At 41.3% G+C, this 43,286-nt stretch carries 36 protein-coding genes and 3 pseudogenes; 25 read left to right on the forward strand and 14 right to left on the reverse strand.

Features of this window, described 5'->3' with window-relative positions; genetic code table 11:
- Positions 1-545: 545 nt before the first annotated feature.
- Positions 546-1,544, reverse strand: coding sequence for a DUF3344 domain-containing protein (locus EO98_RS13675; RefSeq protein ID WP_048140903.1), 999 nt, complete (start codon positions 1,542-1,544; stop codon positions 546-548).
- A 1,364-nt stretch (positions 1,545-2,908) separates the two neighbouring features.
- On the opposite strand from EO98_RS13675, the gene EO98_RS13680 reads away from it, so the two are divergent.
- The 4 genes from EO98_RS13680 to EO98_RS13705 all read left to right on the forward strand — a co-directional run bounded on the left by EO98_RS13680 (position 2,909) and on the right by EO98_RS13705 (position 8,171).
- Positions 2,909-3,763, forward strand: coding sequence for a MerR family transcriptional regulator (locus EO98_RS13680; RefSeq protein ID WP_048140905.1), 855 nt, complete (start codon positions 2,909-2,911; stop codon positions 3,761-3,763).
- Between the two features lie 887 nt (positions 3,764-4,650).
- The gene (locus EO98_RS13690) at positions 4,651-6,144 is read left to right on the forward strand and encodes a PKD domain-containing protein (protein WP_082098620.1); all 1,494 of its coding nucleotides are present in this window, start codon (positions 4,651-4,653) and stop codon (positions 6,142-6,144) included.
- 534 nt (positions 6,145-6,678) lie between these two features.
- Positions 6,679-7,629, forward strand: a complete 951-nt coding sequence (locus EO98_RS17555; protein ID WP_052734525.1) for a cache domain-containing protein — start codon at positions 6,679-6,681, stop codon at positions 7,627-7,629.
- Positions 7,630-7,739: 110 nt separating this feature from the next.
- Positions 7,740-8,171, forward strand: a complete 432-nt coding sequence (locus EO98_RS13705) for a nucleoside deaminase (RefSeq protein WP_048140909.1) — start codon at positions 7,740-7,742, stop codon at positions 8,169-8,171.
- Positions 8,172-8,280: 109 nt separating this feature from the next.
- On the opposite strand, the gene EO98_RS13710 is transcribed toward EO98_RS13705, so the two are convergent.
- The 4 genes from EO98_RS13710 to EO98_RS13725 all read right to left on the reverse strand — a co-directional run bounded on the left by EO98_RS13710 (position 8,281) and on the right by EO98_RS13725 (position 10,570).
- Positions 8,281-8,574 carry an ArsR family transcriptional regulator gene (locus EO98_RS13710; RefSeq protein WP_048140979.1) on the reverse strand — a complete coding sequence of 98 codons (294 nt, stop codon included), beginning with the start codon at positions 8,572-8,574 and terminating at the stop codon, positions 8,281-8,283.
- Between the two features lie 75 nt (positions 8,575-8,649).
- Positions 8,650-8,865 (reverse strand): hypothetical protein, encoded by a 216-nt coding sequence (locus EO98_RS13715; protein WP_048140911.1) that lies wholly within the window; start codon positions 8,863-8,865, stop codon positions 8,650-8,652.
- Between the two features lie 334 nt (positions 8,866-9,199).
- Complete coding sequence (locus tag EO98_RS13720) at positions 9,200-9,676, reverse strand: PepSY domain-containing protein (RefSeq protein WP_048140913.1); 477 nt, start codon at positions 9,674-9,676, stop codon at positions 9,200-9,202.
- Positions 9,677-9,817: 141 nt separating this feature from the next.
- Positions 9,818-10,570, reverse strand: coding sequence for a hypothetical protein (locus EO98_RS13725; RefSeq protein WP_235283624.1), 753 nt, complete (start codon positions 10,568-10,570; stop codon positions 9,818-9,820).
- A 220-nt stretch (positions 10,571-10,790) separates the two neighbouring features.
- Between EO98_RS13725 and EO98_RS13730 the strand changes: the two genes are divergently transcribed.
- Entirely contained in the window at positions 10,791-11,606 is an 816-nt protein-coding gene (locus EO98_RS13730; RefSeq protein WP_048140915.1) for an alkaline phosphatase family protein, read from the forward strand.
- Between the two features lie 33 nt (positions 11,607-11,639).
- Here the strand turns inward: EO98_RS13730 and EO98_RS13735 are convergent, their stop codons facing one another.
- On the reverse strand, positions 11,640-13,370 hold the full coding sequence (locus tag EO98_RS13735; RefSeq protein ID WP_235283625.1) for a PKD domain-containing protein: 1,731 nt from the start codon (positions 13,368-13,370) through the stop codon (positions 11,640-11,642).
- A 749-nt stretch (positions 13,371-14,119) separates the two neighbouring features.
- On the opposite strand from EO98_RS13735, the gene EO98_RS13740 reads away from it, so the two are divergent.
- The 6 genes from EO98_RS13740 (at position 14,120) to EO98_RS13770 (ending at position 22,095) form a co-directional block, all read left to right on the forward strand.
- A complete protein-coding gene (locus EO98_RS13740; RefSeq protein WP_048140919.1) occupies positions 14,120-14,674 on the forward strand; it encodes a helix-turn-helix domain-containing protein in 555 nt (184 codons plus the stop codon).
- A gap of 177 nt (positions 14,675-14,851) precedes the next feature.
- Entirely contained in the window at positions 14,852-16,525 is a 1,674-nt protein-coding gene (locus tag EO98_RS13745) for an AMP-binding protein (RefSeq protein WP_048140921.1), read from the forward strand.
- A gap of 356 nt (positions 16,526-16,881) precedes the next feature.
- A complete protein-coding gene (locus tag EO98_RS13750) occupies positions 16,882-17,130 on the forward strand; it encodes a ferredoxin family protein (protein WP_048140924.1) in 249 nt (82 codons plus the stop codon).
- Between the two features lie 22 nt (positions 17,131-17,152).
- On the forward strand, positions 17,153-18,208 hold the full coding sequence (locus EO98_RS13755; RefSeq protein WP_048140926.1) for a 3-methyl-2-oxobutanoate dehydrogenase subunit VorB: 1,056 nt from the start codon (positions 17,153-17,155) through the stop codon (positions 18,206-18,208).
- A gap of 2 nt (positions 18,209-18,210) precedes the next feature.
- Entirely contained in the window at positions 18,211-19,656 is a 1,446-nt protein-coding gene (locus EO98_RS13760) for a 2-oxoacid:acceptor oxidoreductase family protein (protein ID WP_048140928.1), read from the forward strand.
- A gap of 1,401 nt (positions 19,657-21,057) precedes the next feature.
- Positions 21,058-22,095 (forward strand): cytochrome-c peroxidase, encoded by a 1,038-nt coding sequence (locus EO98_RS13770; RefSeq protein ID WP_255350283.1) that lies wholly within the window; start codon positions 21,058-21,060, stop codon positions 22,093-22,095.
- A gap of 421 nt (positions 22,096-22,516) precedes the next feature.
- On the opposite strand, the gene EO98_RS13780 is transcribed toward EO98_RS13770, so the two are convergent.
- Positions 22,517-22,813: a DUF3303 domain-containing protein gene (locus tag EO98_RS13780; protein WP_156161141.1), complete on the reverse strand. Its 297-nt coding sequence runs from the start codon at positions 22,811-22,813 to the stop codon at positions 22,517-22,519.
- A gap of 410 nt (positions 22,814-23,223) precedes the next feature.
- Between EO98_RS13780 and EO98_RS13785 the strand changes: the two genes are divergently transcribed.
- The 9 genes from EO98_RS13785 (at position 23,224) to EO98_RS13825 (ending at position 31,550) form a co-directional block, all read left to right on the forward strand.
- Positions 23,224-23,811 (forward strand): undecaprenyl-diphosphatase, encoded by a 588-nt coding sequence (locus EO98_RS13785; protein WP_048140937.1) that lies wholly within the window; start codon positions 23,224-23,226, stop codon positions 23,809-23,811.
- Between the two features lie 735 nt (positions 23,812-24,546).
- Complete coding sequence (locus EO98_RS13790) at positions 24,547-25,161, forward strand: cohesin domain-containing protein (protein ID WP_048140940.1); 615 nt, start codon at positions 24,547-24,549, stop codon at positions 25,159-25,161.
- 5 nt (positions 25,162-25,166) lie between these two features.
- Positions 25,167-26,498: an ABC transporter substrate-binding protein gene (locus tag EO98_RS13795; protein WP_156161142.1), complete on the forward strand. Its 1,332-nt coding sequence runs from the start codon at positions 25,167-25,169 to the stop codon at positions 26,496-26,498.
- 6 nt (positions 26,499-26,504) lie between these two features.
- The gene (locus EO98_RS13800) at positions 26,505-27,287 is read left to right on the forward strand and encodes a DUF4198 domain-containing protein (protein ID WP_048140945.1); all 783 of its coding nucleotides are present in this window, start codon (positions 26,505-26,507) and stop codon (positions 27,285-27,287) included.
- On the forward strand, positions 27,278-27,904 hold the full coding sequence (locus EO98_RS13805) for a class I SAM-dependent methyltransferase (protein ID WP_052734529.1): 627 nt from the start codon (positions 27,278-27,280) through the stop codon (positions 27,902-27,904). Before EO98_RS13800 ends, EO98_RS13805 begins: the two co-directional genes overlap by 10 nt.
- Before the next feature lie 136 nt (positions 27,905-28,040).
- A complete protein-coding gene (locus tag EO98_RS13810; protein WP_048140947.1) occupies positions 28,041-28,877 on the forward strand; it encodes a hypothetical protein in 837 nt (278 codons plus the stop codon).
- A gap of 116 nt (positions 28,878-28,993) precedes the next feature.
- On the forward strand, positions 28,994-29,992 hold the full coding sequence (locus EO98_RS13815; protein WP_235283626.1) for an iron ABC transporter permease: 999 nt from the start codon (positions 28,994-28,996) through the stop codon (positions 29,990-29,992).
- Positions 29,989-30,762: an ABC transporter ATP-binding protein gene (locus EO98_RS13820; RefSeq protein WP_235283627.1), complete on the forward strand. Its 774-nt coding sequence runs from the start codon at positions 29,989-29,991 to the stop codon at positions 30,760-30,762. The genes EO98_RS13815 and EO98_RS13820 overlap by 4 nt, the downstream gene beginning before the upstream one ends.
- A gap of 407 nt (positions 30,763-31,169) precedes the next feature.
- Positions 31,170-31,550: a VOC family protein gene (locus EO98_RS13825; RefSeq protein WP_235283628.1), complete on the forward strand. Its 381-nt coding sequence runs from the start codon at positions 31,170-31,172 to the stop codon at positions 31,548-31,550.
- Between the two features lie 51 nt (positions 31,551-31,601).
- On the opposite strand, the gene EO98_RS13830 is transcribed toward EO98_RS13825, so the two are convergent.
- A complete protein-coding gene (locus EO98_RS13830; RefSeq protein WP_048140953.1) occupies positions 31,602-32,990 on the reverse strand; it encodes an MATE family efflux transporter in 1,389 nt (462 codons plus the stop codon).
- A 151-nt stretch (positions 32,991-33,141) separates the two neighbouring features.
- Here EO98_RS13830 and EO98_RS13835 point away from each other — a divergent pair, with 151 nt between their 5' ends.
- Together EO98_RS13835 and EO98_RS13840 are read left to right on the forward strand one after the other, a co-directional pair.
- The gene (locus EO98_RS13835) at positions 33,142-33,750 is read left to right on the forward strand and encodes a uracil-DNA glycosylase family protein (RefSeq protein WP_235283629.1); all 609 of its coding nucleotides are present in this window, start codon (positions 33,142-33,144) and stop codon (positions 33,748-33,750) included.
- Between the two features lie 111 nt (positions 33,751-33,861).
- Positions 33,862-34,758 (forward strand): carbohydrate kinase, encoded by an 897-nt coding sequence (locus EO98_RS13840; RefSeq protein ID WP_048140956.1) that lies wholly within the window; start codon positions 33,862-33,864, stop codon positions 34,756-34,758.
- Positions 34,759-35,099: 341 nt separating this feature from the next.
- On the opposite strand, the gene EO98_RS13845 is transcribed toward EO98_RS13840, so the two are convergent.
- Both EO98_RS13845 and EO98_RS13850 read right to left on the reverse strand, forming a co-directional pair.
- The gene (locus EO98_RS13845) at positions 35,100-35,918 is read right to left on the reverse strand and encodes a hypothetical protein (RefSeq protein WP_156161143.1); all 819 of its coding nucleotides are present in this window, start codon (positions 35,916-35,918) and stop codon (positions 35,100-35,102) included.
- Between the two features lie 147 nt (positions 35,919-36,065).
- Positions 36,066-36,296, reverse strand: a pseudogene (locus EO98_RS13850) (DUF4277 domain-containing protein); the annotation flags it as partial.
- Positions 36,297-36,338: 42 nt separating this feature from the next.
- Between EO98_RS13850 and EO98_RS13855 the strand changes: the two are divergent.
- From EO98_RS13855 to EO98_RS13860, 3 genes and pseudogenes are all read left to right on the forward strand, one after another.
- A complete protein-coding gene (locus EO98_RS13855) occupies positions 36,339-36,806 on the forward strand; it encodes an N-acetyltransferase (RefSeq protein ID WP_235283630.1) in 468 nt (155 codons plus the stop codon).
- Between the two features lie 48 nt (positions 36,807-36,854).
- A pseudogene (locus tag EO98_RS18555) lies at positions 36,855-37,046 on the forward strand (hypothetical protein); the annotation flags it as partial.
- A 566-nt stretch (positions 37,047-37,612) separates the two neighbouring features.
- Positions 37,613-39,277 (forward strand): restriction endonuclease, encoded by a 1,665-nt coding sequence (locus EO98_RS13860; RefSeq protein ID WP_048140964.1) that lies wholly within the window; start codon positions 37,613-37,615, stop codon positions 39,275-39,277.
- Positions 39,278-39,740: 463 nt separating this feature from the next.
- Here EO98_RS13860 and EO98_RS13870 read toward each other — a convergent pair whose 3' ends face one another.
- The 4 genes and pseudogenes from EO98_RS13870 to EO98_RS13880 all read right to left on the reverse strand — a co-directional run bounded on the left by EO98_RS13870 (position 39,741) and on the right by EO98_RS13880 (position 42,674).
- Entirely contained in the window at positions 39,741-40,544 is an 804-nt protein-coding gene (locus EO98_RS13870) for a restriction endonuclease (protein WP_052734531.1), read from the reverse strand.
- A 59-nt stretch (positions 40,545-40,603) separates the two neighbouring features.
- Positions 40,604-41,407: a restriction endonuclease gene (locus EO98_RS13875; RefSeq protein WP_048140968.1), complete on the reverse strand. Its 804-nt coding sequence runs from the start codon at positions 41,405-41,407 to the stop codon at positions 40,604-40,606.
- Between the two features lie 500 nt (positions 41,408-41,907).
- Positions 41,908-42,066: pseudogene (locus tag EO98_RS17970) on the reverse strand (CRISPR-associated endonuclease Cas1); the annotation flags it as partial.
- Positions 42,067-42,413: 347 nt separating this feature from the next.
- Positions 42,414-42,674 carry a hypothetical protein gene (locus EO98_RS13880; RefSeq protein ID WP_048140970.1) on the reverse strand — a complete coding sequence of 87 codons (261 nt, stop codon included), beginning with the start codon at positions 42,672-42,674 and terminating at the stop codon, positions 42,414-42,416.
- Between the last annotated feature and the right edge of the window lie 612 nt (positions 42,675-43,286).

Raw genomic sequence — 43,286 nt, forward strand, 5'->3', positions numbered from 1 at the left:
TCAGACCAGGCCACGTTATTGAAGTAAAATTGCTCTGTAAAATATAGGACTCTTCGGAAGTAAAGAGCAGAACTGTTCAAAGCATTGAGAACTTTCCTCAAACTTGCAACCTTTTTACAACATCGGAGATTGGATCCTAATAGAAACCAAGTTTTTTGACCTGAATCAATTCTCTGAAATTAATTACTTCAAAAGTGATTGATATAATAATTGATATTTAAATTGATCTAAAAAATAAGAATATAATGTATTTATATGTGTGATAAATGCCACGAATATAAAAATAAGTAATAATCAATTCTTTAATATTTGTCCAAACATAATAAATAACCTAAATTCTGGCTCCTCATTATGTTGACTGCTGGATAGTTAAGTAATTACAAAAATGGCAACTATACACAAAATCCAAAAAATTGAGTAAGGGATAAGATGATCCCCTACCCATAAAATTAAAAAGTCGCGAAATTACCTATTTTGAGAAAAACACCTCCCTATTTTCACATATTAACGCGTTACTCAAGCATCTCACCAGTAAAATGATCTGGTTACGGTGTTATCTTCAATACTGCAAGGAATGGAGAGACATAGGATTCCGTGTTAGGGTTGACAGCAGGCCAGGCAGGATCATAGATCTCGGTCTCGTTGTTGTTATTGCCATGCCCTCTCCAGAAGACAACATAGTTACTTGAGTTAGTAACTGTTACATCAAATGCGTGCAAATCGAAGTTTTTAGTAGTGAAACCAAGAGTGTCGCAGGTTCCATTAGCGACATTATCCCCATCAAGCTTCTGCCCCCAATTTCCATTTAAGTCCCAATTAAAGTTGCTAAGGTTGTAGGGACTTCCACTCGCATCAGGGGGATTGAAATACAGGTAGTCTTTCTGGCTAGAGTCACCCGCAAAATACCCAACGGTCAGAGTGGCATTCCCTAATGAAGTATTGACAGCTCCGTTGAACCTGGTGATGTTGGCATCAAGGTCTGGATAGTAAGTACCTCCAGAAGTTACATTCTTGTGCAGGTTCAGGTTACCCTGGTTGATCCAGTACTGAGAAGAACTGCCGTTATTATAGGCAACAATAAGGACAGCTCCGTAGACGCGGCCGTCAAGTGCCGGGCTCCCTGGTGTGGTGGTTACTGTTGCTGTAATATTGCCATCACCATTTATGCCATACTGATTAATCAAATTAGTACAGTTGTAATGGATCAGATAGATTCCACTTCCACTGCAATCTACATTATTTGAGAGAACAGTTGAATTTGCCCGCAGAGTTTCATTGAAAAGCGAATAACCATCAAGGTTTGCTTCAGCCCGGCCTACACGGCTTGTCGATCCTCCCCATACTCCAACTTTCAACTCAGCCCACTCAACATCACCTGTTGGAACATTTGTGAATTTGGTGACAAAAGTGTTGGACTGATAAGAAGTACCCTGAAGTCCGGCATTGTCTCCGCAGCTAACGTAAACTTCACCGGTTCCACTCCTGATGGTATCAAGGGGGAATCCCTCATAGCTGTAATGTGCGCACGCTGGTGCGCAGAGCATGCAAAATATTAGTATTCCCAATATTCCGAGTCCTAATAGACTCGGTTTACCTTTTATTCCAGATATTTTCATAACCTATTCCTCAATTTGCCTAATCAGGCCATTTACAACCAGAAACAGGCCTCACAAATCCCATTCCTTGAATATAGATCCGCTAGTGTTTTTTGAGACTGGGCTGCGGGACTTTTTACAATGTCTCACACACCGTTTTTACGGACGTATTGATTTTCTGGTTAATGTGCATTACTCTGAAGAATTATATGAATTTTGCTCATAAATGTTACTTTTTTTTATATTTATCACATCAAAAGCTACTTTTATGCCAATATTTCATACCAATACATACTAATTATGTGATAAATAATAACTAGTGTTTTTCTGATTAGCAGATCTTTTTATCAACAACAAGAGGCCAGTAAATAAAAAACGTAGAACGAACCTGGTTCTGGCAGGTTTAGATTTATTCTGTAATCTTGAGATATGCTAAAAAACGTTATCCTCTGCGGCAATAATGTGATATAACAAATCTAAGGTTGTCACGTTTGATTATATTGTTAATTGTTGGACATAACTAATTATTCTTAAATTTTAAAAAATTTGAGCATATTAAATATTAGAAATTTAATTTATCATAATACATATTTATATAAATAATATAGAAAGTATTAAATAAGATCCTGCCGTATATACGCGCTCCATAACGGGGATTAATATAATTATCCGAAAAATACTCGCAATATGTCCAGCATGTTTCTCACCATATATGAGAAAATTCATCACTAGATAAAACTAATTTGAAAATTAGTAATATTATTTAATATAATACGTGTAGAAAAATATTGAATATAAGTTCCTCGTGATATTAATATAATCAGATTTAAAAACAGTGAAACTCCAGAATCTACCAGCTGATTAAACGAACTAACAATGCCTGGAATTCCTCACCTGTAAGTGCAGACATACGTAGAACTTCAGATTCATGAGTTCACAGAAAAATCCAGTACTCATTATTAGCTTAAGAGAGCTTGATAACATACTCCCTTACAGGAATTCATTTCAATTTTCATTTATACTTTAATCACTGTGGCGTTGCCGTTTCGAAGTCCGGTACTACGAACATTTGATACTCTCCGATCCAAACGTTGTGCCGGGTCAAGGGTAATGATTCCTCATCTATTTTTGCCGTCCTGTTGAGTAAACAATATAACTGTGGAACTTCAGACCGTCAGAACTCCACTCAAAAAGGATCAATAGAATAAACTAAAGAATAAAATCGCCAAAGACTCCGCATAAAAATCAAACCTTTCCCCGGGGAAAAGTAAGGCAGTTTATCTAACTTCAGGATAATTAAGGGGTTGAGCAAGATGTCAGTAGATCAGATCCCAATCGGTAAATTTTCCCTTATGACCCGTCTCTCCCAGAAAGCTCTCAGGCTCTATGACAGGAAAGGGCTGCTCGTTCCGGAAGAAAAAGATTCCTTTACAGGTTACCGTTACTATACGGTTCCCCAGATCGAGCAGGGAATGAAAATCAAGACCTTTACTTTCCTGGGTTTTTCCCTTGAGGAAACTTCCATGCTTCTGGACGCAGAAAGCGCAGGAAATTATGAGTTCATTGAGAACTGCTTCAGGAAGAGACTCGATGAGGTCCGGCTGGAGGTTGGGAAGTTGCAGAATATCGAGGGCATTTTGCAGGGCGCCTGCAAACATAGTGGAAAAGTTATGGAGATATTCAAAATGTCTGTTACAGAACCTGTTCTAAAAGAAGTACCCGAGATGCGGGTGATAAGCAAGCGTGAAAAAGGGAACTTTGTAGAAACTATAGGAAGGCTAATTAGTGAAATCTGTGCATGCGTCAGCAGCCCTGAAAACCAGCGGAACCGCGTAAAAACTACAGGTCCGATTATGTTCCTCTGCCACGATGATGAATACAAAGAAACAGGAGCGGATATAGAGATTGCCCTCCCGGTTACAGGAAGGATCTCAGTAGAAGACCAAAAAATGGAAATAAAGACACTGCCGGCTATAAGGGCGGTTTCCGTTGTCTATAGGGGCCCATACCATGGAGTTGAAGCAGCCTACAACAGGCTCTTTTCCTATACGGAAGAAAATAACCTGAAGACAGTTATGCCGAGCAGGGAATTATACTTTAATGACCCAGCCGAAGTCCCGGAAGAAGAGTTGATGACAGAGGTTCAAATTCAGGTCATAGAAAAATAATTTATCTACAGCGTAACTTATCTGTAGAATAATTTATCTGTAGAATAATTTATCTGTAGAATAATTTATCTGTAGAAAAATTTATATACAGCATAATTCTTGTGTAGCTCCAGACTTCTGGAGCAGTTCTCTTTTTCCCGGAAGAGGGGCTGCGATATATTTTCTTAGCTTTGTTACTTTTAAATGTTTATTCTAAAATATAATTGGTAAATCAAAATTCAGGTGGTAACCGCAAATTATTGATCAAAATGACAAGCACTTTCACTTTTTTGTCTGATCAAAAAAATGTATTATAAGTATCAAAGTTAAGAAAAAGAGAATATTCGGGGGGACATAAAGACCACTACCCTGACAATGTATACAGTTATATTATCCATATTAGTATTTATCGAAGAAACATTATTCAAGACGATGAGGAAGTTAAATATCTCTTTTGATTGAATTAAGGTATAATATTTTTGCTTATTTTTGTTTACAGTTTAAAGTGGTGTGAAAAATAAATTTGTTTTAGACATTTCTATAGAAACTTAACGATAGAATATAAGGCCTTTATTATTATAGAATCCGTATTAATATTTCTATAATTATTATATTTATTTAAATAATAGTATCTCTCTGATACAATTAGAAATAACTTTCACTGGCCATACAAAATAAGTATAAAATTTTACCAATAATATATTTTTTCAGAAATTAATTTGGATGATTTATTGGTAAAATAATATTTACCCAGCAAATCTGTCGAAGGGAATGGCTCAAAGAACCAGTTCAAAATTGTATCAAATTGAGCAAGAGTCTGGGGGTATACAATGGGAAAACAAACATCTGGCAGAACACAAAAGATACTTTGTGTTTTCACATTAATATTTGCAATATCAGCGATATCCATGGCAGTAAGCGCAGCGAACGGAGAAACACCAGAAGATAACATAACAGTACCAGAAGATAACGTAACAATACCAGAAGATAATGTAACCATACCAGAAGACAACATAACAATACCAGAAGATAACGTAACAATACCAGAAGATAACGTAACAATACCAGAAGATAACGTAACAATACCAGAAGATAACATAACAATACCAGAAGATAACATAACAATACCAGAAGATAACATAACAATACCAGAAGATAATGTAACCATAACGGAGGATAATGTAACCATACCGGAGGATAATGTAACCATACCGGAAATTAACGTAACAGTACCAGAAGTTAACATAACCGTACCAGAAACTAATGAAACTATACCAGTTTCCATAATTCCACCAACAATCGGAACCAGCAACGAGATATCTATAATTAACGAAACAACAAACACTACAGCCAGGGTGGATGTAGGACCCAACACTGGTGGAATTGCAGTCAACCCGAATGGAACAAACGTATATGTGACTGACCTCGTCAACAACACAGTCTCTGTAATTAACACGATAAACAACACCGTTGAAGCCACAGTTGATGTTGGACAATATCCAACCGGAGTTGCAGTCAGCCCGAATGGAACAAAAGTATATGTTACGAACTCTAACAGCAATACTGTCTCTGTAATTAACACGATAAACAACACTGTTGAAGCCACAGTTAATGTTGGACAGTATCCTGCTGGAATTGCAGTCAACCCGAATGGAACAAACGTATATGTGACTAACTTCATCAACAACACTGTTTCTGTAATTAACACGATAAACAACACTGTTACAGCCACAGTTAATGTTGGACAATATCCAACCGGAGTTGAAGTCAGCCCGGACGGAACAAAAGTATATGTTACGAACGCTAACAGCAATACTGTCTCTGTAATTAACACGATAAACAACACTGTTACAGCCACTGTTAACGTTGGACAGTATCCTGCCGGAATTGCAGTTAGCAAGGATGGAACATACATCTATGTGACGAATGTTATCAGCAATACTGTCTCTGTAATTAACACAATAAACAACACTGTTATAGCCACAATTAATGTTGGACAGTATCCTGCTGGAATCGCATGTGTGGGAACATACGTTTATGTGACGAATGTCATCAGCAATACTGTCACTATAATTAACACGATAAACAACACCGTTATAGCCACTGTGACTGCAGGAACCACTCCTGTTCCCACGGGGAAATGTGTGTGTCCTCTTCCGGTATTAAAACCACGTCCTGTTGCAAACTTCAGCAGCCAGGTCCTCCTCATGGTGCAGTTTAAGGACCTCTCGAAAAATGCAACTAAATGGTACTGGGACTTTGGAGACGGAACAAATTCAACAAAGCAGAATCCTCTTCACATATACAAAACCGCAGGAAACTACACAGTAAAACTAACAGCGACCAATAAATACGGCACAAGTTCAAAAACTGCTATAGTCAGTGTATGTACTGGTAAGTAAATGGGTAATGGAAAAATGCCATTTAACGTAACCAGAGAATCAGTCTAAGGTAAAGCAGCCGGGACACTAAACTTATTTTTTAGTGTAATTGCCTGGGAGTGCAGAGGGTCACGGTACCCTGACTTTATGTTGGGGATGAAGTGAACCCTCACCTTTTATTGTTTTTTTAAACCTCTAAATCATCACTTCTTTGTAAAATGAGTTTATTTTTTGGCACCACGATCATAATACTCTGCTACGAGGAGGAATACAAAGAAACCGATGTGACTATACGAAGTTTCAGAAGAAGAGCTAATGATAGAGGCCAAAACATGAATAAAAGATATTTAGACTGAAATATAAAGAAGGTCTGTTATATTTGTACCCCCACCCTGTTTAGAATATATTCAAAAAACACAAAGGGGGTGATGGGTAGTTTGCTCCAGATCATCCATTTTTTGAATTCCATAATATGTAGCTGAAAAGCCTCACTTTACTTTTATATATCAAAAAAGTTAAAGGGTTAATGATTTTGGTTTATTAAAAGGTGTACCTATGAATCCGTTAAAAAAAACAATCTGTGTTCTTTTTTTACTTACCTGTGTACTGATATGTACAGGATGCGTTTCAGAGAAACCTGTAGCAGATGAAGAGAACAGCTCACTGGCTGAGGAGGTAACCGGAACAGCCGCCAAAGAACAGGCAGGAAATCTCCGGGACGCCCCCAGTGAAGTTCTGCTTCGGAAAGAGTATATTGCTTCGAAGGTCAGGGATGCTGCTGCCCTTATCGAAGAAAAAGGAGAAGAATCATTCCCCGAATTCAGGCAGCCCGAAAGTGAGTGGTTCATGGACGACTTTTACATTTTTGTCTGGAAAACTGACGGCATGCGCCTCGTATACCCTCCCAACCTGAGCGGGGAAGGAGAAAACATGAGCGAGCTTCAGGACTCCATGGGAAAACCTATTGGTAAGCTCTTCATTGAAACAGCTCTCAGCAATGAGGGAGAGGGCTGGGTTTCATACTACTGGCCGAAACCCGGAGAAGTCGAACCATCCCTTAAATATGCCTTCATCAAGGGAGTTTCGCTTGACGGGGAGGACTGCCTTGTGGGCTCAGGGTTCTATGCCGATGACTACATCCTGACAAAAAACCTGGACGAATGTGAGCATTTCAGCAGGGAAGGAAACATTTTCATAAGCAATCTCTTTCACCCGGACCTTTATGAAAGGGACGTGTACCTCAATTACAGCATCGCCCATGCCATCATCAGGCCCGGAGAGGCTCTCGCCCCTCACAGGATGAAAAACCCCGAGATCCACTACATCCTGGAAGGAGAAGGAGTAATCTACATTGAAGCCCTGCCTGTCGACCTGAGGCCCGGGCAGATGGTATACATCCCTGCAAATGCAACTCAGTCAACCCTCAATACCGGCAGCATGAACCTGACCTTCCTTGCAATAAACGAGCCTGCCTGGAGAGCGGAAAACGAGGAAATTCTCGAGTGATCCGTTTGAATTTGAAGGACCCATTTGAAGAGCAGAAAGGCTTCAAACCTCTACGCTCTTCTTTCGGATCCGCTCCGACGCAAAAATGAAAAAGATAAAGAGGAGTAGCAATGGAAATATTCATGAAAGCTGCAATAGAAGAAACCAGAACCGGTTTGCTGGAAGGTGGAATCCCCATCGGCTCCGTCCTTATCAGGAACGGGGAAATTATAGGTAGAGGTCACAACAGGCGTGTCCAGGACGGCGACCCTCTTGCTCATGGAGAGATAGTCTGCCTGAGAAATGCAGGAAGGATCGTAAAATATCACGACACGGTACTGTACTCCACTCTTATGCCCTGCTACCTCTGCGCAGGGGCTGCCGTGCAGTTTGGAATTAAAAAAGTCGTGGTTGGAGAGTCAAGGACCTTCGAAGGTGCAAAGGAATTCATGGAAGCCCATGAGATAGAAGTCATCGACCTGGACCTGCCGGAATGCAGGGGAATGATGGAGGAGTTCATCGGTAAATATCCGGAAATCTGGAATGAAGATCTCGGGGAATGAGGGGCCGGGAATGAAGATGAGGCATCTGGAAGGATAAGAACTGCACAACTGGTACAAAAGCCTGATTCAGGCAATCCAATTGGTCAAAAGCCTGATTCAGACAACCCAATCATCCAAAAATCCTTACTAAGTCTTCCATAGAGAGGGAGACCTCAAACTCTTTCAACTTGAAAAATTTCTTGGCCCGCATATCGTCATCTTCGAGCCTGAGGTCACTCTCAACAAATCCGGCTTTTTCCAGGCGCTTCAAATGCAGGTTTACGACCTGCCTTGAGAGGTCCAGGTCCTTGGCGAGTTCGTATACATACCTCTCTCTCTCAGCCAGCAGGTAGAGTAGTTTTAGCCTTACAGGATGGGAGAGGGCTTCGCCAATTTCAACTATTTGCTGAAGTGATTTTTCCACCTGGTGCACCCTCACAGATTAATACAATTTCCTGATCGGAAATATTTTCGGAATTCGTTTCAAGCATATTAAGCTTCAGATTTCTTCCAGTTTGGATTTTATATCTTCAACTGTTTTTTTGATTTCTTGAATGTCTTTTTCCATCTTAATGAGTCGCTCATTATCTCTGGAAGCCGTGTATCCTGACCTATTAAGCATCACCATAACTACGCCTACAATGAGAAGGATAATAAGAATGTTCAGGAAAAAGCCCCAGAAAGAGCCATACATGCCGTACCCCATACCGTTCAAAATGTTCACCTCGAGAAAACCAGATTTATTTGTTTTATCCGTTTTGTAATCCGGTTAGTTATCCGTTTAGTTATCGTTTTGTAATCCGTTTAGTTATCGTTTAGTTATCGTTTTGTAATCCGTTTTGTAATCCGTTTTGTAATCCGTTTTGTAATCCGTTTAGTTATCCGTTTAGTTATCCGTTTTTCCTTATTCTACTTATTCTTCCTCATATACTGATCAACCATAAATATAAAAAATACCCGGTAGAGGGGGTCTAATATAAAACTAAAAACCTGAATAATTAACCTGAGGGGTTAAAACAAATAAAAAAAGGATGGTTTATGGTCGGAATTTAGTTGCCATATCCCATACAGTATCCGGATCCACGAGCGTATCCGGATCCACGGGCAAACCTGCCGCCTGTCTGAGCTCCTGCGGGAACGCCGTATCCGGTAAACACATCACCGGTGACTGCGTCGATTCTTGCCTGCGTGTAGACTCCGTCTTCGTCCTCATAGGAGACAATCCACCAGCGGTTCATCTGATATATGTCGTCTTTGGAGACGCCGTCATCAATCTCAGCCTTTGCGATTTCAAAAGCCTCATCTATGGTTTCAACTTCAAGTTCTACAGTTTCATCTGCATTGTAGTAAGGGCAAGAAGCGAAGTTGCCTGCACCAGATCCTGTATATCTGGCAGCCCCTCTATGCATGAACCCGGAGCCATAGTTTGCTCTTGTATCATCGGAAGCAACTGCACTGACAACTGCTGCTCCGAATGTACCTATAAGCAGTGCGGCCAGGAGAATTGCTATTATACTTTTCTTCATTTTATTTCACCTTCAATTTTTGCATTTTGTTTATATGTGCTTTAAGAATAATTCTCTTCACCATATGTAGTGGTTATACTACATATGTATCCGTAAAATGATATATAGGTTTTGGTCACTACTGCTGGTTTTTCCCGAAATTCAGCGGTACTTCTCATTTAGCCACCCAACAAGCGGCGGGATCCAGCAGAGATTTGCAGCAATGGTCTCAAGGGCGGTATAGGTCTGTGTTGTCGGGCTGAATCCCAGAACCCTTATCCCAAAAAGCCCAACAGGCACAAGCGTGATCACAAAAAGGCTTGCCAGCATAACCGGATGGCGGACATATCTGGAAAACCCGGCCTTCCACGAACCTTCGGCCCGCCGGAGGAAAAGCATGCCTGAGATATTGGCCCCGATCTGATCACTGAGGGCATAGAAGTATGGGATGTAAAAACCCTCGATACCGTAAACATCGACTCCAGCCAGCCGGCTCCCGAGGTCAATTATCCAGGGGACGGCGATCCCGAAAAACTTACCCCAACCGTAAGCTTCTGCCATGCTCCCTTCAGCCTTTCGGAGACGCTGGCGGATGGAAAAGATCCCTTCAAAGATACTCTCTCCTTCTCCGGCAAGGGTCCTGACAAGCCACTGCCCTATGGGACTCCTCTGGTAGCCCTGAGCATCCAGGAAAAACCCTGCAAGAAGCCCTAAAACATAGCCTGGAACTGTATATTTTATCAGCTCGGAGAATTCTTCCCCCTGTTCAGGGAATTCTTCTTCAGCAAGTACTTCTTCAGCAAGTTCTTCTTCAGCGGGTTCTTCTTCAGCAAGTTCTTCTTCAGCGGGTTCTTCTTCAGCAAGTACTTCTTCAGCAAGTTCTTCTTCAGCGGTTTCTTCATTTTCTTTGCCCATTCTTCCCCGTCCTGAAACTTATATGTCCCCTATTCAGAATAATTTATTCCTGCATCGTTTAAAAAAGATGTCAAAAAACGGGAGTTGTGACAACTGAAGAAAAACCTCAGAAGCTACGGGACAGAAGTTAAAGAAGAAATTGGTCTAAAATAGGCAGTGATATAGGTAGTGCTGGAAACACATATAAACTGCCTTGCCAGATAGTTAGACTGGAGAATATATGATAGTTCTTGAGTGCAGGACCATTGACATTGCCCCTACGATTTCGAGGTTGTTGAAAGTTCCTATGGTTCCGCCTTCGGGAAGGTCAATCCCTGAGGTCGAGAATTATGCAAAGGAAAGAAGCTGCGAAAAAGCAGTAATTATAGTAGTTGACAGCCTTGGATACTCCCTTTACAGGCACCTTTCTCCGACAATGAGGAACTTGCATGAGCTTACCGAAAAAGGGCTCCTGTTTAAGTGTAGGTCTCCGGCAACCATCACATCCCCTGCAATTGCTTCAATCTTTACAGGCTACCTGCCCGAGGAGCATAATATTTACTCAACAGCGGACATCTATTCCGAAAGGTCAAAAGACCCGGAGAACCCCAGATTAAAAAGTATCATGGAATGGGCTTACAGGGCAGGGATGAAAACCTCGGCTGTAATCGAGTTGAAAGGCGCCGAGAGTTTCAGGGGGAGAATAAAGGACTTTTACGGGGTCCCGAACTCAGAAGATATACTTGATTATGACCGCCGGATAACAGAGTATGCTTTACAATCTCTCAGGGAAAAGCCCGACATCCTGGCCGTACATCTTAGAGCCCTTGACCGTTACTCTCACAGGGTAGAGACATGGGAAGAAATGAAAAAAGCCGCAAAAACCATCGATAAAAACCTTGAAGAGATCTTTCGGAATGCAGATAAAGGTACCATTTTCTTCATCTGCGGGGATCATGCTGTTCACGGTGGAAAAAAGTGGTTAAAAAATGCCACGCACGAAGAAATCAAAAACCATGAAGATAACTATGTTGCCCTGATCGTGGGCTGCTACTGATAATGCTATCCCCTTTATCGGGAGATATCACTTTCACCGTCTTCTGCCTCTTTTCAAAACGGAAAGCATGAAAACTATCCCGGCAAGCCCGAGGAACGACGGAATCCAGGGGGCGATTCTCTTCTCCATTTCGGGTAAGGAATCCCCTACAGACCCTGGTAAGGAATCTCCTACAAAAGCTTCGATGTTTTTCTGAACCTTGAGAGTTTCGTTTTCCAGGGACAAGCCAGTTTCTGTAAGAATCTTTGAGCTGGTAGTGGAGATAACGGAATCTTTTATAGCCTCAAGTTCCTCCCTGTGGATAATCCTGGCATTCCCTGTCCCCTCGCCTCCGCCGTTAGCCTTTGATTCGGAGTTTTCAGTTACTTCTGCATCAATAATATTATCAACATCGCCGGATCCATCAGCAGTACCGCTTGCATCTCCTGCAATGGAATTTTCCAGACTACCTGTGTTTGCTTTACTGGAAATAAGTTCCAGGTCTCCTATGTCTTCTACTGCATCCGTATCTGTTTCATTAACAACATTAGGCCTATTGTTTTCATCAGAGATACTTCCTGCATTTACAGAATTTTCCGTACCATCCGAACTCCAGATACTTTTGGCAACCCCAACATCTTCCTCGCCAGCTTTCAGGACGTTTACAACTACAGATGTCGAAGAGGTTCCGTTTTCGTTTGTAGCTGTTAGGGAAATTGTATAATTCCCGGGACAGCAGAAGGTATGCTCAGGTTCCGAACAGCAGGATGTCTTGCCATCCCCGAAGTTCCACGTAACACAATCTGCGTTCTCGGAAATGTCAACAAATTTTATGACAAGAGGGACATGACCACCTGTGGAGTTATAAATGAATTGAGCTTTCGGAAGTATAGGACCGGATTGTTCGTAAGCGTTTAGAACATTTATAGGTACAGATGCTGAATAACTATCATTCTCGTTGCTGACAGTAAGAGAAACAACATAATTTCCCTCTTTAGAATAAGTATGTTGAGGATTCGGATAACTTGAGGCTTTACCGTCCCCGAAGTCCCACAACCTCGAGGTGGCATTTTCGGAAAAATCCTTGAACTTGACAGAGAGGGGAGCAGGGCCTTCTGTCACATCTGAAGTGAAACGTGCTTTTGGTAGTACCGGAGGTGTCTGAACATACTCCATTAAAGGCATGTAGTCTATACTGCCGGCTTCAGGGTTGACGGCATATGCAGCATCTCCTATTCCGTCTCCGTTTTCATCCGTTCCTTTATAATCACTCCAGTAATTGCCTGTGCCGCCATTCCAGACATTAAACTTATTATCCCTGGCATTTTCTGTGTTGTCGAAGTAATTGCCGCGGATAACATTATTCGAAGAAGCCACCAGTTTGATACCGCAGTCCAGGTTTGAATATACCATATTGTTGCTCAACCGGTTATTGCCGGATTCGAACAGGTAAATTCCTGCTTCCTGGTTTGAAATTTTGTTCCCGCTTATGATACAGTTTTCAGCCTTGTTAAGGAAAACTCCACATCGGCCTTCGGTTATCGAAAAATCGCTGATCTTTACATTATTGGCAACTATTTCAAACACGTAACTTCCGGTGGTCTCTCCAGCAATAAGAGTATTATCAGGATTTCTGGAGGCTGACTTTATGGTTAAATTATCTTTGTTAACGTAGATACTCTCATTAAATTCTCCGGATTCTACAAGGATAATATCTCCAGGAAATGCTTCATCTACCGCATCCTGGATGGATTCTCCCGGCCAAACACGAAATTCTGATGCCATTCCAGTATCCGAGATTAAAATCAGAATAAAAATTGCCAGTAAAAAGCAGGTTCGTCTGAAAGTTTGTGTTTGTGCCATTTCAGCCCCCATGGAGATACAGGAATTTTCTTAACAAGTTTTTATAAGGAAAGGATATAAAATTGTTGGTTTAATGAAATATTATGCAAAAGAAATTAAAATATGAACAAATAAAAAATTAAAATGAATACAAAGTATGAAGAATATCAGTTAAAATCAAATTGCTTGAGCCCATACACCCGGTTTCTCAGAAATTGTTGAGTCTCTTTTGGCTAGATTTCCTTGATCTAAACGATTGAAACTCTACTTTCGGTTTCCTCTGCGATTCTTAATATAATGCTTGATTATGTCAGCGGCACCTTTTTTTAAAAAGAAAAGGTTTTTTATCGGAAAAAATGAACACGACGAAAAACCGGTGAGGGTTCATTTTATCCTCCACATGAAAGCCGGGATATTTGTGGCCCTTCTATGATAAAAGAAAAATATCAGTTTTTGAAGACATCTGCGGATTTTAGTTACGGTTCAACAATTTCAAGTTTTGTCTTCTCAGGTGAAAAGTAATTACTCTGAAGATCCGTGAATGCTAATGTATATTAATTATAATTAGCAATGATTCTGGAAGAAAAATTTCCTACCAACATATTCCGTTAAGCCTGAATGGAACACAAAGGTTTTTAAGCAATTCTTCAAGTTAAATTCCCTAAATAAACCCAGCTGGAGTAGATTCAATTATGCAGGAAAAAATAAAGGAAATAGCATCTCGTGTCCGTGAACTTCGGGAACTGTCAGAGGTCTCGGTTGAAAAAATGGCAGAATCTCTGCAGGTTCCCAATGAGACCTACCAGAATTATGAAAGTGGAACTGAGGATATTCCGGCAAGTATCCTTTTTGAGATCGCACACAAGCTGCAGGTTGACATGGCCACCCTTCTTACAGGAGAAGAGCCTCGCATGAATATTTTTACAGTCACGAGGGATCGAAAAGGGGTAAGTGTTGAGAGGAGAAAACAATACAAGTACCAGAACCTTGCCGAGAAGTTCATCCACAAAAAAGGAGAATTTTTCATCGTTACGGTTGAGCCCAAGCCTGAGGGCACCAAACCCGGAACAAACTCCCACCCCGGACAGGAATTCAATTATGTGCTTGAGGGAAGCCTGAAGGTCTACATCCATAATAATGAGATCACTCTTAATGAAGGGGACTCCATTTATTTTGATTCCAATTATGAACATGCCATGGAAGCGCTGGGAGGAGAACCCGCTAAGTTCCTGGCAGTTATTATGTAACCTGGATTAAATGTAACCCGGATTAACGCATACCTGAATAATTCATGCAAAATCCGCATAAAAAATTCGAGATACAGGAAAAAACTCAGAGAATTTTTTGAAAATTAAATTCAGCCTCCTGAAGCCTGAATAACTATCTAAAACGTAGAAAAATATCAAATAAAACGGGTGTCCAGAATGACTTCCTTGCTGAGCCAATTTGTTTCCAAAACCGATTTTGAATCCTATGAGGATTTCCAGGAAAATTTCAAAATCCTGGTTCCTGAAAACTTCAACTTTGCCTATGATGTGGTCGATGCCTATGCAAGAGATTCTCCTGAGAAACTTGCTATGATCTGGTGTGATGACAATGGGGAAGAGAGAAGCTTTACTTTTAAAGACCTGAAGTACTACAGCGATAAGGCTGCAAATTTCTTTGCAAAACACGGCATCGGAAAAGGCGACTATGTAATGCTGACCTTAAAGAGCCGTTATGAATTCTGGTACTGCATCCTGGCCCTCCATAAACTCGGGGCTATTACTGTTCCTGCAACCCACATGCTGAAAACCCGGGACATCGTATACAGGATCGAAAAAGCCGAATTAAAGATGATTGTCTGTATATCAGAGGATTATGTTCCTGAACAGGTTGATGAAGCCCATTTAGAATGTGGGGATATCCCGCTCAAAAAAGCCGTTGTAGGAGGGGAAGCACGGGAGGGCTGGATTGATTTCAGAAAGGAGCTTGAGGAAGCTTCCCCGGTTTTCGAACGCCCGACAGGCGAGGCTGCGACAAAGAAAGAAGACATCTGCCTTGCCTACTTCTCCTCCGGGACCGCTGGTTTTCCAAAAATGGTAGAACATGACAACACCTACCCCCTCGGACATATCCTGACCGCAAAATACTGGCAGAATGTGGAGGATGACGGGCTGCATTACACCGTTGCAGACAGCGGCTGGGGTAAATGCGTCTGGGGCAAGCTCTACGGACAGTGGATAGCCGGCTGCGCGGTCTTTGTTTATGACTATGACCGGTTTGAAGCTAAAAACATGCTTGAGAAAGCCTCCGAGTATGGAGTCACGACCTTCTGCGCCCCTCCCACAATCTACCGCTTCCTGATAAAAGAAGACCTCACCCATTATGACTTCAGTACTCTGCAATATGCAGTCGTTGCAGGCGAACCCCTCAATCCGGAAGTCTTTAACCGCTTCCTTGAATTCACCGGAATTAAACTTATGGAAGGGTTCGGGCAGACTGAAACCGTTGTTACCATTGCGACCTTCCCCTGGATGGAACCTAAACCCGGGTCTATCGGAAAGCCCACTCCCGGGTTTAAGATTGAACTTATGGACAGGGAAGGCAGGCTCTGCGATGTTGGAGAAGAAGGAGAAATCGTAATCAACACAAAGGATGGAAAACCTGTCGGGCTCTTTGCCCACTATGGAAAAGACCCCGGAAGGACGGCGGAAACCTGGCACGACGGCTACTACCATACTGGAGATATGGGCTGGATGGATGAAGACGGATACCTGTGGTTTGTGGGAAGGGCTGACGACATCATCAAGACCTCAGGATACAAGGTCGGGCCCTTTGAAGTGGAAAGCGCCCTTATCCAGCACCCTGCTGTGCTTGAGTGTGCAATCACGGGAGTTCCGGACCCGATCAGAGGTCAGGTCATCAAGGCAACCATTGTGCTGACAAAGGACTACACGCCGAGTGAAGCCCTTAAGAAAGAGCTGCAGAAACACGTAAAAAATGTCACGGCTCCTTATAAGTATCCCCGGATTGTGGAATTCGTCCCCGAACTCCCGAAGACCATCAGCGGGAAAATCCGCAGGGTCGAAATCCGTGATCAGGATCAAAAACAATAAAAAATAAAAAATGATATATACAGCAGGAATACAGTTCAAATTTAAAAATCAAAGGAATATTCCCGACTGAAGATATACTCTGCCAGAAAAAGAGCAAAACGAAAGGAAAGAAATAAGTACCTTAACCTTTTCCTGAAAAGTTTGTTCAAAGAAGAGATCGCTCGGATTTACTCTCTTACAGATACTGTAATTCATACAGATACTGTAATTCAAGATTATACTATAATTAAAACAGAAGAGAATTAAAGAACATATAAGAATTCAGAAAGCCCCTTAAAAATGATAGGCTCTCCTGTCTGCCATAAAATACCGGCTGGAGAAAAACAGGGACTGGAAGAATAGAGTGAGGATTCTATATGGAAAAAAATGATAAAAAAGAACCGTACCCTGTTATCAACATTCTGGAGTGCAAGGCCTGTGGGCGCTGCCTTCTTGCCTGCCCGAAGGAAGTGCTTTTCATGAGTGAGGAACTGAACGCGCGGGGTTACCACTACGTAGAGTATAAAGGAGAAGGCTGCTCAGGCTGTGCGAGCTGCTACTATACCTGCCCTGAACCCCTGGCACTGGAAATTCATATTCCCCTGAAAAAGGAGGAAGCCGAATAAGGCAGGATAAGGAGGAAAAAAGATGGTAACACAACTCATAAAAGGCAACTCCGCAGTAATCGTCGGCGCACTCTACGCTGGCTGTGACTGTTTCTTTGGATACCCCATTACTCCGGCAAGTGAGATCCTGCACGATGCTTCCAGTTACTTCCCTAAAATTGGCAGGAAATTTGTTCAGGCCGAGTCTGAGGAAGCTGCAATTAACATGGTCTACGGAGGAGCGTCGGCCGGACACAGAGTCATGACATCCTCTTCAGGGCCTGGAATCAGCCTGATGCAGGAGGGAGTTTCTTACCTTGCAGGCGCAGAACTGCCCTGCGTGCTCGTGGACGTTATGCGGGCAGGGCCAGGGCTCGGGAACATCGGACCTGAACAGGCCGACTACAACCAGGTCGTAAAAGGTGGAGGACACGGAAATTACAGGACCATTGTACTTGCCCCCAATTCCGTGCAGGAAATGTGCGACTTTACCATGAAAGCCTTCGAGCTGGCTTTCAAGTACAGGAACCCTGCAGTCGTGCTTGCTGACGGAGTGCTCGGGCAGATGATCGAGTCCCTGAAGTTCCCTGAAAAAGCCCTTGTCCCGAAAACCGATGCCAGCTGGGCAGTCAACGGTACGGCAGAAACCAGGGCTAACCTGATAACCTCAATCTTCCTGGACTTCAATGAACTCGGAAAGTTCAATGAGAAGCTGCAGGCAAAGTACGAGCTGATAAAGCAGAACGAGGTAGACTACGAAGAATACATGACCGAAGATGCCTCAATTGTGCTCGTCTCTTACGGCATAAGTAGCAGGATCTGCAGGTCAGCCGTAGACCTTGCCAGGCAGGAAGGAATAAAAGTAGGGCTTTTCAGGCCAAAGACTCTTTTCCCGTTCCCGGAGGCTCAGTTGAAAGCCCTTGCAGATAAGGGATGTTCCTTTATCTCCGTGGAAATGAGCAATGGGCAGATGATAGACGATGTCAGGCTTGCTATCGGCTGCTCACAGCCTGTGGAACTGGTAAACCGCATGGGAGGAAACCTGATTACCCTCGACCAGATTATGGACAAAATCAGAAAGGTTGCAGGGGAGGCATAAAAATGGCAGTCGAAATCATTAACGGAGAAAAGGTTATCAGAAAGCCAAAAGCCCTGTACCCGGAATACCCCCGCAAAGGAGGGGCAGCTCCAACAGCCACCCACTATTGCCCTGGCTGCGGACACGGGGTTTTGCACAAGCTCATCGCTGAAGCGATTGACGACCTGGGAATCCAGGACAGGACAGTTATGATCAGTCCTGTGGGCTGTGCAGTCTTTGCTTATTATTACTTTGATGCAGGCAATATCCAGGTTGCCCACGGCCGTGCCCCTGCAGTAGGGACAGGCGTCTCAAGGGCTGAAGAAAATGCTGTGGTTATTTCCTACCAGGGCGATGGGGATCTTGCTTCAATCGGCCTGAATGAAACTCTGCAGGCTGCAAACAGGGGAGAAAAGCTGGCAGTCTTTTTCGTAAACAACACAGTCTACGGCATGACAGGCGGGCAGATGGCTCCTACGACCCTTATAGGGGAAAAGACCACCACCAGCCCTGAAGGCCGTGACCCCCGCTTTGCAGGCTACCCACTGCATATGTGTGAACTCATATCCAACCTGAAAGCTCCGGTATTCATCGAAAGGGTCTCGGTCTCGGACATCTCCCATATAAGGAAAGCCAGAAAGGCTATCAAGAAAGCTATGGAGATCCAGCGCGACGGCAAAGGCTATGCCTTTGTGGAAGTCCTTGCCGCCTGCCCGACCAATCTGAGGATGGATGCCGAACAGGCTATAAAGTTCATCAACGAAGAAATGGAACCGGAATTCCCGCTCAAGAACTTCAGGGATAACTCCGCAGAAGCCGAAACCCTCCACAGGGGCGTAAGCGACTTCACAACGGAGACCCTGGAAAAACTTTACGGGATTGAATCCGGAGCCGAGGAAAAACCCCTGAGAGCAGACTTTGCCCCGATCCAGACCAAGATCGCAGGTTTCGGAGGACAGGGCGTCCTGAGTATGGGAATCATACTCGCCCAGGCTGGGGTCAAGGCAAACCTTAACGCTTCGTGGTTCCCTTCCTACGGCCCGGAACAGCGCGGAGGGACCTCAAATTGTTCGGTTGTGATTTCTGGCCAGTCCATAGGTTCTCCTACGGTCTACACCCCTGACATCCTTATAGCCATGAACCGCCCCTCCCTTGAGAAATTCGAAAGGGCAGTAAAAGAAGGAGGCTTTATCCTCTATGACTCGACCATAGGCGAAGCCGAGACTCCTGCAGGCGTAAAAGCCGTTGCAGTCCCGGCAACCGAAAAAGCCAAGGAAGCAGGCGATGAAAGAGCCGCAAACTCCTTTATGCTCGGAGTCCTTCTGGGCCTGAACGTAACCGGCCTTGAAGAAGAAGCCTTCAAAGAAGCTCTTGCCGAAAACTTTGCAGGCAAACCAAAGGTTATCAAGTTCAATCAGCAGGTGCTCGAAGCCGGTGCAGAGTGGGCAAGAGAGAACGTTAAGGTATAAAAGTAAATATTTCAAAGGTAAAATATTTCAGCAACAGCAGGTGGAGAAATAAGTCAAATCCGCCTGCAGAAACTCTTTTTCATGTTTTTTGATAAAGGAATTAAGCCATTAAGAAAGGAAATTAATATTTTTAACTTTGCCCTTAATCTTCTTGCCGGTAATAAGGCTAAAGGAAACATTAAAATAGTTGTGAAAAGTCGTAATTTATGTAGAACGGCAAAACCCAATTCATCACCTCTCCAGCTTGATTTTGTCGTTCTTTAATACCTTCTTATATGCTTTTTTAACTTCTCGTGACGTAGAGCGGAAGCTCAAAAGGAGCGTAGCTGAAATAAAGGACTGTTAACACCGGTAAGCGTACTAATTAAAGAAAATCAGAGATTTAGGAACGGTCATAAGGTTTATTTAAAATAAAGACATTATAAAAAAGTAGGAATGTGCTTCGAAATTAGTTTAGAAGTAGATGGTAGGGTTCGAGTCCCTATTCTCGAGATCCCTACCTGCGATCCAACCCTAGATTGAGAGGAAACCCTATTACTCTCAACCTATTATATATTATAACGGGTCGGTGATATATATCATAACCGATCCAAAAAACCTTTTTTAATTCAAATTTTCAAGTTGGCATTATATTTTTATTGTGATTAAACTTTTAATGCCATTGAAAATATTAATACAAATGGCTTTTAGCAGATGTCTATTCAATTTTCACCATTTTTCCTGCTATTGGTTTTTCTGAGAACTATCCCAGTTATTCAAAAATATGGTTTTGAAATTTCCCACATATTTCTACCTCGTGTCTTCATTCAAAGCTTCCAATTCACATTTATCGAAGATTCAGTTAAAATAATAATTGCAGATTTTGGAGTAATTCCCCCAAAAACGATGGCAAGAAACCGGTTATTTTTTTGAGAACATCTGCGAAAGGTCAAGTGCAAATATAAAAACAGAATTATTATGATATCTTTATAAATATTCGGTTTTTATACTAAAGTTTCAGAGCTCAACTTAGATATTAATTTTCGATATTGTTATATATATTATGTATACTACACAGTATGGGTTTCTTATGGTTGGACCGCTGTACGAGATCTATCTAGGGGAGCGAAGGAGCTTGGAGATTGTCGATATTTCCTTAATTACAGGTACATTATAAAATTAGCATAGGTTCTGGAATCGATGAGCATAATAAAGTAGTATGAATAATTCCGGACAATAACTCCATGGAACTTAAAACATAATCATATAGGGCAAATCCTCATTTCCAGTTTGTTCTCCGGGAAATTTTTAAGAAATTAATATGGGGGATTTTTACTGAATAAGATAAAGTGGACTGGGATAACAACATTAATTTTAATCTTATCTTTAACAGCATTAACTACAACTGCTTCAGCAGGAGATCTGAGTCCGAAAGAGGAACTCGGGAAGCTTTTATACTTTGATGAAAACCTGTCAACGCCCAAAGGGCAGTCCTGTGCAAGTTGCCATGATCCTGAATTTGGTTTTGCTGATCCTGATCAAAACCTTCCTGTTTCACAGGGCGTACTGCCAAGGATGTTCGGGAACCGAAACTCACCAAGTGCTGCATACGCATCGTATAGTCCGGATTTTACCCATGCCTACGAAGACGACCAGATATTCTATTATGGAGGCCAGTTCTGGGACGGCAGGGCAGACAACCTGATCGAGCAGGCGAAAGGCCCATTCCTGAACCCTCTGGAAATGCATAACCCGAATAAAGTAACCGTAGTCAAGACTATTCGGATTTCAGACTATGCAGATCTCTTTGAAGAAGTCTACGGATCAGGTTCCCTGAATAACGTAGACACAGCTTATGATTATACAGCTGAGGCGATTGCAGCTTATGAAAGTTCTAAAGAAGTAAACAAGTTCAGCTCCAAATATGATGAGTATCTTGCAGCCGAAGGTACTCCTGCAGCTGAGGATATTCTATCAGAAGAAGAGCAGCTAGGACTCGAATTATTTGATGGAAAAGCCCTGTGTTCAGAATGCCATCCAAGTAGTGGGACAGAACCAGTATTTACGGACTTCACTTATGATAATTTGGGTGTTCCCAGGAATCCGGATAACCCATTTTATAGCCTGCCAAAAGCGTTTAACCCTCTAAGAAGTGCATATATAGACCTTGGACTGGGAGGTAGCGGTCGTGCTGGGGTAGATGCAGATGCTGAAAAAGGTAAAATGAAAGTCCCTACTCTCCGAAACATTGGAAAGACAGCACCTTATACACATAATGGATACTTCACTAATCTCGAAGACCTTGTACACTTCTATAATACGAGGGGTGTGGAGTCTGAGGGATGGCCAGCACCTGAAGTTGAAGAGAACGTTAATATAGAAGAACTGGGCAACCTCGGGCTTAACGATACTGAAGAAAAAGCAATTGTTGCCTTCTTGAATACGCTGGATGACAGATAATCGGAAAAGGGGTGCATATAGGATGGGTGTAACGGAATTAATTATAAGGGTATTATTTCTTACCTGTGTTGAAAAACCAGTTATATGCACCTCCAGTTGCATACGTCCTGCAAAAATAAAGGGGAATGATTCGGTTCGAGTAGTTTCATGATGGAGGCAATTTTCTATCTCAAGCCAGGAATGGTTCTGCCGAGTCCAATCACAATTATCTTTTTTATCTTTACCTCTAAATTATCTTTTTTATCTTTACCTCTAAAAAACCAGTTAAAAGGTAAAGGAGACATTAGAGCGAATAAGATGCCCGTCTGTGTATTCCGTGCTTATAATACCTCGAGTGACCTAAGTGTAGATATTTACATTCGAAACTATAACCGGATATTAAAAGTGTAATTAATTGCTGAGTTGACTATAATTGGTGAGTTTACAATAAATTTTCCGTGTATTTTGAGGCGAATTTTTTAAATTCTTCAACCCCTATGACAGGGAAGACGTCGACACGGCACAAATCGGTAAATAATGAATTGTAAGCCGTATAATCTTTTACGGACTTTACATCATATATAGTGATCACACGCCCTCCCCCTGCTTCAAACCACTGGTTAACAACTTTCAGTCCTTTTGGAGAACCCTTACTTTCCACCTGTTTCAACCGCTCATATAACTTAACACTGTTTTTAAGCTCAAATGTTGTTATGTCCAATAAAAGCATGTTTTTCATTTCCTTATAAGAGCTGGTATTAATATATTTTTGATGTAGTGGACGTCATATATAGCTATATCGATTTTGTATTATAGAAAAATTTTTTGAGGAAGATGAAAAATCTGGAAGATTGAATCTAAATAGGGATTGTTTTTAAATCTTATTTTTAAAATAGTTGAACCGGGAGATCTGCTTAAAACAAACAATGTGGATCTTGTTGTGCTCAATTTTTCAAAAGAAGCTGCTACATTACAAAATAGAAGCGTTTAAACTATCAAATAAAAGTGGCTAAACTATCAAATAAGACCGTACTGCACTACACATATATTTAACAGAAAAATAAATCGCGTAGGTAGACGACCAGAAATCAATTAATGGTATAAAACAATATAGTTAAATTTATATAAGTTAACCTGAGCTTTGTGATAATGGACCCGAATCTTACATTATTTCACATAATCAATGATATGGCCGGAAAGAACTCTGTTCTTGATAGTACGATGATATTTGCAGCACAGTATCTCATTTGTATTTTTGCTATTTATCTTGCATATACATGGTTTGCAAAAAATGAATATCGGCAGGAGGCTCTGTTTGCCGGATATGCAGCCCTTCTCGGCCTGGGAATAAATTTAATCATTACTCAATTCTATTTTCACCCGAGGCCCTTTATGGTCCCCACCGGGACACTCCTCATAGCGCATGCCGCCGAGTCATCCTTTCCGTCTGACCATGCTACTATAATGATTTCTGTTTCGCTGATGCTCCTGACATTCAAAGATTTTAGGCGCAGCGGCGCGGTATTCTTCATTCTTGCGTTTATTAGTGGACTTGCGAGAGTTTATTCGGGACTGCATTTCCCTATGGATATGGCTGGTTCCCTGCTTGTTGCTTTAGTTTCGATCGGTATATTACTGGCCCTTAAAAATTATCTGATCCCCATTAATCGCATATTCATTGCCTATTTTGAAAATATTGAGAAGAAGCTCACAAAAGGCAATTTGAAAACGTCGTAATAGTTGTTGAAGAAGCTGGAAAGTTCTTCAAATCCTTTTTTAAAAAACCCAAAAACCCCTAACTTTCTTATCCTCAAAATGCCCAAACTTCCTGTGCCCCTTCCACAAAAACCCCATAGCCAGCCCAAACGCCAGGAAAATAAAACTCCCTGTAAAAGGAGATAAACAGTTCTCAATACTTCTCTTCAAAAGCTTTTAACGCATCATTTTCATAAAAAACGCTTAATTAGTCCCTTGTTTTTCTGAGCTTTCTCTGCTTTCTTAATTTTTTATTAGCATTCATCTGATTATCTAAATTTTTCTTCACATAAAAGGCATTGACTCTCATTTTTGCATTACGCCTCCATATTCAACAAAATTAGGTAATAATCAATGAATGTAAATAATGATTTAGTATTACTTAAAGCTAATTTAGTGCAAATATAAGATTAAATAGAAAGTTTAATATCTTACGTAATTAATACTTTTTTTAAAATTAGTAATAATGTATGGGGGTAAAAAGTCTTTGCTGTCCTGTGGTGACAATGAGAAATTGGCAGTTTTCTCTGCCTGTATTCCCTACATGCTGGATGGCATTTAATTCATCAATTGTGTCGAGTGTAGCGTTCTTACGGGATGCAACAGCACTTCTGAGGAATTTGCCGTTCCGGCACACAAAATAATGGCATCTGTTATCCAGTTGTGGAGTCCTGACTGGTATTAAACAGCTGTTTAAAGGGCTCAAAGGGTGATCGGATGAAAAATAAATCATGGGAAGAATTGAAGAGAGGTGTCCTGTTCGGGATCTGCTTTGCTGCGTTGATTGCGGTATTTGCAGCAATTCCGGTTCAGGCGCAGCAAACAACGGTCAGTTTAGACACTCCCGAAATGGTGGAGGAAAGCACAGTTTATGCTACTGTAAATATCGATAATGTTGAAAATCTTGATGCTGGACAGTTTGACCTCATATTCAACCCGGGTGTCCTGAAAGTCATCAGTGTAGAGAACGGGAGTATCGGGGAAACAGAAATACCGGTGCAGTGGCGTTCGGTTGACAGCAAAAAGGTCAGGGTGATCTTTAATCTGGAGGGAGTCACCGGGGTAAGCGGTTCCGGACAGCTTGCCAGCATCGGGTTTGAAGTGATCGGTAGCGGGGAAGGCGAAATTCATATTTCTGACGGTCTTCTCGGAGATACCGAAGCTAACAGTATCGACACGGACTGGGGAGTTACTGAAGCCAGTGGTATCGATGCGGACCTTAGAGACGCCGAAGCTGAAGATGCGCAGAAAGCAGCACCCGGTTTTGAGGTAGTGCTTACTCTTGCAGGTTTGACCACGGCTATCTGTCTTGCCAGGAATGAACAGAGGTGAATGACATGAAAACAAAGGTCCTGGTTGGAGTACTCATTAGCCTGCTGCTTATGACATTGCCAGTATTACCGGCAGCTGCATCAGGTTCTGTGAATGAATCTGAAACTGCAAATTTGCCTGATTCTGCTAATTTATCGGACTCCACTGGCGTATCGGATTCTGCTGTTTCATCGGATATCATGCTCAGCATCCTCGGAAATGCGAACGAAGACGGAACCATAGATATGAAAGATGCGGAGTACACCGAAAGTATCATTCTGGGCTCCGGCAACCAGACTCAGTTTGCGGATGCCACAGGTGATAACAGCATCAATATGCTTGATGTAACTAAAATCGAGCTTATCAATCTTGGAAAAGCGAAAGATCTTACGCTTGTTGATGGAGTTGGCAGGCAGGTTAGCGTGAAGCTGCCAGTAAAAAATATCATTCCCACGGATTACCGTACTACAGAAACCCTGCTTGCTCTCGGAACAGGAGATATGATTGTAGGGGTTGATAGGGCTTTCCATGAGCGTATGGCTGAGTTTGGACTTTTAGACCTTCCTGAGGTTGCGATGCACGGCCAATCGGTTGATTACGAAATGGTGCTGACTCTCGAGCCCGATATAGTCCTCTTACCCCTCTGGCAGGCAGAAAATGCCGATGATATAGCCAGAAATCTTCCGAATACGGCTGTGGTTATAATGGGCTTAGCTTCCCAGAAAAGCATAGATTCCGACTTAACAACTATGGGTTTTGTTCTGGGAAAGGAAAAAGAGGTGAACAAACTCATCAACTGGATGCAGGGCTATGAGAATCTCATAAACGAACGCACTAAAGACCTGAAGTCCGAAGACATGCCGATTTTCTATTATGAGTACATGTCAGGGAGCGAGGAGAAATGGTGGGTGATAACCCCAGACGACCCCAGTGCAGGTCAGTTGGCTGAAAGAGCCGGAGGGCGCAATATCGCTACAGGATTGGTCGGTACCTCCGTAGAAGTGGATCCCGAGTGGGTGATTGAGAAAAACCCTGACTTCATGTTTGCGGATTTAATGAAAGGCTTTGACAGCGGCCCCGGAAAAACGGAAGATGATATGAAAAATCTGCTGGCAAAAGTCCTTTCAGGAAGGCCGGGGTTCGAGAAGGTCAATGCTGTGAAAAATAGTAAAGTCTACCTGGTCGATAGGGATATTGTCGGTGGGCCCAGGTGGGTAATAGGGAATATTTACTTTGCCAAATGCATGCACCCTGAACTATTTGAAGATATAAAACCGGAAGAAATACACAAAGAGTATCTCAAAAAATTCCATGACCTCGAGGTCGCCGGAACCTGGGCTTATCCACTTCCGGAGTGATGAACTATGGTGCAAAATACTCCCCAAAAAGAAGCTTTTTTTCCATTTTTGGAGGAAGATCTTCCCGATATTGTACGCGGGCATGAGATATGGGTTGAACATGGCATGCAGAATGTTTCTCCCGGCAATCCCGTAGCGTGTGATCTTTGTTTTGGACATAATATGAAGAGTGACAAAGCGGTTCAGGTCGAAAAAGTGACTCCCGCTGTCTCTGGTACCTGGGGCAAAAATCATGCTGTTGAGGTCAGTGCCGCAGAGAATCACTTATTGATGCAATTCACTCCGGCTTTCGAAGGATACCACACCATTGGAGTAGAATACGACGGCGGAATCCTCAATTTACCCCATTCCGGACTGGAAGGTCCGAAGTATTACCAGCAGTATACGAAGACCATCATTCTGGTAGGGTATTGCCAGGTAGGGAATTGTCAGACAGAAGAGAATAATCAGACAGACTATGACCTGATGCTTGGGCACGAACTGGAGATAATTCCACTGGGCTACAGGCAGTATAAAGTCGGAGAACACATCCTGCTGAAAATATTGTATGACCGGCATGCACTGCCTGATGCAACTGTATATGGAATATATGTTGGCAATCAGGAAAATCCTATTGAAGTGACAACTGATCAGGAAGGCATGGTTGACATTGAACTGGAAAAAGGTGGGAAGTGGATGTTCAAGGTTGGGCACAGGGATCCTGAAAAAGGCGTGAAGGGCCTGTATGACAAAAAGGTAATGACTGCAACATTTACTATTATGGACGTAGGTGAGAACATATGGAAGTAAAACCGCAAATCAGAGAATGGTGGAACACTGCAGAACACGATTATGATGCCGTTGCAGCACATGGAGTGCATTCCGAAGAAGAAAAGGAACTCTGGACAGAAGTGGTTACTCAGCTGCTGGGGACCGAACCGAAACTGAAAATTCTGGATATGGGAACAGGCACCGGATTTTTAGCTCTGCTGATGGCTGAGATGGGATATGATGTCACAGGAGCGGATTGGGCAAGGAGTAAACTGGAAAAAGCCCAGGAGAAGATGGAAAGGTCCGGAAATTTTGTAAATTTTGTTGTGGAGGATGCAGAAAATATCTCATTTGAATCTGAGCAGTTCGATGCGGTTGTCAGCAGACACCTGATCTGGACCCTGGCAAATCCCGACTCTGCATTTAAAGAATGGGCGAGAGTGACAAAATCCGGAGGCAAAGTACTGACAGATATCCCGGCTAAACACTCTCATCCCGGAAACCACCACTTTGGTGAAAATATAGGAAAAGAATTGCCTTTTTACAACGGTGCTGACCCGGGAGAGGTTATCAGTATGTTTGAAGCTGCAGGGCTTGTGAACGTGTCTGTTAGAGTGTTCAATAAAATGATGCTGGTAGAAGGAGAGAAAGCATAAACCATGCCAATTGCTTCGGTAGTCCGTGCAGTTACTCTGGATCTCTGTTTTCCCTTTCACGGTAATTGGTATACTGTTAGCGAGCATCGCAGTTGAGTTCAGTATATTTGAGAAGTAGTTTCCGGTGATGAAACCGATGCTGCACAGAGCGTATTTCACTCCCCATTCGGGAATTGCGTTTATGACCGCTTTTGGTTCGCCAATCACGTCAGTAGCGATGCTCTCGGAATTTTACGATGAAGGGAAGATAGACCAGAAAGAAACTTTGCTGGCAACCGTTGCAACTTGGTTTCCCCAGGAAATCTACGAAAGCCTTGTTTATATCTCCCCTACGATAGTACCCATCCTTGGGGTAGTGGGCATTGCATATCTCTCTTTATTCGTACTGAACGACACGATAGTAGCTCTGCTAGTGCTTATTGCCGGCAGAGCACTTTTGACCCGGAAAGATTGTGAATTTGCTTCAGAAACCGGGGACAAGAAATTGGTCATAAGAACCACTCTCAAAAGAAGTGTAATTAATTCGGTGAAACTTTTAAAACGAGTTGTGCTCGTAGCGTTTCCTGTGAGCATTCTCGTCTTTGTTCTCATCGATCTGGGAACATTTGACGCCTTCTCTCAATATCTTGGCTGGATGCCGCTGCCTCCAGAGGCTCTGGCAATTATTCCGCTTGTAGTTGCCAATCTCACAGCTGCATACGTCACGGTTGCAGATTTAATGGAAACAGAAGTTCTGGATATTAAGTTAGCGTTGTTAACCTTACTTGTGGGGAATCTTCTGGTCAGTACCCGGTATATCCTTACACACAGGCTCCCGTATTATTCTGGGATTTTCGGGCCTGTGCTGAGCCTGAAAATAGTCTCGGCAAGTGCAGGTTTGAGACTCGGGTTGACCGTCTTAATGATTTTTACTCTGGTGTGGCTTTATGATAGATTGTTCTGCTGTCAGGTCACTTCCTGTACTTACAAATAAAAATACAATAAATTGCCTGTTGCACTGGATGTGTATCCTTGGAAACAAAACAGCATACCTTGACCAAAGAAGAAGTTAAAATACAATATAATAAGTTCATTGGAAGAAAAATACTCTTGATTTTCTTCCTTTTAGCCTCAATAATCCTCGTATCAGGCATATCCGCCTCTCTAGGATCTGCAAATCTCTCTATCTGGGAGATTTATTCTTCAATACTGAACAGGTTATTTCCAGCTTACTTTGAGTCGGGCTGGCTTGCAGATGTATGCATATGGAACCTCAGGCTTCCCCGCATATCCATGGGGACTGTTGCAGGTTTCGGGCTTGGGGTTGCAGGCTGCGTAATGCAGGCATTACTCAAGAACCCGCTTGCAAGTCCCTATACGCTTGGCATATCCTCAGGTGCCGGGTTCGGAGCATCCCTTGCAATCCTTACAGGTGTAGGCATCATTGGAGGAGATTATCTTGTTATAGGCAACGCATTCTTATTCGCACTGTTGTGTTCTTTTATAATCCTGGGGTTATCAAACCGAAAAGGTGCAACGCCTGAAACCATGATTCTGGCTGGCATTGCGATGATGTATCTCTTTAGTGCGATGACAACAATCCTTCAATACTTTGGCGAAGCAGAAGCTGTAAAAGAAGCAATTTTCTGGACAATTGGTGACCTTGATAGGTCCTCCTGGCCCAAGGTCGCCATTATAACTGGCACACTTGCATGCTGCTTCCCCCTGCTCATGATAAAGTCACTTGACCTTAATTTAATGGCTGCAGGAGACGAAACCGCAACAAGCCTGGGTGTAAATGTCAAACGTACCCGGATCATTCTGATGGCAGTCACAACTTTGCTGGTCGCATGTATTGTGTGTTTTACGGGAACAATCGGATTTATAGGCCTGGTTGCTCCGCACCTCACGCGCATTGCTATAGGAGGTGATAACAGGTTTGTTCTTCCCGTATCCGGCCTTTTTGGCACATTACTGCTGATTAGCGCAGACCTTGTAGCAAGAAGAGTTCTGGCTCCAATAATTCTTCCTGTCGGAGCGATAACCGCCTTTATGGGTGCTCCACTTTTCCTGTATATGATTATGAAACGAAAGAGGGAATACTGGTGAAACTGAAGGTAAACAACGTTGAATTTGCTTATAACAGCATACCTGTCCTTGAAGACATATCAATGGAACTAAACCGCGCAGAAGTTCTTGGCATTGTCGGCCCGAATGGTACTGGCAAATCCACACTTATCCGGTGTATTGACCATATAATGAATCCTATAAAAGGAAGCATATTCCTGGATGAGCAAAATATCAGCAAGATGACCAGGATGGAGATTGCAAGGAAAATAGGCTACGTACCACAGAGTATTGAATGTGTTTTTCCTGCATCTGTTATCGATACCGTCCTCATGGGCAGGCGCCCGTATCTTGGATGGAAGAGCAGTAAGGAAGATCTGGATTATGTACTGGAAGTGCTGGAACTACTCGGGATGATGGAGTTTGCCATGAGAGATATTAACGAAATCAGCGGAGGTCAGCAGCAGAAGGTACTTATCGCACGGGCACTTGCACAGAAGGCAGATATTCTTCTTCTTGATGAGCCAACCAGCAATCTTGACATAAGGCATCAACTCGAGGTCATGGAAATTATGAAGAATATCGTGAAGAACAAGGGAATCTCTGCGATCATGGCACTTCATGATTTGAATCTGGCTTCGAGATATGCCGATAGAATAATCATGATGAAAGAGGGAAAAATATTTGCCGTTGGGAATCCTGCTTCAGTTCTCACCGTTGAGAATATAAAACAGGTCTATGGTGTACGGGCTCTGGTGAAAGATGATGGAGAGAGGCCATATATCATTCCGATAGGACCTGTGACAGGTTAATATAAGCTGTTACCCCTATCCTTTCAGGAATCCAGAAAAGAAAAGCATTTTACTCCTCTTTACATTTTTTCCCTTCTTTCAATCCTCTTTTCCACCTCTACTTTTTTCATTCCGGAGCCCAAAAAACCCCATCACCAGCCCAAAAGCCAGAAAATTTGAAACAGAAAATTCCGCATATACCCCTTATAATCCATAAACCCCCGGCAAAACCAGAATAAGAGGAAGGAAAAAGGAACTGTCTTGTAAACGATATGAGAAATAAATGGCTGGGGTTCTCCAAGCGCCTGATCTCTTTATACTCTGTCAAATTGAGAAAATTAAATGTCTAAAAAAAGCAAAGCCTAAATTAATATATAAATATCATCCAAACTATCTAATTATAACAGGAGGTAGTTATCACGCTAAGAGTGGTTCATTTCGAGATACATGCAGAAGATATTGAAAGGGCAAAAAAGTTCTACGAGGACGTTTTCGGCTGGAAGATAGAGAAGTGGGAAGGTCCCATAGAATACTGGAACATAACAACCGGTAAACAAGAAGACCCGGGAATCGATGGGGGTTTGATGAGAAGGCAGGTAGGAGAACCGGGAGTAGACACTCCGATAAGCACCTATATCTGCACAATAGACGTCCCGGACATTGATAAATACCTGAATCAAATACAGAAGCACGGCGGCAAAGTGACTATGGAAAAGAGACCCATACCCGGCATAGGCTGGCTTGCATATTGTCTCGACACAGAAAAAAATATATTCGGGATAATGCAGCCTGACATGAGTGCCAGATAACCTTTTCTTTACTTTTTTCTTATTTATCAAGACCTCTTATCAGATCGAGCCTCACTTTCCCAGCCCAATTTGAAGCTTTTCTCTCTTCTTTTCCTTCTTCTTAAACTTCCGGTACTCTCTCCCCAGCAACCCTGCAGCCAGCATGCAAGCCAGAAAATCCGATATGGGAAACGCAGCCCAGACTCCGGCCAACCCGTAAAATCTCGGCAGGACCAGCACAAGAGGCAGCAGGAAAAGGAGTTGTCTTGCAAGTGACAGAATAAAAGCAGGCCTCGGTTTTCCAAGGGCCTGGAACACGGTTGCGCCTACGAGCTGGAAACCTATGAAAGGCAGGATAAGCACAACGATCCGCATGGCTTCGGCTCCTACGGCTGTGAGTTCAGGATCAGGGCTGAAGATATGGATAATAGGGGCAGGAAAGAGGAACATGACCAGAAAACCCGGGAGGGAGAAGAGAGTGCTGACTTTCAGGGCGACCTTAACCGATTCGACCACTCTTGAGAACTGTTTTGCGCCGAAGTTATAGCCTACAATGGGCTGGAGGCCGAAAGAGATCCCGAGCATTGGCAGGAAGATGAGCAGAAGCAGGCGGTGAATGATCCCGAAGGCTGCAATTGAGACGTCTTCTCCGTAAGTTGCAAGGGCGTTGTTTACAAAAATCATCATGACACTGTTTGAAGCTTCAACAATGAAAGGACCTATACCTATTGCTATTACTTCTTTTGAGACTGCAGAGCTTGGGATCAGCAGCTTTGGTTTGAAGGTAACTGAACTTTTTCCGGCAAGGAAGTAGCGCAGCAGGAAGACCGTGGATGCAAGCTGGGCAAGTATAGTTGCAATAGCAGCTCCCCTGACCCCCATGTCAAACCCGAAGATGAAGATAGGGTCAAGCAGAATATTCAGGCCGGCCCCCAGGAGCATTCCGAACATTGCATAGCGGGCGTTGCCTTCGGCTCTTACAAGGTCTTCGGTTGCAATCCCGAGAGTAAAGACGACCGAGCCTGCCATTATGATTTCAAGGTAAGCCTTCGCATAGGGCATAATGTTAGGCGTTGCCCCAAAGAGTTTTAGTAAAGGCTCAAGAAAGGCAAGCCCTGCAAGCGAGTAGGCAAGCCCAAGGAATATTCCCAGAAAAAACACGGTTCCAAGAGCTTTTTCAGCTTTATGCGGCTCTTTTGACCCCAGAGACCTTGAAATAATTGAGGCTCCTCCTACCCCGAGCCCTATTGCAACCCCCATTGCGAGCATGTGGATTGGAAAAGCTATCACCAGCCCACCAATTCCAGGAACGCTTTCTTCCCCGAGAGCCCTGCCAACGAAGATCGTGTCTACTATGTTGTAAAAAGCGTAAACAAGCATCCCTATGATTGAAGGGGCTGAAAGCCTGAAAAGAAGTTTCCCTATTTTTTCAGTACCTAAGAACTCGCTGTGTTCCTGCATGCTGAGCATCCCCTATAATCGGTGAATTGGTGGATCTTTTAAATGATAACTTATAGAATCTCCCGTAAGCAGGAAAGGTATAAAGCAGTTTTGTAATAAAATAAAAGATAAAAGGACGAAGGAAAAAGAAGAGAAAGAAAGGAGACGAGAAATGCAGATGAGCAAATGTGTGGGATGCAGGGAGTTTCCCTGTGCAGATGTAAAGCATGAGAATTACATCGTTCCGGACATGGACCTGAACCCTGAGGATATCTCTATAGTGCTTATTTCAGAAGCTGCCCCCGAAAATCCCGACAATTACTATTATTCGGGTGAAAATTCCCTGTTTGAGCAGACCACAGTGCAGGCATTCAACGATGCAGGAGTGAACGTTTCCTCAATCCGGGATATTCTCAAAATGGGTATTTATCTTACCACTGCTGTGAAGTGCGGAAAAACAGGATACGGCATAAAGGCAGGCACTATCAAAGAATGTTCGTTAATACTGGAAAAAGAGCTTTCCCTGTTTCCGAACGTGGAGGCTTTCCTGTTAATGGGAGATGTCGCAATCAAAGCCGTCAACTACATTGCCAGTAGAAACGGGGAGGGAAAAGTGATTCCCGCCGGGTCCACTTGCAAGCTTCGAGGAAAAGATTACTTTTTCAGAGGAAAGAGAGCTTTTCCGTCTTACCTGCAAGCAGGCCCCAGTTTTTTCATAGAAAAGAGCAAACGAAAGATGATAGCCGAAGACATTGCAGCCGCTTTGAATCTGATCAGGTGATCAAAGAGACCAAAAGTCCGGAAGAATCAAAGTCCAGAGGAATCAAAGTCCAGAGGAATCAAAGTCCAGAGGAATCAAAACCTTCAAAGAAACCAAAACCCGGTAGAAAACATGAAAATTCTCACATTCGGGGAAGCCCTCTTCGATATTATCAAAGGCTCAGCCCACTTAGGTGGCGCTCCCTTAAACCTTGCAGCCCATCTTGCAAAGCTGGGGGCAAAGCCGGCTGTGCTCACAGCAGTCGGAAGAGATGAGCTGGGCAAAATTCTCCTTTCCAGAGCTGAGGAAATGGGAGTTGACACTTCGTACATCTTAATCGACGAAAAAAGGCCGACCGGAACCGTTACTGTCAAACTGAAGGATGAAGGAATCCCTATTTTCACGATCAATGAAGGCGTAGCCTGGGACGCGATTACCCCGGATGAAAGGGAATTTGAAGCCCTTGCAGCTGAGGAGTGGGACGTTTTCTGCTTCGGGACCCTCGCCCAGAGGTCGGAAGAAAACAGGAAAACGCTGAAAAGGCTGCTTTTGGAAATAAAGGCAAAACACTTTTTCTACGATGTAAACCTGAGAGCCGGATTTTACAGAAAGGAATGGATCTTATCTTCCCTTGAGCACTGCACAATCCTTAAAATGAATGAAGAAGAGGCAGCACAAATTTCCGGTATGCTTTTCGGAACCACGTATGCCTGTAGAACTCTCTGCCGCCTGCTTAAGGACAGGTACCCGAAAATATCCGTAATCTGCATAACAAAGGGGCCTGAGGGAGCAGCTGTCTATCAGGATGGAGTTTATGAGGAGATAAAAACCACACCCGTAGAAGTTGCAGATACTGTAGGGGCAGGAGATGCTTTTTCTGCGGGATTTTTGTATACCTACCTTTCAGGGTACGGAGTTTCAAAAGCCACTTCAGTTGCCATCATGCTTGGGACTTATGTAGCATCAAAACCGGGGGCGGTGCCGGAGTATTCGGAAGAACTTATGAAAGAACTGGGAATTTTAGAGTGAGAAAGGAAATCTTCTTTTCTGCAAGCCTCAGGATCTGGAATTAATTGACCAAATGAAAAAAAGTTCTTGCTTTATAATTCTGCTTAATTCAAAGCTGCACTGGCGCATCCGCTGCAAACAACGAGATATGTTCTCCCGTAGAATTTTAAGTCTCAAAATTCCTTGCAGTCTTTCAGTACTCCTCTCTCCTGCACCTTAAGCTGTACCTTTTCCTGTTGTACAACGTGCCGGACCTAATGAGATAAATGCCTCTCTTGTCCCGAAGCTTTTCATTTATGATGACTCTTCTTCCTCTGTAATTTCCTGGTGCGAGAGAGTTTCTTTTTGACTTATTGATTCACTCATGAAATAAAATTTGTTACATAAAAGTATACTCCTTCGATCCATTCACTTCTATCATGCGCAATTTGATTATTCAAAATGTAGGCTTTGATTTCCTCAACCCTTTGATCTGTGAAACTTTTAGCTTCTTTCTGCTCCTTTTGTCCTATTTCTCTTCCTGTACCTATTTGTCTACCCACTCTTTTGTAGAAACCATTTAATGGTAGGTTATTATCAGGAACTGCATCGGGTATATTATCCAGGAAAACTTCTACACCACACTTTATGGAATTCATGATAGTTTTATTATCCGGGTCGGTTTCAGCAAAATAGATCACCATTTTATCATTCTTTAAGTAGAGATTAGGATTCTTACGGTCTTCTACATTATTATTTACTAAAATTTTAAATGTACTTACATAAGACTTCCAGTCTACACTTTTTTCCGTCCAACTCCAGGTAATATGTTTTGCAATCTTAACTGCCTGCTGCTGTGTTTTGATATTAACAATGATTCTATCTGTTTCATTGCCCAGATCTATATTTGGATTTATTAAATGAAAATAATCACCTTCATCTAATCCATCCAATCTACGAAAATAATTAGCTAGAGTCCAATAATTACTAAAATCAAATGAATTTATCTTCTTTTGAGGTATTAATCCCGCATACAATAACTCGGGACTTAACACAAATTCTTTAGGATTTACTGGTTCGTTTATGTAGTCCTTTTTAGGACTTGTACTTAAAACATGATATATGGCGGTAGTTATATACTCATTTAATTTTCCGGCTCTTCCATGATGGTCATAGACAATATCATATACTTCCCCCAACATAAGAAAAATCTCAATGATGTTGGCATCATTCTGAGATACAGTTTGGGAGGAAAGATCTCTAAATTTTTTTCCGTTGATACACATATTATTACATATCAACTTCCTGCTTATCAATATTGAGGGTCTATTTTAAGAGGGAGATCCGAAACCAAATAGCCTTTCAACAGTAAGAGTTTCAAAGTATTGTGAGTACATGTAAAGGCGACTGTCTGTGAAACCAAGACAGTTGAGAATCATTGCTTTTACTACAATAGAAGGAGCTAACTTGTGCTGCCCAAGTTTGGGCAGCACTTCATCAATCACTTTTCCAATTTCCAGCTCATCATAAATGCCAGAAACGATTCCGTGATGATCAAGAAAACGTGTTGTAAAAAGCATAATGACATCAGTATCAAGATACGATATTTATAATCCGGACATATGCCAGCAAGGGAAGGTGAATACATGTATAGTTTAAGAAAAGCAACTCAGGAAGACTATGATTTTATTTATGACATGAAAAAGATTACCATGAAAGATTGTGTAATAAAAACCTGGGGCAGCTGGGATGAAGATTTTCAAAGATTTTTATTCAGCAGGGAACTCAAAGCTATAGAACACCAAATTATCGTTGTAAAAGACAAAAATGTTGGCACTTTTGCTATCAGCAGAAATGAAACATCCATTATTATTGATGAGATTCAAATACTGCCAGAATATCAGAATAAAGGAATAGGAACTTTAATTTTTTCAGATATTATTGCCGATGCTCAAAAGGCAAAAAAAGAAGTAACTCTCAGGGTATTGAAAGTAAATTATATAGCTCAAAAATTCTACAACAAACTTGGGTTTGAAAAAGTCGGAGATACGGAAACCCATTTTCTTCTAAGTAAAAAAACCTCTCCTTAAAAAAACACACCCGTAGAAGTTGCAGATCCTGTAGGGGCAGGAGATGCTTTTTCTGCCGGATTCCTGTATACCTTTCTCAGGGTACGGAGTTACAAAAGCCGCTTCAGTTGCCAGCATGCTTGGGACTTATGTTGCATCAAAACCGGGGGCGGTGCCGGAGTATTCGGAAGAACTTATGAAAGAACTGGGAATTTTAGAGTGAGAAAGGAAATCTTCTTTTCTGCAAGCCTCAGGATCTGAAATAGAAGGGGTTTGTGGGTTCAAATTCAATCCCTCGTGCTAAAATTAGGGGATATAGGTAACTCGAATTTTGTGTATGCAACTGATACATTTTCGCAGTATAGTTTCTCAAACTTGCCCTGAATAAAATTATTTATTATAACAATCTCGCAATAAAAACTCAACTTTTTGTACGCTAGTGCGAATAGATGTACAATCAATTTTTCAGAAGTTGGCATTCTCAAAAATCATTCTTATTCCCATAATATCTTATAATCAAAATTGCGCTGGCGCACCCCGCAGCAAGCTAGCGGGGTATTCGACTGAAATAAAAAAGTTAAATTTTTTTGGGTTGTATGACACACTTACATTCTCAAATATATTATAGTTCTAAAATAGTTATTCTATATTTTGCAAATGTCAGTTTTAGCTTCCTGTAAGAGTTAATTGCTATCTTCATTGTTCCATTAACATTGATAATATTCATGTTAAAAATTTTTCCAACTAATTCCAAATTAATAAAAGTATTGAGTGCTTTCATACTAAATAAGAAATTCACTTTGGAATCGAAGCACTAGGTGGATCTAATGGCAAGTAGATACTTATACACATATGAAATTCATCATGAAGGTCTCAACAAATACAAAGTGGTAAAGGGAGAAACTAAAAAGATCGCTGAACAGAAAGCCCATGCCCAAATGGCTCAATGGGAAGAACAGTGGGAAAGAAAACTAGAAGTAGATCGAAAACAAAAAGAGCGGGAAAGCTTTATCCGTTCGATTGAAGAGTCAACTGAAGAAGCAAACAAACTGACTCTTGAAGCGGAAGAAGTGCAGAACTCATTGGATACAATCCTAATAGATAATCTGAATCCTAGAGCATTGGATTATGATAGCTTGAAGGATCATCGTATGTTTGATCAACCATTACCCGTTAAACCAAAACGTGAAGAAAAATCTACTAAACCAAGTAGAGGAGATGCAAAGTATAATCCGAAACTTCCATTTTTGAAGCGAATTTCCACAAAGCAAGTAGAAAAACAAAAAATACAATCGGATTCTCAGTTTGAAAAAGACTATAAACTATGGGAAGACGAGGAGAAGATAAAAGATCTGAAATATGATCAAAAATTTGCTGATTATGAGATTGTTTATAACGAGTGGTATGAACAGGAAAAGATATTTTATGCTGAACAGAAAGCAAACAACGATAGAATCGATCAATTGAAGAAGGATTTTGAGTTAGGCGAAGTATCTGCAATAGAAAATTATTTTGAGCATTCCATTGAAAACATCAAGTTGCCATTTGACTTCTTTCTGGAAGTGGAGCTGGAATATCAGATCGAGACTAAAATGCTTATCGTGGACATTCTGTTACCAACAGTAGATGACTTACCGCGTCTTAAAAAGATCACTTTTGTTAAAAATCGAAACGAATTCAAAGAATCGTTTCTGTCTGATTCAGCACTGAATGCTAAATATGACAGTGTCATCTATCAAATTGTTCTTATCTGTTTCAATTTAATTTTCGGTTCGGATAAGTATGGAAGAGTAGAATCTGTTGTTATCAACGGTAAAGTAAATACTATAGATAAAGCTACAGGAAATCATATTGAGCCTTATATCCTGTCGATCAATGTGAAAAAGGAAAACTTCAAAATACTGAATCTGGATTCTATTGATCCAAAAGCTTGGTTCAGGAGTGCTAAGGGAATTGCAGCTGCGAAACTGTCTATTGTTACTCCTGTGCCACCAGTAGTCGTATTAAACAAAGAAGATCGACGTTTTATTGAAGGTTATGGAGTCATTGGTAATGTTGATGATTCAATGAATCTGGCCACTATGGACTGGCAGGACTTTGAAAACCTGATTCGGGAACTATTTGAGTGGGAGTTCAGTACAAATGGAGGAGAAGTCAAGATAACCCAGGCTAGCAGAGATAAAGGTGTAGACGCAGTTGCATTTGATCCAGATCCAATTAAGGGTGGTAAGATTGTCATCCAAGCTAAAAGATATACTAATGTGGTAGGTGTATCGGCTGTTAGAGATCTCTATGGCACGATTCTGAACGAAGGAGCAAACAAGGGTATTCTGGTTTCAACTTCTAATTATGGCAATGATGCATATGAATTTGCCAAAGACAAACCAATAACACTGATGAATGGGGCAAATCTATTGTATCTGCTGGAAAAGCATGGTCATAAGGCAAGAATTGATATAAAAGAAGCGAAAAAACAGCTTTATGCTAAATGACATGTTCATGACACTATTGGGCCCAATACCAGCCAAGCTACCACCGGGGCAAAGTAGATTTCACTTAATTCAAATCGACTTTGTACCCCCTTATCTTCAACCACAAAAACAGGATTTTATGAATATCCCAGCTTGTACACTTCGTCTTCCGCAACGGTTTTTTAGGAAGTGTTGGCCTACTTTGTCCTTCATGACAGCTTCGCTGGTACTAGGCCTTATTAGGAAGTAACTCATAAATCAAATAGCGTATTTTTAAGTCTCTTCTTTCTTATCTTTCATTTGTCAATGTGTTTCTCATAGAAATTTTGCGTTTAATGGCCGGTTATCGGTCATAACTCGAATATTCCTATATAATGCAGAATAGTGGAACTCAGAAAAGTATAGTATGGAAAGAGGCAAAAATAAGAAGAGAGTTCAAAAACACTGAACTTTGAGAATTTTGCCGAGCTGTAAAATGAAATTATTACATGCCGAAATTATCTAATATTTGGTCGTATGAATGTTCAAACATAAGGATCCTGCCATCTTTCTCGAATCCTAACTTGAGAGCGATTGCAAATGGTCGATTAAAATTTTTCGCAGTGTCGCAAAGCGCTATCAAATGTTGTCGGCTAACTCCGAAAACAGCATAACCATTTTCTCTAATATTTTTTAATACCCGTTCAGCAGACTTTTTTGATAGAAATAATGCTATCGATCCATTAAGTGCTGTCTCCCTATGAGGATTATATTTCGATATATATAGTGCTATCTTTTCATTAGGTGAATAACATGTACCTGTATTTTTCCCATCTTCAGTTACTTCCATAATAGTCCAAAAAGGATCCCCATGTGTATTTTCGTCTGGCAAAAGCCATTTCGCATGAGTAAGAGTTAATGGATATATATTTGGCAAATCTTCAGTAGTTATTAGCTCTATTCCATAGAATTTTGCTTCTAGTTTAGCTCCTTCTTGATACCCATTAGAAGTTATCATATACCCAGTCTTAATATTGCAGCCATCAAGTTTCTTGCTAAAAGCGTCGAGCTTTTCTTTCTCTACATTTCGATCCTTATAATTTTTACATTCGATTGCAACTTTATGAGTTACTCCTGCTATTTCTACTTCACAAAAAACATCAAACTCATGTTGGGCTCCAGATTTTGCAATTTCTTTGTGATTCTTTTTAATATAAAAAGTTTTTAAATGCTCGTTTTGCAACAGAATTGAGTAAACGTTTTCAACATAATTCTCTAACTCCTTACCTGCTTCTTGCGACTTAGACATATTTCCTCCTTAGTAAGTCTTGAAACCTACATTCTTTTAGAAAAAAGGCACACCGAAAATTATTCCAAATCATATTCAGCTAATAATTCATCATATGAATGTTTAAACACAAGGGAGTTTCCATATGAGTCAAGGGACAAAACGCTGCTGATTAGTAATTCACATTTGAAAAACTGTGACAGGAGACAAATCCATCTCAATTGTTGTCGGCTAACTCCGAAAACAGAACAATCTTTTGCTCCATCGGCTTCTAATACTCTCTCAGCAGACTTTTTTGATATGAATAATAATATTGACCTGTATCGCTTGTGGACGACAATTTCTAACATATTGAACTCGTTGCCATTGAGTGAATAATATGAACCTGTATTTTTCCCATATTTAGTTACTTTCATAATAGTCCAAAATGGGTCCCCATGTACATTTTCGTCTGGCACAGAACATGCAGTTTGTAAAAGCAACATTCCGGGTACGTTTGGTAACTGATCATCAGTTATTAGTTGTATACCATGAAAATCCGCATACTTTTTAGCTTCTACATTATAGCTTTTAGTAGCTAGAATAAAACCAGTAATATTATTGCATTCATTAAGATCTTCCTTAAAATGCTTGACCATTTCTTTTGTTATTCTTTTATTGTAATATTTACATTCTATTGCAGCTTTAAGATATATTTTTGCTAGTTTAACCTCATAAAAAACATCAAATTTGTACTCGAATCCCCCCTGTCCAATTTCGATATGGTTCTTTTCAATTTTGAAATTTTTTAAATTCTCATTATTTAACGAAGCTCTGAAAACGCTTACAATATAATCCTTTAACTCTTGCCCATTCTCTTCCCACTTATACATTTGCTTAGACATATTTCCTCCTGAGTATAGCCTACAACCGCCTTCCTACATATTTGCCACTATTCGAAAAACATTAGTAATGCAGGATTTCCAAAAAAATCTCTTTTTTCCGCATTCACGGAAGTAATTTATAAAGAGATGAGAAATACATAACTATTTTGTTTTTATTCAAAATATATATCCTGCTTTCGGCAGGTCGACATAAAAATCCATTCTATTTTTCTATTGATATCGTTTTTTTCAGAACTTTTGATATTCAATTTAAATCAAGTTTTGCTAAATGTTAACCATGACATCATTAATATATATTTATAATAAATGAGATAAATGGAAAATTTGATTAAATATATAGTTCGCATGACACTGATTTTTAGATTAACCTACAAAAAATAACAATCAAAAATGTGTAGATTTTAAGATGTGATTGCTGCCGAATGTAGGACAGAAAACAAGTATATATTAATGTAACCGTAATCAAAAAAGAAGATTTTCCATTTACAGCAAGGAGGTGACTAAAAATAATCCCTGCAAATAAACCTCTTTGCTATCTCAAGCCTTATTTCTTGATCTTCAAAAGCATTATACTGAGCAAATTTAATTTTTACATTTGTACTTTCAGGAGGAAGCATTGTTGTTAAGAGTTTTCCATCCCGGTTGAGAATGGAAATCTGGACATTATTTTCTCCTCCCTAAAGATATGTTCGTTTGTAATGCTCCCTCGTCGGGTCGGTCCTTAAAAGACGGGCGTAAAAGGATTGTAAGATGGGGTTGTCGGTGGCCTAATTACTTGCTTTCTCTGTTTTGCTTTTTCTGTTAGACCTATACCAGTAATTTAGATCATCTCGATGAAGCCCAAGTACTATTATGCTCATAACTATACTTACCACCAGCAAAAAGGGTGGTAGCTATGATTTTTTGCGTTAGGCTGCCAATGCTGATCTCCTCTCTTGCGAGATTCGGAAAAAATATTGACTTTTCAAAAAAATACTGCGGAATGTAGGCTATAACCTCATTTAGATTATTTCGACCCTGGAGATTTTAGGGAAATTCGGAATTCCCAATTTAATTTATTTTTATTTACAGGTGAGAAATTACATCTGACCATCGCTTCTTTAAACTGCTTATTTGTGATAAAGAAACCATCTGGTGCTTGTTCAAAAAGAATTTTAAGTGCATAACTAGTGTAATTTTTATTTGGTGTTTTTTGTGGGACTATATTTAACATTATCCAATTATTCAGGGTTTTGTTTTCAATGTCGGTTAATTCGTATTCACTCATTTTACTCACTCCTATCTTTCATAATTTGTCAATAAATTACCACTGAGCTATGCCTTGATTTCCTTTACCTGTGACCCATACATTTGTTAAAAGACTTAAACTAATTCCTACAATGATAACCCTATAAAAACAATAAGATCTCCATCTGAAACATCTATTTGAGACACACTTACACCAAATGTGCTTTTAGTTTTTCTTCATGAAATAGGTTTAGGTTTCCTGTCGGCATGTACACTTTTGTATATTTAAATTATCTTCCTTTATTATGGGGTTCCGGTCGTTGAGTTTACACAGAGATCACAGATAAAGCCAACCTGGGAGCACCATAGGTACGAGCCAATTATAGCCTGATGGTGACAGGAACAGGGTAGGCCCCCAGGTGATCTGTTTATCTCCAGAACCCATACTATGATTCATCCTGCTAGAAAACTCGTGACCGGATCACAGGAAATAAGTATACAGTAATGGAACAGTAATCAAAAAAGAAGACTACGGGATATAAAGTAAATTTTATTCATTGGTCATCGGTTAAGAACTTATTTCCATCTACCAATAGTGTTTTTCATGTCTCATTCTCATTAAAACCATTCTTCTCTAAACCTTTCTCTGTTT

The sequence above is a fragment of the Methanosarcina sp. 2.H.T.1A.6 genome (genome assembly GCF_000979455.1).
Classification (GTDB): Archaea; Halobacteriota; Methanosarcinia; order Methanosarcinales; family Methanosarcinaceae; genus Methanosarcina.

What these genes read in the sequence shown, in the direction of transcription:
- EO98_RS13675 (WP_048140903.1), bottom strand. Translation starts at nt 1,544, where the DNA reads ATGCTCTGCGCACCAGCGTGCGCACATTACAGCTATGAGGGATTCCCC.
- EO98_RS13680 (WP_048140905.1), top strand. Translation starts at nt 2,909, where the DNA reads ATGTCAGTAGATCAGATCCCAATCGGTAAATTTTCCCTTATGACCCGT.
- EO98_RS13690 (WP_082098620.1), top strand. Translation starts at nt 4,651, where the DNA reads ATGGCAGTAAGCGCAGCGAACGGAGAAACACCAGAAGATAACATAACA.
- EO98_RS17555 (WP_052734525.1), top strand. Translation starts at nt 6,679, where the DNA reads ATGAATCCGTTAAAAAAAACAATCTGTGTTCTTTTTTTACTTACCTGT.
- EO98_RS13705 (WP_048140909.1), top strand. Translation starts at nt 7,740, where the DNA reads ATGGAAATATTCATGAAAGCTGCAATAGAAGAAACCAGAACCGGTTTG.
- EO98_RS13720 (WP_048140913.1), bottom strand. Translation starts at nt 9,676, where the DNA reads ATGAAGAAAAGTATAATAGCAATTCTCCTGGCCGCACTGCTTATAGGT.
- EO98_RS13725 (WP_235283624.1), bottom strand. Translation starts at nt 10,570, where the DNA reads ATGGGCAAAGAAAATGAAGAAACCGCTGAAGAAGAACTTGCTGAAGAA.
- EO98_RS13730 (WP_048140915.1), top strand. Translation starts at nt 10,791, where the DNA reads ATGATAGTTCTTGAGTGCAGGACCATTGACATTGCCCCTACGATTTCG.
- EO98_RS13735 (WP_235283625.1), bottom strand. Translation starts at nt 13,370, where the DNA reads ATGGCATCAGAATTTCGTGTTTGGCCGGGAGAATCCATCCAGGATGCG.
- EO98_RS13740 (WP_048140919.1), top strand. Translation starts at nt 14,120, where the DNA reads ATGCAGGAAAAAATAAAGGAAATAGCATCTCGTGTCCGTGAACTTCGG.
- EO98_RS13745 (WP_048140921.1), top strand. Translation starts at nt 14,852, where the DNA reads ATGACTTCCTTGCTGAGCCAATTTGTTTCCAAAACCGATTTTGAATCC.
- EO98_RS13750 (WP_048140924.1), top strand. Translation starts at nt 16,882, where the DNA reads ATGGAAAAAAATGATAAAAAAGAACCGTACCCTGTTATCAACATTCTG.
- EO98_RS13755 (WP_048140926.1), top strand. Translation starts at nt 17,153, where the DNA reads ATGGTAACACAACTCATAAAAGGCAACTCCGCAGTAATCGTCGGCGCA.
- EO98_RS13760 (WP_048140928.1), top strand. Translation starts at nt 18,211, where the DNA reads ATGGCAGTCGAAATCATTAACGGAGAAAAGGTTATCAGAAAGCCAAAA.
- EO98_RS13780 (WP_156161141.1), bottom strand. Translation starts at nt 22,813, where the DNA reads ATGAAAAACATGCTTTTATTGGACATAACAACATTTGAGCTTAAAAAC.
- EO98_RS13785 (WP_048140937.1), top strand. Translation starts at nt 23,224, where the DNA reads ATGGACCCGAATCTTACATTATTTCACATAATCAATGATATGGCCGGA.
- EO98_RS13790 (WP_048140940.1), top strand. Translation starts at nt 24,547, where the DNA reads ATGAAAAATAAATCATGGGAAGAATTGAAGAGAGGTGTCCTGTTCGGG.
- EO98_RS13795 (WP_156161142.1), top strand. Translation starts at nt 25,167, where the DNA reads ATGAAAACAAAGGTCCTGGTTGGAGTACTCATTAGCCTGCTGCTTATG.
- EO98_RS13800 (WP_048140945.1), top strand. Translation starts at nt 26,505, where the DNA reads ATGGTGCAAAATACTCCCCAAAAAGAAGCTTTTTTTCCATTTTTGGAG.
- EO98_RS13805 (WP_052734529.1), top strand. Translation starts at nt 27,278, where the DNA reads ATGGAAGTAAAACCGCAAATCAGAGAATGGTGGAACACTGCAGAACAC.
- EO98_RS13810 (WP_048140947.1), top strand. Translation starts at nt 28,041, where the DNA reads ATGCTGCACAGAGCGTATTTCACTCCCCATTCGGGAATTGCGTTTATG.
- EO98_RS13830 (WP_048140953.1), bottom strand. Translation starts at nt 32,990, where the DNA reads ATGCAGGAACACAGCGAGTTCTTAGGTACTGAAAAAATAGGGAAACTT.
- EO98_RS13835 (WP_235283629.1), top strand. Translation starts at nt 33,142, where the DNA reads ATGCAGATGAGCAAATGTGTGGGATGCAGGGAGTTTCCCTGTGCAGAT.
- EO98_RS13840 (WP_048140956.1), top strand. Translation starts at nt 33,862, where the DNA reads ATGAAAATTCTCACATTCGGGGAAGCCCTCTTCGATATTATCAAAGGC.
- EO98_RS13845 (WP_156161143.1), bottom strand. Translation starts at nt 35,918, where the DNA reads ATGTTGGGGGAAGTATATGATATTGTCTATGACCATCATGGAAGAGCC.
- EO98_RS13855 (WP_235283630.1), top strand. Translation starts at nt 36,339, where the DNA reads ATGCCAGCAAGGGAAGGTGAATACATGTATAGTTTAAGAAAAGCAACT.
- EO98_RS13860 (WP_048140964.1), top strand. Translation starts at nt 37,613, where the DNA reads ATGGCAAGTAGATACTTATACACATATGAAATTCATCATGAAGGTCTC.
- EO98_RS13870 (WP_052734531.1), bottom strand. Translation starts at nt 40,544, where the DNA reads ATGTCTAAGTCGCAAGAAGCAGGTAAGGAGTTAGAGAATTATGTTGAA.
- EO98_RS13875 (WP_048140968.1), bottom strand. Translation starts at nt 41,407, where the DNA reads ATGTCTAAGCAAATGTATAAGTGGGAAGAGAATGGGCAAGAGTTAAAG.
- EO98_RS13880 (WP_048140970.1), bottom strand. Translation starts at nt 42,674, where the DNA reads ATGAGTGAATACGAATTAACCGACATTGAAAACAAAACCCTGAATAAT.